53 protein-coding genes and 7 pseudogenes (1 of these 60 only partly in view) are annotated in these 56,148 nt (G+C 62.8%); 37 read left to right on the plus strand and 23 right to left on the minus strand.

Annotation, left to right across the window (positions count from 1 at the left end):
* From IVA80_RS27825 to IVA80_RS27835, 3 genes and pseudogenes are all read right to left on the minus strand, one after another.
* A pseudogene (locus tag IVA80_RS27825) lies at positions 1-105 on the minus strand (IS5/IS1182 family transposase); the annotation flags it as partial.
* Positions 99-447, minus strand: a pseudogene (locus IVA80_RS27830) (glycosyltransferase); the annotation flags it as partial. The pseudogenes IVA80_RS27830 and IVA80_RS27825, both read right to left, overlap by 7 nt.
* Positions 444-857, minus strand: a complete 414-nt coding sequence (locus tag IVA80_RS27835; RefSeq protein WP_247437626.1) for a sigma-70 family RNA polymerase sigma factor — start codon at positions 855-857, stop codon at positions 444-446. The gene IVA80_RS27835 and the pseudogene IVA80_RS27830, both read right to left, overlap by 4 nt.
* A 240-nt stretch (positions 858-1,097) precedes the next feature.
* On the opposite strand from IVA80_RS27835, the pseudogene IVA80_RS27840 reads away from it, so the two are divergent.
* The 3 genes and pseudogenes from IVA80_RS27840 to IVA80_RS27850 all read left to right on the plus strand — a co-directional run bounded on the left by IVA80_RS27840 (position 1,098) and on the right by IVA80_RS27850 (position 2,530).
* Positions 1,098-1,549, plus strand: a pseudogene (locus tag IVA80_RS27840) (Hsp20 family protein).
* Positions 1,550-1,648: 99 nt separating this feature from the next.
* Positions 1,649-2,134 carry an Hsp20/alpha crystallin family protein gene (locus IVA80_RS27845; protein ID WP_247437628.1) on the plus strand — a complete coding sequence of 162 codons (486 nt, stop codon included), beginning with the start codon at positions 1,649-1,651 and terminating at the stop codon, positions 2,132-2,134.
* A 129-nt stretch (positions 2,135-2,263) separates the two neighbouring features.
* Complete coding sequence (locus tag IVA80_RS27850; protein ID WP_346348025.1) at positions 2,264-2,530, plus strand: SPW repeat protein; 267 nt, start codon at positions 2,264-2,266, stop codon at positions 2,528-2,530.
* A 308-nt stretch (positions 2,531-2,838) separates the two neighbouring features.
* Here the strand turns inward: IVA80_RS27850 and IVA80_RS27855 are convergent, their stop codons facing one another.
* A complete protein-coding gene (locus tag IVA80_RS27855; protein ID WP_247437629.1) occupies positions 2,839-3,459 on the minus strand; it encodes an SLATT domain-containing protein in 621 nt (206 codons plus the stop codon).
* 75 nt (positions 3,460-3,534) lie between these two features.
* Between IVA80_RS27855 and IVA80_RS27860 the strand changes: the two genes are divergently transcribed.
* From IVA80_RS27860 to IVA80_RS27880, 5 genes are all read left to right on the plus strand, one after another.
* Positions 3,535-3,756: a hypothetical protein gene (locus tag IVA80_RS27860; RefSeq protein WP_247437631.1), complete on the plus strand. Its 222-nt coding sequence runs from the start codon at positions 3,535-3,537 to the stop codon at positions 3,754-3,756.
* Between the two features lie 94 nt (positions 3,757-3,850).
* A complete protein-coding gene (locus tag IVA80_RS27865) occupies positions 3,851-4,159 on the plus strand; it encodes a hypothetical protein (protein ID WP_247437632.1) in 309 nt (102 codons plus the stop codon).
* A gap of 138 nt (positions 4,160-4,297) precedes the next feature.
* Complete coding sequence (locus IVA80_RS27870) at positions 4,298-5,260, plus strand: hypothetical protein (protein ID WP_247437634.1); 963 nt, start codon at positions 4,298-4,300, stop codon at positions 5,258-5,260.
* 53 nt (positions 5,261-5,313) lie between these two features.
* The gene (locus tag IVA80_RS27875; protein WP_247437635.1) at positions 5,314-5,526 is read left to right on the plus strand and encodes a DUF2934 domain-containing protein; all 213 of its coding nucleotides are present in this window, start codon (positions 5,314-5,316) and stop codon (positions 5,524-5,526) included.
* A 574-nt stretch (positions 5,527-6,100) separates the two neighbouring features.
* Positions 6,101-6,514, plus strand: a complete 414-nt coding sequence (locus IVA80_RS27880; RefSeq protein WP_247437637.1) for a hypothetical protein — start codon at positions 6,101-6,103, stop codon at positions 6,512-6,514.
* A 452-nt stretch (positions 6,515-6,966) separates the two neighbouring features.
* On the opposite strand, the gene IVA80_RS27885 is transcribed toward IVA80_RS27880, so the two are convergent.
* The 8 genes and pseudogenes from IVA80_RS27885 to IVA80_RS27920 form a co-directional block, all read right to left on the minus strand.
* Positions 6,967-7,176, minus strand: coding sequence for a hypothetical protein (locus IVA80_RS27885; protein WP_247437639.1), 210 nt, complete (start codon positions 7,174-7,176; stop codon positions 6,967-6,969).
* Between the two features lie 221 nt (positions 7,177-7,397).
* Positions 7,398-7,850, minus strand: coding sequence for a phasin family protein (locus IVA80_RS27890; RefSeq protein WP_247437642.1), 453 nt, complete (start codon positions 7,848-7,850; stop codon positions 7,398-7,400).
* A gap of 777 nt (positions 7,851-8,627) precedes the next feature.
* Entirely contained in the window at positions 8,628-8,906 is a 279-nt protein-coding gene (locus IVA80_RS27895; RefSeq protein ID WP_276007924.1) for a dodecin family protein, read from the minus strand.
* A gap of 277 nt (positions 8,907-9,183) precedes the next feature.
* Complete coding sequence (locus tag IVA80_RS27900) at positions 9,184-11,079, minus strand: cyclic nucleotide-binding and patatin-like phospholipase domain-containing protein (protein ID WP_247437645.1); 1,896 nt, start codon at positions 11,077-11,079, stop codon at positions 9,184-9,186.
* Between the two features lie 344 nt (positions 11,080-11,423).
* Positions 11,424-13,037, minus strand: coding sequence for a glycosyl hydrolase family 17 protein (locus tag IVA80_RS27905; protein ID WP_247437647.1), 1,614 nt, complete (start codon positions 13,035-13,037; stop codon positions 11,424-11,426).
* Positions 13,038-13,457: 420 nt separating this feature from the next.
* Entirely contained in the window at positions 13,458-13,784 is a 327-nt protein-coding gene (locus tag IVA80_RS27910) for a nuclear transport factor 2 family protein (protein WP_247437649.1), read from the minus strand.
* A 1,523-nt stretch (positions 13,785-15,307) separates the two neighbouring features.
* Positions 15,308-15,535, minus strand: coding sequence for a hypothetical protein (locus IVA80_RS27915; RefSeq protein ID WP_247437650.1), 228 nt, complete (start codon positions 15,533-15,535; stop codon positions 15,308-15,310).
* 1,957 nt (positions 15,536-17,492) lie between these two features.
* A pseudogene (locus IVA80_RS27920) lies at positions 17,493-17,639 on the minus strand (flagellar basal body rod C-terminal domain-containing protein); the annotation flags it as partial.
* 16 nt (positions 17,640-17,655) lie between these two features.
* On the opposite strand from IVA80_RS27920, the gene IVA80_RS27925 reads away from it, so the two are divergent.
* Entirely contained in the window at positions 17,656-17,820 is a 165-nt protein-coding gene (locus IVA80_RS27925; protein WP_247437652.1) for a hypothetical protein, read from the plus strand.
* A 461-nt stretch (positions 17,821-18,281) separates the two neighbouring features.
* Here IVA80_RS27925 and IVA80_RS27930 read toward each other — a convergent pair whose 3' ends face one another.
* Positions 18,282-19,307 carry an IS110 family transposase gene (locus IVA80_RS27930; RefSeq protein ID WP_247437653.1) on the minus strand — a complete coding sequence of 342 codons (1,026 nt, stop codon included), beginning with the start codon at positions 19,305-19,307 and terminating at the stop codon, positions 18,282-18,284.
* A gap of 208 nt (positions 19,308-19,515) precedes the next feature.
* Between IVA80_RS27930 and IVA80_RS27935 the strand changes: the two are divergent.
* Positions 19,516-19,703: pseudogene (locus tag IVA80_RS27935) on the plus strand (IS110 family transposase); the annotation flags it as partial.
* 1,757 nt (positions 19,704-21,460) lie between these two features.
* Here the strand turns inward: IVA80_RS27935 and IVA80_RS27940 are convergent.
* Positions 21,461-22,177, minus strand: coding sequence for a hypothetical protein (locus IVA80_RS27940; RefSeq protein ID WP_247437655.1), 717 nt, complete (start codon positions 22,175-22,177; stop codon positions 21,461-21,463).
* Between IVA80_RS27940 and IVA80_RS27945 the strand changes: the two genes are divergently transcribed.
* The 4 genes and pseudogenes from IVA80_RS27945 to IVA80_RS27960 all read left to right on the plus strand — a co-directional run bounded on the left by IVA80_RS27945 (position 22,167) and on the right by IVA80_RS27960 (position 25,307).
* A complete protein-coding gene (locus tag IVA80_RS27945; RefSeq protein WP_247437657.1) occupies positions 22,167-22,844 on the plus strand; it encodes an integrase arm-type DNA-binding domain-containing protein in 678 nt (225 codons plus the stop codon). The two genes, IVA80_RS27940 and IVA80_RS27945, sit on opposite strands and share 11 nt — an antisense overlap.
* Positions 22,835-23,016 (plus strand): annotated as a pseudogene (locus IVA80_RS27950) (IS3 family transposase); the annotation flags it as partial. The gene IVA80_RS27945 and the pseudogene IVA80_RS27950, both read left to right, overlap by 10 nt.
* Before the next feature lie 452 nt (positions 23,017-23,468).
* Positions 23,469-24,470 carry an ornithine cyclodeaminase family protein gene (locus IVA80_RS27955; protein ID WP_247437658.1) on the plus strand — a complete coding sequence of 334 codons (1,002 nt, stop codon included), beginning with the start codon at positions 23,469-23,471 and terminating at the stop codon, positions 24,468-24,470.
* Between the two features lie 24 nt (positions 24,471-24,494).
* Positions 24,495-25,307, plus strand: a complete 813-nt coding sequence (locus IVA80_RS27960) for a PhnD/SsuA/transferrin family substrate-binding protein (RefSeq protein ID WP_247437660.1) — start codon at positions 24,495-24,497, stop codon at positions 25,305-25,307.
* On the opposite strand, the gene IVA80_RS27965 is transcribed toward IVA80_RS27960, so the two are convergent.
* The 3 genes from IVA80_RS27965 to hutI are packed head-to-tail and all read right to left on the minus strand — an operon-like array spanning position 25,289 to position 28,812.
* Positions 25,289-25,888: a HutD family protein gene (locus IVA80_RS27965; protein ID WP_247437661.1), complete on the minus strand. Its 600-nt coding sequence runs from the start codon at positions 25,886-25,888 to the stop codon at positions 25,289-25,291. The two genes, IVA80_RS27960 and IVA80_RS27965, sit on opposite strands and share 19 nt — an antisense overlap.
* Positions 25,889-25,901: 13 nt before the next feature.
* A complete protein-coding gene (gene hutU / locus IVA80_RS27970; RefSeq protein WP_247437662.1) occupies positions 25,902-27,566 on the minus strand; it encodes a urocanate hydratase in 1,665 nt (554 codons plus the stop codon).
* A 34-nt stretch (positions 27,567-27,600) separates the two neighbouring features.
* Positions 27,601-28,812, minus strand: a complete 1,212-nt coding sequence (hutI, locus tag IVA80_RS27975; RefSeq protein ID WP_247437663.1) for an imidazolonepropionase — start codon at positions 28,810-28,812, stop codon at positions 27,601-27,603.
* Between the two features lie 113 nt (positions 28,813-28,925).
* Between hutI and IVA80_RS27980 the strand changes: the two genes are divergently transcribed.
* Both IVA80_RS27980 and hutC read left to right on the plus strand, forming a co-directional pair.
* Positions 28,926-30,284 (plus strand): formimidoylglutamate deiminase, encoded by a 1,359-nt coding sequence (locus IVA80_RS27980; RefSeq protein WP_247437664.1) that lies wholly within the window; start codon positions 28,926-28,928, stop codon positions 30,282-30,284.
* Entirely contained in the window at positions 30,281-31,024 is a 744-nt protein-coding gene (hutC, locus tag IVA80_RS27985; protein WP_256467540.1) for a histidine utilization repressor, read from the plus strand. Before IVA80_RS27980 ends, hutC begins: the two co-directional genes overlap by 4 nt.
* 22 nt (positions 31,025-31,046) lie before the next feature.
* Here hutC and IVA80_RS27990 read toward each other — a convergent pair whose 3' ends face one another.
* Genes IVA80_RS27990 through IVA80_RS28000 form a run of 3 tightly spaced genes read right to left on the minus strand, consistent with a single transcriptional unit; the run spans position 31,047 to position 33,754 of the window.
* Positions 31,047-32,087, minus strand: a complete 1,041-nt coding sequence (locus IVA80_RS27990; protein ID WP_247437667.1) for an ABC transporter substrate-binding protein — start codon at positions 32,085-32,087, stop codon at positions 31,047-31,049.
* An 18-nt stretch (positions 32,088-32,105) separates the two neighbouring features.
* Entirely contained in the window at positions 32,106-32,948 is an 843-nt protein-coding gene (locus tag IVA80_RS27995; protein ID WP_247437670.1) for an ABC transporter permease, read from the minus strand.
* Positions 32,949-32,962: 14 nt separating this feature from the next.
* A complete protein-coding gene (locus IVA80_RS28000) occupies positions 32,963-33,754 on the minus strand; it encodes an ABC transporter ATP-binding protein (protein ID WP_247437672.1) in 792 nt (263 codons plus the stop codon).
* Positions 33,755-33,999: 245 nt separating this feature from the next.
* Here IVA80_RS28000 and IVA80_RS28005 point away from each other — a divergent pair.
* The 5 genes and pseudogenes from IVA80_RS28005 to IVA80_RS28025 all read left to right on the plus strand — a co-directional run bounded on the left by IVA80_RS28005 (position 34,000) and on the right by IVA80_RS28025 (position 37,348).
* Positions 34,000-35,298: pseudogene (locus IVA80_RS28005) on the plus strand (dihydroorotase family protein).
* Between the two features lie 14 nt (positions 35,299-35,312).
* Positions 35,313-35,471, plus strand: a complete 159-nt coding sequence (locus tag IVA80_RS28010; protein ID WP_247437674.1) for a hypothetical protein — start codon at positions 35,313-35,315, stop codon at positions 35,469-35,471.
* Between the two features lie 429 nt (positions 35,472-35,900).
* A complete protein-coding gene (locus tag IVA80_RS28015; protein WP_247437677.1) occupies positions 35,901-36,344 on the plus strand; it encodes a YbgC/FadM family acyl-CoA thioesterase in 444 nt (147 codons plus the stop codon).
* 83 nt (positions 36,345-36,427) lie between these two features.
* A complete protein-coding gene (locus IVA80_RS28020) occupies positions 36,428-36,802 on the plus strand; it encodes a YbgC/FadM family acyl-CoA thioesterase (RefSeq protein WP_346348026.1) in 375 nt (124 codons plus the stop codon).
* A 78-nt stretch (positions 36,803-36,880) separates the two neighbouring features.
* Entirely contained in the window at positions 36,881-37,348 is a 468-nt protein-coding gene (locus IVA80_RS28025) for a nuclear transport factor 2 family protein (protein ID WP_247437679.1), read from the plus strand.
* Between the two features lie 207 nt (positions 37,349-37,555).
* Here IVA80_RS28025 and IVA80_RS28030 read toward each other — a convergent pair whose 3' ends face one another.
* Together IVA80_RS28030 and IVA80_RS28035 are read right to left on the minus strand one after the other, a co-directional pair.
* Positions 37,556-38,269: a type 1 glutamine amidotransferase gene (locus tag IVA80_RS28030; protein ID WP_247437682.1), complete on the minus strand. Its 714-nt coding sequence runs from the start codon at positions 38,267-38,269 to the stop codon at positions 37,556-37,558.
* An 18-nt stretch (positions 38,270-38,287) separates the two neighbouring features.
* On the minus strand, positions 38,288-39,220 hold the full coding sequence (locus IVA80_RS28035) for a LysR family transcriptional regulator (RefSeq protein WP_247437684.1): 933 nt from the start codon (positions 39,218-39,220) through the stop codon (positions 38,288-38,290).
* A 151-nt stretch (positions 39,221-39,371) separates the two neighbouring features.
* Between IVA80_RS28035 and IVA80_RS28040 the strand changes: the two genes are divergently transcribed.
* Genes IVA80_RS28040 through IVA80_RS28080 form a run of 9 tightly spaced genes read left to right on the plus strand, consistent with a single transcriptional unit; the run spans position 39,372 to position 48,167 of the window.
* Positions 39,372-40,328, plus strand: a complete 957-nt coding sequence (locus IVA80_RS28040) for an N-carbamoyl-D-amino-acid hydrolase (RefSeq protein ID WP_256467541.1) — start codon at positions 39,372-39,374, stop codon at positions 40,326-40,328.
* A gap of 42 nt (positions 40,329-40,370) precedes the next feature.
* Positions 40,371-41,195 (plus strand): ABC transporter substrate-binding protein, encoded by an 825-nt coding sequence (locus IVA80_RS28045; RefSeq protein ID WP_247437686.1) that lies wholly within the window; start codon positions 40,371-40,373, stop codon positions 41,193-41,195.
* A complete protein-coding gene (locus IVA80_RS28050; RefSeq protein WP_247437689.1) occupies positions 41,192-42,049 on the plus strand; it encodes an amino acid ABC transporter permease in 858 nt (285 codons plus the stop codon). The genes IVA80_RS28045 and IVA80_RS28050 overlap by 4 nt, the downstream gene beginning before the upstream one ends.
* A complete protein-coding gene (locus IVA80_RS28055; RefSeq protein ID WP_247437691.1) occupies positions 42,046-42,810 on the plus strand; it encodes an amino acid ABC transporter ATP-binding protein in 765 nt (254 codons plus the stop codon). Before IVA80_RS28050 ends, IVA80_RS28055 begins: the two co-directional genes overlap by 4 nt.
* A 15-nt stretch (positions 42,811-42,825) precedes the next feature.
* The gene (locus IVA80_RS28060; protein WP_247437694.1) at positions 42,826-43,641 is read left to right on the plus strand and encodes an ABC transporter substrate-binding protein; all 816 of its coding nucleotides are present in this window, start codon (positions 42,826-42,828) and stop codon (positions 43,639-43,641) included.
* Positions 43,628-44,524, plus strand: a complete 897-nt coding sequence (locus IVA80_RS28065; RefSeq protein WP_247437697.1) for a polysaccharide deacetylase — start codon at positions 43,628-43,630, stop codon at positions 44,522-44,524. The genes IVA80_RS28060 and IVA80_RS28065 overlap by 14 nt, the downstream gene beginning before the upstream one ends.
* Positions 44,521-45,171, plus strand: coding sequence for an aspartate/glutamate racemase family protein (locus IVA80_RS28070; RefSeq protein WP_247437700.1), 651 nt, complete (start codon positions 44,521-44,523; stop codon positions 45,169-45,171). Before IVA80_RS28065 ends, IVA80_RS28070 begins: the two co-directional genes overlap by 4 nt.
* A 42-nt stretch (positions 45,172-45,213) precedes the next feature.
* On the plus strand, positions 45,214-46,797 hold the full coding sequence (locus IVA80_RS28075; protein WP_247437703.1) for an ABC transporter substrate-binding protein: 1,584 nt from the start codon (positions 45,214-45,216) through the stop codon (positions 46,795-46,797).
* Positions 46,794-48,167: an amidohydrolase family protein gene (locus tag IVA80_RS28080; RefSeq protein WP_247437706.1), complete on the plus strand. Its 1,374-nt coding sequence runs from the start codon at positions 46,794-46,796 to the stop codon at positions 48,165-48,167. Before IVA80_RS28075 ends, IVA80_RS28080 begins: the two co-directional genes overlap by 4 nt.
* Before the next feature lie 189 nt (positions 48,168-48,356).
* Here IVA80_RS28080 and IVA80_RS28085 read toward each other — a convergent pair whose 3' ends face one another.
* Positions 48,357-49,256 carry a LysR substrate-binding domain-containing protein gene (locus tag IVA80_RS28085; RefSeq protein WP_247437708.1) on the minus strand — a complete coding sequence of 300 codons (900 nt, stop codon included), beginning with the start codon at positions 49,254-49,256 and terminating at the stop codon, positions 48,357-48,359.
* A gap of 274 nt (positions 49,257-49,530) precedes the next feature.
* On the opposite strand from IVA80_RS28085, the gene IVA80_RS28090 reads away from it, so the two are divergent.
* The 7 genes in view from IVA80_RS28090 to IVA80_RS28120 are tightly spaced (at most 23 nt apart) and all read left to right on the plus strand, a layout consistent with a single transcriptional unit that may run on beyond the window.
* The gene (locus IVA80_RS28090; protein WP_247437711.1) at positions 49,531-50,565 is read left to right on the plus strand and encodes an ABC transporter substrate-binding protein; all 1,035 of its coding nucleotides are present in this window, start codon (positions 49,531-49,533) and stop codon (positions 50,563-50,565) included.
* Between the two features lie 23 nt (positions 50,566-50,588).
* Complete coding sequence (locus IVA80_RS28095) at positions 50,589-51,629, plus strand: ABC transporter ATP-binding protein (RefSeq protein ID WP_247437713.1); 1,041 nt, start codon at positions 50,589-50,591, stop codon at positions 51,627-51,629.
* A complete protein-coding gene (locus IVA80_RS28100) occupies positions 51,626-52,501 on the plus strand; it encodes an ABC transporter permease (protein WP_247437715.1) in 876 nt (291 codons plus the stop codon). The genes IVA80_RS28095 and IVA80_RS28100 overlap by 4 nt, the downstream gene beginning before the upstream one ends.
* Positions 52,498-53,304, plus strand: coding sequence for an ABC transporter permease (locus IVA80_RS28105; protein ID WP_027570300.1), 807 nt, complete (start codon positions 52,498-52,500; stop codon positions 53,302-53,304). Before IVA80_RS28100 ends, IVA80_RS28105 begins: the two co-directional genes overlap by 4 nt.
* A gap of 8 nt (positions 53,305-53,312) precedes the next feature.
* Complete coding sequence (locus IVA80_RS28110) at positions 53,313-54,449, plus strand: FAD-dependent oxidoreductase (RefSeq protein WP_247437718.1); 1,137 nt, start codon at positions 53,313-53,315, stop codon at positions 54,447-54,449.
* Between the two features lie 19 nt (positions 54,450-54,468).
* The gene (locus IVA80_RS28115; protein WP_247437721.1) at positions 54,469-54,765 is read left to right on the plus strand and encodes a (2Fe-2S)-binding protein; all 297 of its coding nucleotides are present in this window, start codon (positions 54,469-54,471) and stop codon (positions 54,763-54,765) included.
* Positions 54,762-56,148, plus strand: partial view of an NAD(P)/FAD-dependent oxidoreductase gene (locus IVA80_RS28120; RefSeq protein WP_247437723.1) — the 5' portion only. Its footprint extends 32 nt past the window's final position; only the first 1,387 of its 1,419 coding nucleotides appear in the window; its start codon is at positions 54,762-54,764; its stop codon lies beyond the right edge, outside the window. The genes IVA80_RS28115 and IVA80_RS28120 overlap by 4 nt, the downstream gene beginning before the upstream one ends.

Genomic DNA, 56,148 nt, shown 5'->3' on the forward strand with positions numbered 1-56,148 from the left:
GCGGCCGAGCAAGGTGCGCAGCTTCTTCAGCGCCCGGTTGGCGCGATTGAACTGCTTGGCGTGGGCATAACGCTGGTGCTGGATCAGGGCGAACTTGCCCTGCCGTGCAGCGTGGTCAGTGTCCTGCCGCGTTCAGATCGGAACAGCGGAAAATGCAGATAGTCGGAGTGGAAGTGGAGAATGTCGAACTCGTCGGCGCGCTCGCACCTTGTCGAGCATGATCATCTGGTGGGGAAGAGCGTCGCGGACGTCGGGGTCGAGGCGCAGCGCGCGAGGCGTGCAGGGGACGAGCTCGGCGGAGGTGATGGAATCCTCGCTCGCGAACAGCGTCACCTGGTGGCCTTGTCGGACCAGTTCCTCGGTCAGCCAGGAAACGACCCGCTCCGTTCCCCCATAGAGCCGGGGCGGGACGCTCTCGAATAGCGGGGCTATCTGTGCAATCCTCATTTCTGTCTCTCCGCAGTAGCCGCTGCGCCGGACGGGGGCCTCCATCCGCCGGGAAAGCCAGGAGGCAATCCATCCAAGCGAGCCCTGAGCGCTTCCCTGACCTTTTGTAGTGCGCGAACCTCGATCTGGCGGACGCGCTCGCGTGACACGCCGAAAGTGGCGGCGAGCTCCTCCAGGGTCTTCGGCCGTTCGGCCAGGAATCGCGCGCCGACGATACGGCGCTCGCGGGGGTTAAGGAGCGCGAGGGCGTCGTCCAGTGCGATCCTTACCCGGTTGCGATCCTCCGTTTCCGATAGCAGCGTTTCCGGGTCTGGGGCCGGATCAATCAGCCAGTTCTGGATTTCCTCGGACCCGTCCTCCCAAGTCATGGGCAGGTTGAGCGAAGTGTCACCCCGGATCCTCCCGTTCATCTCGACGACCTCACGCGGAGCTACTTTCAGTTCGCCAGCGATATATTCGGCCTCTCGAGGTCGGGCCGGGACGGTGAAAAAAATGCAATTCGTGCGCGGGTATCGCTCTTGAAACCAATCCGGCCCCTTCTAGTTTTTGTGGTGCCACATGTGTGGCGCCGGATGCCGTCAGGGTCCGGCCGAGACCGCCGGAAATCCCGGCGTTGCCTCTATCCATGTTGCTCAAGGGAGAATGTGGTTATGAGAAACTACGAAATGTCCCCGTTCTGGCGTTCGAGCGTCGGATTCGACCGCCTGTTCGACCTCGTCAACAACGCGACGAACGACAGCGACAATTATCCGCTGTACGACATCGCACGTACCGGCGAAACCAGTGCCAGATCACGCTGGCGCTGGCGGGCTTCAGCCCGGAAGAGATCACCATCACCGCGGAGCAATCGACGCTGACCGTCGAGTGCCGCGAGCCCAATAAGGGTAATCGCGACTACCTGTACCAGGGAATCTCTCTGCAGCCGTTCAGGCGCGTTTTTAACCTGGCGGACTATGTCCAGGTCAAGGATGCGACTTTCGCAAAAGGCATGCTGACAATCACTCTGGTTCGGGAACTGCCGGAGGCGATGAAACCGCGTCGCATCGCGATCGAAACCGCCGGCAACGACAACCAGCAAATCGAGCAGAAGCAGACGGCCTGACAGAGTTCCGTTCGAGGCTGTCGAACCGCCTGTGCGCGGCTTGGCCGCGCGCGGCGGAGCTCTGTCCAGTGAACATGAAGAACAGAGAGGAGAATAACTATGGCACTACGCGATCTCATTCCGTGGAACAACGGCTCTCGAGAGGTGAGCCTGCACCGCAATGAACCCAATCCCTTCCTCGCCCTTCACCGCGAGATGAACCGGCTGTTCGACGACGCTTTCCACTCGTTCGATATCGCTCCGTTCAGCTCTCAGGCGATGGGGTGGCCGAACGTCGAAGTCAACGAGACCGGAAACGAAGTCAAAGTCATCGCTGAACTTCCCGGTCTCGAAGAGAAGGACGTCAACCTCGAACTGAGGGACGGCCTGTTGACCATCAGCGGCGAGAAGAGGAGCGAGACCGAAGACAAGGAGCGCCGCTTTAGCGAGCGCTACTATGGGCGCTTTGAGCGTTCCATCCCGGTCAACGACGTCGATCAGGACAAGGTCGAGGCGTCTTTCAAGAATGGCGTTCTCACCGTGACGCTGCCGAAGTTACCTACCGCGCAGCAGAAGGTGAAACGGATCGCCATCAACGGCAAATAACCGCAGCTACGGGCGGGAGCCCCTTGGGCTTTCGCCCCCGCCGGTGGCGCCGACAGGTCAAGCGACCTCGAGGCGACTAATCTGTGGAAACAGAGTGAATGGAAGGAGCCAATGTAGGGAGTTGCAACCATGAACACCGTCTGGAAAAAGGACATGATCGCCGATGTGGTCAACCTTGTGATCGGCCTGGGCTTGTTCGTGTCACCGTGGGCCTTCGGGTTCGCCGGTGAAAGTCCCACCAACTGGAATGCCGGGCTGAGCGGCATCCTGATCGCTGCGCTGGCCGTAGCAGCGCTGGCGATCTTCGCCGAATGGCCGGAGTGGATGGCACTTGCCGTCGGCGCTTGGGTCGCCGTGTTACCTGGGTGCTGCTCTTCTCGGCCAAGGCAACGGTGACACCGCTCCACGTCATCGCCGGAATCCTGGTGGCGGCTGTTGCTGCTTTGCGCCTCTGGCACCTGCACCAGAGCCATCCGCGTGTGACGGCCTGATGCTCAGCGAGGGGAGGTTGCTGCCAGCCTCCCTTCGCATTCGTCTGCGCGACTGCGCCATTTTGCCCGCGAGATCAACGATGATGGGTGCTGCAATGAAAGCGAACACGCCAAGGGCTTCTCAGTCGGCCGTTGCGCCAAGCAGAGAAGCCGTGCCGCTGACTTCGTGCATGTACACGCTTGACAAGAAGCGTCGCCGAGTCCTTGCGGGCCTTAGCCCCGAGGAGACGACCGAATTCGAACTGTTGGATGCTCAGTTTCCGCTCGATGACAAGCCGGCTTGGCGGGCTTCCGATCTACCGCTCTCTCCGAAAGAGCAGCGGTGGCTGGAGCTATTCCGAAGAATGCCCTAGCGCTCGGGTTATCAACCTCAAACTTGGCTTCTCCGGCAACAATTCCGGCTTTGGCCTTCTTGTAAGCCCATCCGGGAATTTGAGGACTGCCGCTGTTCAATTCGTCCTTCCTGCTAATGAGTTCACGAAGTTTCGTTGTCAGGACGAGGTCGGATTCTTCCTGCCAACACTCCACTGACCAAAACAGACGACCTTCATTGTTGAGTTTGTCGTAGCCGTGAGCTGCGTTCAGGTGGGCGCTTTCCTTCTCATTCGGATTGAGGAAGGTGCTGATGCCCGAGAGTACGGCGATCGTAAGGGAAAGAAAGCCCGCAAGCGCTTTGAGTTCGGGATAGGTGTCAGCGTATTGCGAAAATGTCGCCGCGCCGACGAGGGCGGAAATAATGACGACCGGGAGGCCATCGTCGGCACCGATCGCCGCGACCCAGCCACAGCGCCGTTTCCCGCAGCGCCGCTGCACGTGCGGACTGCCGCAGGCCACGTTCGTTTCTGGCCTGCGGAGAATGAAGGCCGACCTATCCTCGCGCGCACTCTCCCCTCGCCGCGCTCGCCGGCGATGACTGAACCTGTGCTGACCGTGGAGCTGATCTGCGACCACCTTGGGATCTCGCGCTTTTCGCTCAAGAACCACATGGGCAAATCCCGATTCCGAAAGTTACCCGGCGCGGACCGCGAGCGCGCCGCCATTCGTTGGATGACCGTCAAGGTCGGCCGAGAGCAATTCATCGCGGCCGTGAGAGGTCTAGCTGAGCAAATGCGCCAGGCGGAGCGCGTGTGAGCAGCGAGTTATTAGAGAGAAGGGAGCACTCCTCTCATTGCGCCCCGCCCGGCGCGCTGCAAGCTGGGGCCGGTTTGATGAGGAGGGGAACGCGATGAAGAGCAGAACCATCTTGGCAGCCGTCGCACTGGCGACGGCCTGGGCGGTGCATGCGCCCCATGCCGCAGCGAACGAGAAGCTCGGTGCCGTTGTCCGCCGCCTGAAGGACGCCTGTGTGGGGGCGGTCCTGCAGAACGGAGCGCTCGAGAAGATCGCGAGGGCAGGGATGACGGCGACGTCGGTTTGCAGCTGCGCCGCGGAAATTGAGGTCGCGCGCGGAAGCCTTCCCAAGGAGGGCTTCGATGCGTGGTCAGTGCAACCCCAATTCAAGGAAACGCTGGCGCGCTGTGCGGGAGCTCAGTGAAAAGTTACGTCATCCAGCGACTCAAAATCCAAGTACCCCGCCACTCCTAACTCACCTTCGACAACTGAGCCTCCCGCATCGAAGTCATATCGACAAAGCCGCGCAAATCGACAAAGCAAAACACGAGGACCCGTCTGAATGGCCCCCGATAACTCCGCCGCTGTGATCTCGCTTCGCCAAGCGGCTCCGAAAGCAATGACCGCAGCGCAACGCGCGAAAGCCTACCGCGACAGAAAGCGGACGGCAAAGCTTGCGCCGGCCGACGCCGAACCGCCGCGCCCCACAGATCTGCCCGAGAGCTCCGGCGCATCGACTAGGCCCTTGGCCGCCGTCACGGCGCATGTGACGCCGCGGAAACCGCTCCCCGTCACGCCGGCGCGCGTGACGTCCGCTACCCAGGAGCCTCACGTCACGCTGTCACGACGCCAGCTCGTTCCCGTCCTGCTCAACGCCGCCGCCTGTTGCCTCGCCGTCGTCGGCCTGACGATCAACGGATGGTTCGCGCGATCGCTCGGCGCCAGCGACGTGGCTGGATGGCTGTTTCTCGCCTTGGGCATCGCTGCTGATCTGATTGCGCTGGTAATGCCATCCTGCGCAGCTGGACTTTGGCACGCGCGCCGGTTGTCATCGCTGGTCGGATGGGTCCTCTGGCTAGTGACGTTCGTGTTTGCCGTCACAGCAGGCCTGGGCTTCGCTTCCACCAATATCAGTGACGTCACGCTTGCCCGTTCGTCGCGCGTGACGCCGGCCGTCACCGCCGCGCAGGCGAGTTTGTCGGATGCCGTCTCGGCTCGAGATCGTGAGTGCAGGGGTGGTGTGGGGAAATTTTGCCGTGATCGTGAAGCGGTAGTACTGGACCGACGCCGCGTTCTTGATGCCGCCATGGCAGCTGTCGAGCAGATGGGCGATCCTCAAGCGGATGCCGCCATTAGGCTCACGGCGTGGGTTTCCTTTGGCGCGCTCCGGCCATCGTCCGAGGACTTCGCCATGGTCCGTTTGATCTTGCTGGTGCTGTTGCCGCAAATGGGCGGCCTTTTGATCATGATCGGCCGCCAAAGCGCGCGCTCAGCTAGCCCCGCAAAAGGAACCGCGCAGGTTTGAAATCTTGTTAACCGCCTGCCGGCAGGATGCCGCTCCAAATATGAGGGAGCACGATGTCTAATCTGGAACAAATCATTCGCGAACGCGCCTACCAGCTGTGGGTTGAAAGCGGCTGCGAGCACGGCAAAGCCGAGATGCATTGGCTAGATGCTCAGCGCGAGGTTCTTGCGGCTGCACTCGGAGGTGTCGCTCGGGTTTCGAATGCCGGGTCGGGCAAGTTGAAGACAAAGGTGACCGCGCCTCGAAAAAAGCGCCGAGCAGCTTAGTTATCAACGCGGTTTTTGGCTGCAGCCTCTGTCCTGCGACGCCGGAGCGAAAGCACTAACTCAGTTGCTCCCGGCGCGGGATGACGGTCGCGACGCATGCGAAGTAGCGGCCCACCGCGTGAGATCCGCTCAGTGAGGCATTGCGGACCAGATTTGCTCAGGTTGAGTTCTTCGCCTTTTGACCCTTACCGGAAGTGGCGCGCCGATGATTTGCTGGACAAACTTCTTCCTAGGCCAGTCCAAATGACCGGTTTGCAGACGTCTCCTCCAAATCAATCGTTTGTCGGACGCGTTTATCGCCGCCGACTTTCCGCCAGCATAATAGCGCCGGCAGCCATCGGGACAATGACGAGGACCGTGGCAAGCGCCTCCGCCGAGGCCAGGGTGTCGTACCAGTCTGTTCCAAAGCTCAAGCATGCGCTGGCCTCTATCGACGCACGCCCACCAACGATAAATGCACTCTGTCGAAAGGACGTGCGTTCGCGCACAAAGTACGATGCTACGTTTCGTCGCGTGCGTTTTGATCGCGCGGCAACATGACTTATGCCGGACGCCGGAATATTGAGCGAAGTAGTTGCGGTCACCGCGCAGTAAGATCGTCCGCGGCTACGGGGCCGTTTCGCTGATGGTCAACATGGCAAGCGGGCAGACGGTTGCCACTGCCGCTGTCGGCATGCTTTCGGTGCTTGGACCGTCGCCTTCCGCGATCACGGCTGTCGTTCGTGTGGCGGGCACTGCCTCGCGGATTCCGGCCCCGCGGTTTAAGGCGGCGTTCGATCGAAGCCCAGCAATACGGCAGGTCGTCCAGCTTCACATCAGGGCGATGCTTGCGCAGTTTCAACTCGGCGTGGCATGCAATGCGTTACATCCGGTCCAGGCAAGGATGGCCCGCTGGCTGCTCCAGTTTCGCAATCGGACCGACCACGACGTCCTTCCGCTCACCCAGGAAGCGCTGTCGCAGATACTCGGCGTGCGGCGACTCTCCTGATGCGCAGTCTGCGCGCGTCCGGAGCGATCCGATCGGAGCGACGAGGTCAGATCGAAGTCGATCTACGGCGGCTTGCTGCGGCCGCTTGCGAATGCCACGGCACCATGACTGGCGAACTCGACGAGATTTTGTCGATCGGTGTGCCCGATCTAGCATTCCGGTCACGCCACCTGATGTGATATCGAGGTGATGCCTTGTGAGCAGCTGATGTTTCGAGTTGATCAGCTTGTCTTCGCTCGACCAGAGCCTGACGCGGATTCAGCCTCAAGCTCCGCAATTTCGCGCAGCACTCGCGCCACCTCACGCAACTCGTTGCACGCAGGGCCCGGCTTCAGCCGTCGTGCCTCGATAAGACATCCTTCGCCTGCAAAAGCCAAGCGGACGTTCCCCGCGAAATTTGCATGTGCGCCATGGTGTCCCTCCATCGCGATCATCGATGCATGTTTGGTCGATCACGCCAGTAAGCGGGCGGTGCGAGGCGCAAAGCCGCCGGCCTCGTCGACCCAGGCTTCCCGGGCGAACCAGCCGTGATTGGACCGGCAAATCGGGCAGCGAGTGTGTGCAAAGAAAACGGGGCTGCGCCGAAAGCTCTCGCGATCGGTCTTGATCCCGGTCGGGATCGCGCGTCCGGTGTGCGGACACCTGATCATGATCATGCCCATGTGAGCCTCCCTTGGATTTGATTTTTTTTGGATTGTCTCTATTGGTCTTTAAAAACAAACCGGCCGATTGGATTGCGCTTCTTGTTGGTGCGGTGGGCTTGGGGGGGCATCGCGCACCTGCCTGTTCTTCGACCGAGCATGAGTGGGCATGCTCGTGGCGGAGCTTGGTCCAACCGGCCGGATCTCACTCTTGAACGAACCTGGATGTAGTTGACTGCGGCTTAGCTGCCCTGGTGAAGTACCTTGGCGACGTGCTTCCTGAGCGGCTCGCCAGTTTCTGTCGCAAACTTCTGCGTCAGAACCCACAGGTCCTTGCTCTGGGCGGATGCGGTATCGAAAGCCCTGCGCGCCTGCCCTGTCGACACGGCAACGAGATCGGTCGCCGACCTGCTACCCAGGAGGTGGATGAAGAAATCGATCGCGGAGGCGGTATTGGCGTTTGAGATCTCGATGATCTTGAGGCCGTAGTCGGTCGCGCTCCTTGCGTTGGTCGAATAAGTCTCGCGCAGTGCTTCGGCCATCTCCTCGGTCGCCGCTTTGATCTTCTCGCAGCCTTCCCGCGCGCGGGTCACGCCCTGCTCGGAAACTTCCCTGAGTACGCCGTGCAGCGCAAGCTTCGGGAATTCGAACGACGGCATCGCAGAGCCGTTCGTTCCGTTCGGTTCAGCTTTCATTTCACTTTCACTCACGATTATCCCCATACTCAAGCGACACCGTTCCCCCGGCGCCGATTTGCGCCGCAGGAGTTCGTGGAGGCGGGATGCCCGCTTCCGTGTCCGATTTGGTTTTTGATGAGCTTCTGTCCAGCCCAGGTACCACTATGTCCCAGGTCATATAGGCTGTCGGTTCGCTTTGCGACTCTCGACAAAAAAGTTTGGAATGATGTCAATTCACTCAATCGTCATATCAACAGAATGTGCAACTATCCGGAACATGAAATCGATTGGCAGCAATGCCGGAGGTGCCAGCCACTCGCGAACTTGAGTTTGGGAGTTTGATGCTGCGGGAGCACAATGCTCTCATTCACCGATAACAGCCGAGAGGCGCGTGGTGATATCCTGAGTAGTATGGTGACCATTCGCAGAGCAACGAGGGAGCAGGTCGGTCGACCATGCCGTAAGTGGGCGCGGACAGAGCTCGCATGGTGACCTCGCGGTCTTTCTGGAGATCAGCTTCGAGCTCAAGGATGATGTCGTGGAGCAGACACGCGGCGAGCGGGTCGGTAACTTCTCGTTCCAACAGGCGATAGCGCGCGATCCGGACTTCTTGCTCGGTGATCGGCCCTGTGTGGACATGCGTCATCCCTCCGACTAACCGACGCGGAGGTGACCGTATTAGTTCGACTAGGGCCTACTTCCGAGATGGGTCAAAAACGCCGGTTGGCGGGCCGCGCGACACGCCTTGCTTCAATGAGCCATCCTCGCCCCGCAAGCGGGGCGAGGTGCTGAGGCTCAGGAGCCCTCGAACTTGAACGATACGTTGAGCTTGGCGCGATAGGCCTCTACTTTTCCCTTGGCATCCAGTTGCATATCGAGTTTGACGACCTCCGCAATGCGAAGATCCCGGAGAGATTTTGCAGCTTGCTCGACCGCATTGGCGGCCGCCTTTTCCCATGAGTCGTTGCTGGTACCGATCAGTTCAATGACCTTGTAGACGCTATCAGGCATGTCGTCCTCCTGTTCGGTATGAAGCAGGAAGCAGGTGCTCCCTGCCGTCGTGAAATCTAGCATCAGGATATCGGCGCTGACACGACGCGATTGTCTCGGGGACATCGCCCGGAGCCGAAAAGGAGCAAACTGCATCTGGCGGGGAGGGCGGCTCTTGGCCCATCGCGTCGGTTGGCGGAGTGCAGCGGCAGGTCTGGAGTCGGGGGTAGAGCAGAAGTCATGGCCTCCGGTGCGGACAGCCGCCTTTTGACCCTGACCGGACATTCGCGCTGATCAATATCTGAGGCCGGTCCAGAGGCGCGGCCAATCGGCGAGACGGACGGCGAGACGCACCCGCAGCTCAGCTGGATAGAGCATTGCTGGCGAGCTCGACGACGGCACCTCGCATTGTTGCTGGCTTTCCGGCAGCGAGGATGGCGGCCATTGCCGGGTCGCCCTCTGCTTCCAGCGCCACGATAGCTTGTCGGGCCCAAAGGTAAGACGCCTGAAAAATCTCCGTATGGCGGTCGAAGTCCGTCACATCGATCCCTAGCGGACAGGGCGGGCGTATTACCAGATCGAGTGGTCCCGTCGGCAACGTATCATAGCGCTGATGCGCCACGAGGCTTCGCCACAGCACGTTGACGGCACTCGGCGCGGCGGGAAGCAGCTTCTTACGAAACGGCATCAGCATTGCCGCGACCAGCTCGAGCCGTCCGGGCAACGCATCATACGCGACATCAAACAGCTCAGCCGCCGGCTCGCCGAAATGCACAACCAGATTGGGGCCACTCTTTAGTTGATGCATCGGTGCCAGCGGCACATTATCGATCAAGCATCCATCGACGAGCATCGCACCTTCTGGCGTGTAGAACGGCGGCAATAGTCCAGGAATTGCGCTTGAGGCACGCACCGCCTGCCAGAGCGATCCCGAGCGGATCAATTCCAGATTATGGGTCGAAAGATTGGTTGCGACTGCCGCGAAAGGTCGCCAGCAATCCTCGATCCGGCAGTCGTGGCCGAATTGACGGGCGAGCGCCCGATCGAACGCCTTATGATCCAGCAAGGCGTAACGCGGCCAGGTTGGCCGCCGGAAGCTGCGACTCCTGACGAAAATATCGTGCGTGCCGCGCTCAAGATCCTCTGCTTCGAGGTTCTTTGCGAATCCGGCCGCCATGGCAGAGCCGACACTGGTGCCGATAAAGATATCGAATATCACGCCAAGCTCGCAGAAGGCCTTGTAGACCCCCACATGCGCCGATCCGAGGCTTCCGCCGCCGCCGGCGACGTAGCCAATCGCGCGACCCGACAGGAATCGGACTAGACTGTCGAAATCAACTTGATCCCCCAGGGCGACATGGTGATGCATGAAGGAGGGCAGCCGAGCAAGCCAGGCCGCGGTTCCACTGACGTGACTGCTCCGTCGATCATGTACGCGAACGAGGCGTCGCGCCGACCTTGGGTGAACCTCGCAGGCAAAAGTCTCGACATCCGTCAAGGGTCCCACCGGCGCATCGCCACGGCACCCGAGCACAACCATGTCGGCCTGGCGGATAGCCTTGCGTGTCCAGGAATTGGCATCGTGATCTCCGAGGTAAACTACCAGCGGCGCGGCGTGTTCTAGTCTGTTGAGCCATTCAGCGACATCGGGCGCATCCGGGGCTCGCCCAGGAAAGTTGGAATTGACGCGGGCGACATCGACGATCTCCGCATCGGTGGCGGCGAGCGCATCGCGCATTCGACAATCAAAGGCGCCAGGCAACAGCTCGCGTCCACCTTCGATTAGGGCGACCGTTCTGGCCCTTGGCGACGAGCGAAGCGGCGCGAGGCGCGCCGTCTCCTTGCCAAAACGGAGCGCCAGCGCCGCAAGTACTGCCTCAACAATGGCGGGCGCGTCCCTGGCAAGCTTCTGGTAGGCTGCACGTGTCAACGCGAGCACACTGGTGTCGCGGATGGCAATTACATTGGCAGTGCGCGGGACATTTGCAAAGAAGCCGATTTCGCCAACCAATTCGCCGGCACGGAGCTCGGCGAGAGGTTCGAGCTCGCCATTTCGGCACACAGCTAGCGCACCGTGCAGCACCAAAAACAACGAGTCCGAGGGGCCCCCTTGGGCAACGAGCCTTTCTCCCCGCACCAGATCGGTGCGAACCATTGCGTTCAGAGCCGTCATCCGCTGTTCCGGACTGAGCGTTCTGAACAGAGCGAAGTCCTCAGACACGTTCCCCGACGCAAATGTCGCGCTCGCTTCATTCATTGGCGACATCCAGTTCGACTGCACGGCCCTGATGTTAATGCCGGGTCACCTCGTGTGCCAGAATGAATATTAGGGTCAGCGCGCCAGCTCTTCGCAATGCATTTATAGAAGCACCGCAACATAGATTGTGAAGCTATCCTGCCTCTACGACGCTGCAACCTCGGGGCCCCTTTCGACTTTCATAGACCGCCTCCGTTCGCTGCGGCGCTTGAGTCCACACATGTCCCATCGCGTGGTTGACGCCGCGCATCGGCAGATCTGGAGTCGGGGAGAAACCGGAAGCCTTCGACTCAGGGCGGACCGACGCCAATGGCCCAAAACGGAAGTCGGCTGGCGAGGTTTTCTCAAGCGCGCGCCCGCCACAGCGTAACCGCAAGCAGTATATAGGCAGCACAAGTCCACAGTGACTGCCAATTGTCCGGCCCTTCGCTAAGCGCCGCATAGATGGCTGCCACCAAGAATACGCCGGCAAATATCGCTTCCGCCATGGGGCGGATTCCTTTCTTGGGGCGATTGAGCTGCGTCATAGCCGCAAATGGGACCGCCGCCATAGTGAGGGCCGCAAAAGGAAAATCCTTCTCGCGCGGGTCAAACATGAAGCCCAGCGCGGTCTCCGTGCCGATCACGATGGTTACGATCAAGATCCATCCGTGCATGATCGCCAGCCCCGATGGAGTCCGGAAGTCCTTCGGACCCAGCAATTCGAGAAATGTGGGCGGTGCGCGCCCTGACATCAGGGCGTTGGCGCCGAACAGCGGCGAGGCAGTTGCCGCCACCAGAAGTGTGCCCCACAGAAGCCAGCTGCCCGCGTCGTAGCTTTCATAAAACATCTTTTGAGCGGCCACCCCAAACAGGACTCCGGCGGTGGTTGCCGATATTCCGACCGCAAACCATGAGACGAGCCGGGGCTGCGAGAGCTTCCGGCGCGAGGCCAGCCATGCAGCGCCGAACACCAGGATCGCCAGCGCCATTCCGCTGCTCATTTGCAGTTTCCAGAGCGGATAATTGCTGACGGGGATGCCGGGCGGATATTTCAGCGTGCGCTGCGCGGAATCGAATAAGCCCCACGATCCGCCGACGGTGCCCTCGAACTCATGCTTCCACAATTCATCATACGCCTCGAACAGGTTGACGCGGAAATTCTCGCGCCGGGCAAGATCGAGGACCTCCGAGATCACCCGCGCCTGATTGGTGCGCGACGGTAGCGCCGAATCGCGCATCCGCCCTTCGCTCGGCCAACCAGTTTCTCCAATTAGGATTTCCTTGCCCGGAAACGCCGACGCCACCTGCTTTCGGACGGCGTCGACGTGAGCAGCGGCAGATTTCGCCGGGACCGGGACGTTTTCCCAATATGGCAGGATATGAACGGTGACGAAATCGACGGCGTCATCGAGTTCCCGATAGCGCAACCAGTACTCCCAGACGTCGGAATAGGTGACGGGGACCGGCACTTGTGCCTTGACCGAGCGGATTAAGGCAGCAAGGTCGGGAGGCGTCATCTTCCGATGCAACAGAACCTCATTGCCGACCACGAGTGCGGTGATGGTTCCCGGATGTTGCTGGGCGAGGCGTATGCCCGTCGATATCTGTGCCGCGTTCTTCTGTCGGTCCCTATCGAGCCAAATTCCCTGAATGACTTTCAGCCCCACCTTGGACGCAAGTTCGGGAATCTGATCGAGACCAAGATCAGTCGCATAGGTACGGATACAGTCGGTTATTTTGGCAAGCTGGGCGAGATCTTCCGCGATCTGGTCCCGCGGCACTGGTGTAGGCGACTCTGACGTTTGGTTGTTGCGGAAGGGCCCGTAGGATATGCATTGCAATTTGGCATTCGGATCGATCGGTGCGCGCGCCAAGTTGATCGGTATGGCCAGCCACCACCACACCGCGGCGATCGCACCTAGGGATATGATGAGAAGCGCCAGAGGCGTGCGAAGCGAAATAGTTCGACCCTCCAACGTAGAGATCGTCGGTCAACCGGCATGCTGTCGTGACCCGACAACAACAGAAATCATCGTCCGCAGGTACCTACTTGACTGTGAAAGCTGCCGCCAGATTGTCCGTGCCGCAAGTGGCGAGTCGACATCCAACGATGGCCTTAAGGCCACCGCAGGGCGGATAAAAATAATCTTCGCCATCTCCCGAGATGGCCTTCAGGGACCGGCAGCAGAGTGGCCTTTCCTGACGGTCGCCGTGCCGACCAACGAACGTCGCCTGTTGGCCCGTTCGAGACACGCCGGTCCGATCTGACGATGTCCGCTTGTCCGAGCAGACCAGAAGTCACCGGTTTGGCGGCAAACAACGAAATTGACCCACCGCGGACCTTGGTCTGGAAAAACCAAGAGCCGTCCCCGCGGCGTCATAAGAGTAATGCCGCTTCAGCTTGAAGGACCGCAGCTAAGCGTCTTGATTTTCCCGACGGTATTGAACGCTAGAACTGCACTCACCACGCCAATGCTAGTTATGTACGAGATCATTGTCCCATCGTGCGATGGCTGGAGATTGTCCAGCTCCGACGCTGGATATTGCCGAAGGCGGTCCACCCAATAGGCGCGGAGACCCCCTCTGCCGGTGATGGTTTTCATGCCGCCACAGCCGCAATGGACTATCGCATCGTCAGCATACATTCCAAGGATAGTTTCAATCTCGCCAGCGCGGTAGGCGTCGAGCCAATCAACCGCAGCGGCCATCGGGTCGAAGGACATATTCCTCACCTACATGCCGGTATCGAGCGCAGGTTTAGAATTGGCCTAGTGAACGGAAGATGAAGTCGGAGAGGTTCCGTGTCCGTAGTTCTTCGGGCATGAACGAGTTCAGCCGAGCAATTTGGTGGCCCCTAAGTGGTTGACCGCATCTTTCATCCCGAACCAGCAGCTTCTGCTCGTGGCCCATCGCGTCGGTGGCGGGGCGCAGCGACATGTCCGGAGTCGGGCGCAAACCGGAAGTCACCGGCTGAGGGGCAAACCGACGCTCGTGACCCTTCACAGACCTTTCAATGTCTTCAGCAAAGGTTCGCTGTTGCCCGATCTTGGGAATGTCCTGATGCCCAAATGTTTCGCAAAGCGAAAGGAAATTCCCGAGGTATAGTCGCTTGCCACCTACTTCGAGGTGGAGTTGCGGAGGACATCGATATGAGATTTTCCTCGCTGTTCCTTATGGGCTTAGCTGTCGCCATCTTGTCGAATGCACCCGCCAACGCCGTGACGAAAACTACGAGGCCGAACACTCTATCGACAGAGATATTTCACTCGGGTGCGCATGCCAAAGTGCTTGACCCGGATATAAGGGCGTTTGCACCGCCCAAGGCCAGGACGTACGTGGAATGCAAACAAGGGCTATGGGCGCAAGGTGCGAACCCCAACTATCAATACGCGGTCTGTAGCAGTATGGGGTACAAGAACTGACCAATTCACGCACGCAGCAGAGGCCGCCCTCAGATGGTGGCCTCTCTGTCATATCGGGGTCTTATGAGGCCAGCAGGGAATGTCGCCTTCTGGCCCATCGCTGCCGTTGATGCCACGCTGCTTGATATTGGCCGATAGGGGGCAGACCGGAAGTTTGCGGTGGAGCGCTAGACCGACGCTTTTGACCCACAATCGACGTGCGGATTTTGTCGGCTCCGCACTCCTGGTTGCGGATCGAATGGAACATCGCGTTCGCGATTAGAGATAAGGGAACGAAAGCCCCTGCCAGCCTTTAAGCAACATGGGGCCGTCGCTCGCCGGTACTAACACGGCGCATGTCGCGGATAGCCAAAGGTCGTGCCTGCGACCCGCTGCTCTGAATACAAGCGCTCGCGCAGATAGCCAAAAGCGGCGGTCTCCAGTTTCCTTCAAAAGCGTGTTGAGGTCGCGGGGGAGCAGTGTTGGGCCGATATCGGCCGGCCGGATGGCGTTTTTGCCACCGTTATGCGCAGCCATATCGACATTGACTACCTACACAGCCGGGCCATCGTTCGAGAGATGGGCGAGAGGCTACGCGCGCCGCTGAAACCAGAGCCGAAACTGCCGGCGCGCCTCAAAACGCAAATCGACCGGCTTCGCGAATTGGAGCGCTCACTGTCAATCGTTCCCGATGCGGAGCATTGGAAAACACCTCGCCGCTGAGCCGCAGCTGGGCCGGCCGAATATGGACGAGCAATGCCATCGGAGAAACGCCGTGCGTGAAAGATTTTGAGCGGGTACACGACCAAGACCCGTTCGAGACATGCCGTCCGATCGGACGATGTCTATTGCGCGGCGCGTTCCTTGCCTGACTGTTCCTCTACGGCTGTCGCGGTTTCTTCCAAGCCCTTTTCGTAAAGGCCCGCGAACCTCTCAATACTATCGGCCCACATCCTCAGCATTGAGACCTGGAAGTGCATAATCGGCTTCAGGGCCTTCATGCCGATTGCTGCCGCTGCGGGCCCTTGTGGGTCGCGCGCGATACGGTTTGCGCTAACGATCGTGTCTGCCATGCGGTTCGCTCCTTCGCTCTGGTGTTATATGACCTAAATCTAAGTGTCGGGTCGTGCACAGCGTGATTCTAAACACTCGGCCAAAATTTGATCCGCAGCGAGTCTCGCACATCGGTCGTCATGCAATTCGTCCAATTTTTTCAAGTAAGCGACTGCCGCTACTTGCAAGAGATCGAAATCATCCTTGCCGGTATCACAAAGGTTGGCGACGTAGCGATAAAGGAAAGGGCGGAACGCCTGTTATCGTTCTCGCTGATGCCGCTGTGGAGGAGCAAGTAGTTCCGCCAAGCAAACGCACACGCGCCTTGTATGGCAAGAGAAGTCATGGGCACCTCCCAAAGCCAGAGAAAGACTGACGACCCGTTTCGTTCCGCGACTCTCTTAGATGTAACGTTGTTCCGTAGCTGCGCCGCAAGGTGTTTACATGCAGGGGTGTCGGTGCTCAGTCGGCGACTGTCCATAGCGCAAATCGGTCAATGCGATTAGCTGTTCGCGTCGAGTTGGGGCTGGTCGCCTTTCAAGTGGCGGGGCTTGCCCGAATGGGCGTGCGGGTGTTCCCTAAAAAGTGGGACTGGGGAATATGTGAGGCTTCCGCTGCTGGCCCGTTTGAGACATGCCCGCCTACACTTAGGATGTCCGTTCACCGGGTTAGACGGGAAGTCGCCAAGCTCCGGCTAAACCGACGCGAATGACCCGCACCGGACGTCGGGCAACATTTCAATGCCCCAAGGCGGCGGGTCTCCGATACACATTTCGTGACTGAACTGCTTAACTCTCTAATCGACTAATAATTATTTCGAGAAAATCATAGGAGCCGCAATGTCCTCTCCAGAAGAAGACGATCGGCAGGAATTTTTAAGATCCTGCGGCAGATTCGCCTCCGTAACACCTCCGACTATTACAGCGTTGCTTTCGACCTCACTTAGTAGCACCGCAATTACCAGCTCCGACGGCCGGCGTCGTGTATGCCTAATAACTATCGCTGAGAGCAGAAGGCCGCCTGAGAGGGGGCCTTAGACTGTCACCGGTGTTTGCCGCTGGGTAATGAAGCGAGAAGCTGGGTAATCGCGGCGATTTGCACTTTCGGGTTTTGGCCCGCGAGCATCGGCCGCATGTGCTCTACGAGCGCGTCCGATTGCCGAAGCCTCTCTCGCATTTCCCCGCTGTTCATTGATCAATCAGGTAGGCGGCTGCTTACTCGACCGCATCTTTCCGTTCGGACGCGTCTGCTTATGGCCCCTAAGCGGACGGCTGGCCCGACCGCGCGGACCCCTGAGGGCAGTAAACCAGCATCCCTGCGGGAGTGGACTTGCTTCGCAAGAAGTCAGCTCTCGTTGCAACTTTTTCCCGGCCCCATTGTTGACGAGCTGGAGCGAACCCGGCCAGCAAAAGTGCCGCACCGGACAACGGTCTCATTCTTAGCAGGAGGCGATTACATGAAATGGATTTGCTTGGTCGGCTTTGTGGCGGGCGCCGTTGCTTTAACGCCTGCACCGTCTGCCTCTGCGATGCCCGCGGCCAAGCCGGGCGCACTGGCCGCATCTCAGAGTTCCACTATTGAGGTCAAGGGCGGCCACGGACATGGCGGGGGCCACGGGTGGGGTCATCGCGGCGGGCGTGGTCATCACTATGGTTGGGGCAGAGGCCGAGGCCATCACTATGGCTGGAGGCACCATCACCGCTGGTAAGCATCAGGATTTCCGGTCGGAGTTGGTGACCGGCGTTGAGGTTGGGAGTGCCAGTTGCAATTTGTTAATTATCAGGGGCCACCTTGCGAGATGGACCGCATTGAGGATTCGCTCAAACCTTAGCCCGTTTGGACGCAGCGCGACTTGGCCCGCTTAATGTTGCTCTCTAGAGAACGGGCCACCGCAGCCAAGGCGGCTAAGGCGCTGGGGCGCCGCGTTAGCTCGGTGCGTCGGCAAGCTCGCGAACAGGGCCTACTGCTTTACAAGAGCTAGGGCGCGTCCAGCAGATCGGCGCCGGTCTGGAATGATTTCGAATTTGCGGTGAAACCTCGTTGCGCCTCGATCATCGAAGTCAACTCGTCCGCGAGATCGACGTTGGAATCTTCCAGAGCACCCGACTGGATAGTGCCGAGCCCGAGAGGATTTCCCAAGATGGAAGATCATCGGGATATGTTGGCGATCCAACGGAAGCTGGTGCACTGTCGCCAGCTCATGAAAGAGTTTCCGGACGGGCCAACGGCGAAGCACATCCGGGAGCTGGAGGACGAACTGAAAGCCGAGCTGGCAGCCGAGCTACGCACCCTCACGGGGCAGTAGGCAGCCTCAGCCGCCGACCACAGGAACTCGATGCGCGTTCTTGCGTTGGTGCGCATCATGCCCAAAGAAATCGCAATAGCGTTTTGGTCATTGGCTGCCGCCTGCGTGTTGGCGTTTAGCTTCGCGGCTCTCCTCTCTTCCCACTAAGAGCAGTAATCAACTGACTTGGGTCCGTGTCAGTGGGCGCCCTCGTTCGTGGTTCGCAAGCAAGGTCCGCTTGTGATGCTGTTGTCTAATCGCTGCTGAGGCGTCAAGCATATAATTCGTTCAGGGGACGCTGCCGGTGCATGGTTGTCTTCGCGGTCGGCATTAGCCGCCGCATGATAGAGCTTCGCAGGACGAGCCTTCAATGTGGACGACGCACTTTGCTGAATCGGCAGTGCAACAGCATCACCGGAATGGCTCGGCTCACGTCCCGGCAGGGACACCTTAGGCGCTCAGATTCTGAACGCTATCGGGACTTATGCTGCGGTTCCGGCATTCGGATTGAAGAGTTCGCCAGTCTTAAGCATCGTATGCATTATAACCGCCAGCTTGCGCGCCACGGCCACGGCAGCTCTTTTGAAGCCGATCCTCTCCCGGAGCTTCAGACCCCACGTGCGCAGAGTGCTGTAGGTTGAGCTGCGCGTCAGAATGACCCCGGCCGCTTCGTAGAGAAGTCCTCGCAAATAGCAATCGCCACGTCGGGATATATGGCCGTCATAATCGACTTCTCCGGATTGGTAGCGACGCGTCGTCAGGCCGATCCAGGCGCCAACAGATCGGGATTTCTTGAAGTTGTCTGGCCTCTCAATGGCTGTGCTGAAGGCGGTTGCGGTGATCGCTCCGATTCCGGTAATGGACATAAGGATGCGGCAAGCCTGACTCTGGCGCGCGTCCCGGACCAACTGGCGTCCGAGTTCGGCGGCGCGGATGCGAATGCCTCGCCAGGCTTCCAGCATCGGAAGCACGATCGATGCAAGTCCGTCTTGATCGGCAAGAAGGCTCCGGACGTTCTTCTCGAAGGTGCTTCCCTTTCCAGCAGGAACGAGCAGACCGAAGGTCTTCATGACACCGCGGATCTGGTTGGAAAGCTCTGTTGTGATACGGACCAGCCGCGTGCGTGCCGCGACAAGCGTGCGGGTCAGCATGCTGTCGAATCCCTTCACCCGAACCTCACGAAAGAAACCAACTTCTGCGAGCTGCGCTAGACCATCGGCGTCGTTCGCGTCCGTCTTGTTCGCCGCCATATCGAGCGCCGCTTTAGCATGGCGTGCATCGATGCAGATCGCCGGCAACCCCTGGGCGCGGAGAGAATGATAAAACCATATCGACAGTGGTCCGGTCTCGAACACCACGCGTTTCACGGCTGGCGCCCGCTTGCGGATGAGCTCGGCTATGATCCTGGGATCAGATGCGCACTTGCCGCGCCAGATCCGTTCACCTGCTCGGCGGATCGAGACTGACGTCTCTTTCATCGACACGTCGAGACCGATATATTCTTCCATGGCTGTTCTCCATTCGATGCTTGGGCCCGGCGTCCAGTCGTGAGCCCGTATCTCCATCCTATCGGGGAACAGCCACCCTCCAAGACGAGTGATTGGTTTTGGGCAACTTGCTCCCGCGATTACCCCATGTGGACGGCTCCTCCACGGGCACGAGAGTGTCAAGGAGTGGGCGCCGTTTGAAGGCGCCCACGATTCGGAGGAGCAGGTTATGCAGTCAATTTCGACAGTCGGTCTGGATATCGCGAAGTCGGTCTTTCAAGTGCATGGGGTCGATGCAGCCGGCCAGGGGATCATACGCCGTCAACTCAAGCGCCGTTCGTGCTGTCTTTCTTTGAGAAGTTGCCGCCGTGCCTCGTGGGGATCGAGGCTTGCGCGTCCTCGCATTATTGGTCGCGTTGCGGGCAGTGAAGGCTCAGATCCTGGAGTTCGATAGTCACGCCGTCGAAACAGTTTCCATCACACATTCACATGATAACTGGATCCCGCCGGGTGGTGGTACAAGTCGAGCCGATTAACAGCTACGGCGCGGCGGACAAACAAGAGGCGGCCATGATCGACAGATTCACTGTTCAACACTGAGCGTGTCAGCCAGCGGAGCGGTCGGAAATCAAGTGAGAGTCGGTCACCGAAACAGACGCCGTCGTTCCGAGAGTGCTATCTCGCATATCCAGAAAGGCATCAGTGATATGTCGGACATTCCGAAGAAGGCGCCACCTTATACGATCGCGAGTAAGCAACTTACAACTTGCAACGTGACTAGTGGCGAAAGAAAATTCGGCTCAATTTCGTGTCACAGGCGGGCGGACCGGTGTCGATCGAAATGCCATTCAGCCAGGCCGAGTCACTCGTCATGACGATACCTCAGCTTCTGTCCATTGCGCTGAAAATGCAGACAGGCGACGCCCAGGCGCGCTACGTGTTTTCGGTCGGGGCGTGGTCCCTGGAGTCAGCGAAGGAGAACCATCGAATTCTCTCGCTGAGAACGCCGGACTGCTTCTAAGTTGCGTTTGCTATGTCGGTTGAAACATCCATGGCTATGGGATCGGCGCTGACGCGAGCCACGGAAGCCGCGCCGGAGCATAAAGGCTTTGGGAAAGCCAGCAGTGAATTAGGGCAGCCCGCCGATGAGATAAAAAGGAGGCGTTCCTGGTGCCGCGACCCGGGAACCGCACTCGTCAAGTTACTAATTTCCTCGGTGGGCCCTGCAGGTCTCGAACCTGCAACCAGACCAATATGAGCGGCAGTAAATCGGTCAGCTTCATTGATTTCGTCGTGTTTTCGTTTGCCTTTGATCGCGTTTGTTGCGGTTTGTTGAGGTCGTTTCTGGTGCCAAACTGGTGCGGAGCGCATCTCGTCGTTGGGCTCAACGAACTCCAACCATAGCCTTTCGATACCGCCGCCCTCAGCTCGTCGAACCTGAGTCCCAAGAAGTCGTTGGCCGCGATCAGCCCGTTCATCGTCTTGCGAGCGTCGCCACTGCCGGAGGAGATGGCCCGGTCGGCCGCCGCGTCCAGGTCGACGGAAGATGGCGCAGAACTTGGGGCGCTGCGGGCGCACGGGATGGGCCAATTGCTCGTAGCCGGGACCGTTGGTTCCCACGTCCTGGAACGAAAAACAGCTTGTACATCAATGGGGATTGACTGACACTCTCTCCGCCGAACGGCTTCTCCATTGTATCCGGGCATTCGAAGCGACAGGAAGTCAATGAATAACGTGACAACGGTCGTTGCGGATAATTCCACGATGTTACCCATAGTCACCGCGCAAACCGTAGTTTCGGAACGTGGGCTCGGAGGACGAATTCGCATTGAGGAACTTAGCGCGCAAACCCATTTGAGCGCCTGGCGGGGCTGCACGCCGCCAGCGGAGATAGCTTGGTGGCACCGTGGCGGGGCACGGGATGGGCTGTTCCTGGGGACGCTCAATTCGTGGGAAAGCGCTCGCGAATGTGCTCGTAGCTTCCAGCGGCAACCGCCAGCACCTCCCGCACGAGCTGCCTTGCGAACCGCGCCTCACTGAGAGAAGCCGTCTCACCTTGGTGCACAATCAAGCTTCGCTTATCGTAGAGTCGCACGGCTGATTTTCCGACGGCGCCAGGGTCTGGATCTCCCAAAGTTCGCGCTGCGTCCATCGCCAACCGACGGACTGAACTCCTAATCGACTCCGACTTCCAATGTATCGCGCCCTTGTGCATGTCGAAAAGCGCTTGACGAAGCGCCGGATCCATCGCTGTTTCGGCCTCGCTCTTCATCCGGACCATCGCGTCTTCGATGATGTCGAGGCAAGGCTTTGGGCGAGGTGCCGGCTTCGCCATTATCTCTAGGATCGAGATCAGCGCGAGGAACTGCGTTGTTCGACGCTTCGAAATCGACCGAGGCGAATATCTCGCAGGCGAGCTTCAGCTCCGGCTGCGGGCTCGGTCCGATCAGATGCTCTAGCTCAGCGCCTTCGCTCAGGGCTGAAAACAAGCGTGCATCCGCTTCTTCTGACCGATGATTGCTTGCGACCCTGATAGGGGCGGGTGCGAGGTGCACTGGATACGCCGTAGCGAACTGACCGTCGAACGTTGGTCCATCCGCGACTCGTAGATCACCCCCAGCAGCCAGAATGCCGAAGTCCAGCCGCAATGCCGCCCACGGTAGAATCACTCGGATTCTGTCCAACAGTTCGGCGGCCAGCTCTAACGGCACGTCCTGGAATTCCAGGTAATAATACGGCTGTTGGATACGCATCTTCACGGCGTAGCTGAGCAACTGTCGCTGCGGCGTTTCACGATGATTGAAAAAGCCGTTCTCGCTCGTGGTTGAGAGTGGGATAGAAACATTGACGCGGGTCTCGACATAAAAGCGAGTTACCCAGATGGCTCTCACTTTGTTCGCTCTTCAAAACGCGAAGCCGAAATCGAAGCCCTACAAGCTTTCCGACGGCGAAGGCCTGCATCTCCTGATCCAACCCAACGGCAGTAAGTGGTGGCGCTTCCGCTACCAGTTCTCCGGGAAGGAGAAGATGCTTTCGCTCGGCACCTTCCCCGAAGTCTCACTCGCGGCAGCTCGAGAGAAGCGTCGCGATGCTCGCAAGCTCGTGGCCGACGACATCGACCCCTCACTGCACCGCAAGGAAGAGAAGATCGCGGCGACCGTCGCGGCCTCCAACACCTTCGGCCTCCTCGTCGAGGAGCACATCAAGAACCTGGAGGAGGGGGGCGCAGCACCGTCCACGCTGGATAAGAACAGGTGGCTCTTGCAGGACCTCGCCGCGCCTCTCACTAAGCGGCCCATCACGGACGTCACCCCGGCTGAAATCCTCGACATCCTGAAGAAGGTCGAGAAGTCCGGCCGTAGGGACACGGCCCGCCGGCTTCGCGGTGCAATCGGCACCGCCTTCCGCCTCGCTATTCAGACTTTGCGCGCGACCAATGACCCGACCTTCGCGCTGCGCGGATCGCTCCTGAAGCCCAATGTCCAGCATCGCCCGGCCATCACGGACGAGCGCGAGCTCGGCGCCCTCATGGTCTCCATCGACGAGTACGACGGCTGAAGACGCTGGATGACGAGAACACGCGGCTGAAACGGCTGCTGGCTGACGCCATGCTGGACAATGCGGCGTTGAAGGATCTGTTGGGAAAGAAATGGTGACGCCCGCGGTCGAGCGGAAAGCTGTCGCCCATCTGCGAGAAGCATTCGGGATGAGCGAACGGCGGGCGTGTAAAGGCGCAGGGTTGAAGCGGCGAACGCCGCTCAAACTTCCATACGTACGCTGCCTGCTGCTGTTATCTGTGCGGATTGGATTTGTCCCTGGTCCGAGGGGCGGCCGGACGCTTGCCGAAGCAAACCTTGTCCGCTCGAGATCGGCCAACGTCCAGTTGGTGCCGGTCGAGCATGGCACCGAGGACTTACCTGGCGGGTGCGTTCTTTTGCGACCTACGAGACCGGCTCAAACTGTTCGGATGAATTGGGCGTTGCTGGCACTTCGGATCGGTACGAAGAAACGAAGCTTAGCGTCGGTCTCGTTTGCCCGACGACAGGCTCGCCGGTATCCCCGCGCTCGATCGAAATCGTCGCGCTGACGATCTCATCGCGGCCATTCCGTCTTCCGGATAGGGGAGATTGACACCGATTTTCCTGACGATAATGTATAGACATATTATTGAGGAGCCGTGGTATGCCACCAATCTACATCGCTTATCTCAATCGCCTCGACATCGAGGAGTTGAAGGTCACCGACCAGGAAATTCTCGCCGCGATCGAGACCAGCCTGGCTGCCCAGGGCAGGGGCGATACCGTGATCGAGCCGCGCATGCATCTGGAGCCGGGCGTGGCCAACGGGCATTTCAACGTGCTGCGCGGGGCGATCAAGCCGCCGATCGACCGGGCCGGGGTGAAGATCGTCGGCGACTTCGTCGACAACTACAAGCTTGGCCTGCACTCCGAGCTCGGCATCCTGGCGCTGTTCGATCCCCGGACCGGCGCTCCCCAGGCGATCATGGATGCCAGCGGCATCACCGACATGCGCACCGGCGCGGTCACGGCGATCGGCGCCAAATATCTCGCGCGCAAGAATTCCAAAATCCTCGGTCATATCGGCGCGCGCGGGACCGCCTACTGGAACGTGCGGTTACTCGATCATCTCTTCGACTTCGACGAAATCCGCGTCCATTCGCGCCGCGAGGAAAGCCGTAACGGCTTTGCCGAGCGGCTCAGCCGCGATCTCGGCAAGAAGGTCGTCGCGACCGAGGACTGGAGGAGCTGCGTCAAGGGCGCCGACATCGTCGTCGAGGCGTCGCGCCTCGACAAGCCGGCACCGATGCTGAAGACCGAATGGATCAAGCCTGGCGCCTTCGTCGTGCCCTACGGCACGATGAGCGCGATCGAGCTGTCGTTGACCGACATCATGACGAAGCTCGTGGTCGATGACTGGGGCCAGTGCAAGGGCGGCAAGTTCGGCAGCCTTCGCGCCCATGTCGAGGCCGGCAAGCTCTCCGAGACGACACTGCACGCCGAGCTTGGCCAGATCGTCGCCGGCCTCAAGCCGGGCCGCGAAAGCGATTCCGAGACGAATTTGCTCTGGCATCGCGGGCTGTCGCTGTCCGACATTGCGCTCGGCCATGCGATGCTGGAGAAGGCCGAACGGATCGGCGTCGGGCAGCGCCTGCGTTTTGCCTGACCCTGCCGGGGAGACATTCGGAACATGCGCTTTGTGGCCAATGCGCGGATGTACTCGGTCAATCCGCAGGCGGCAGCCGCCTGGACAGAGTTGTTCGGCTGGCTGGCGCGCGAGGCCAGCGTCGAGCTCGACGTGATCGCCCACGGCTTTCCGCTGCCACTGTCCGATCTGTGGTCGCGCGACGATCTCGCCTGCGCGTTCATGTGCGGGTATCCGTTCATGCTGGCTGCGCGCCGGCCCCGGCCGGTCGCGGCCCCAATTCCGACCGGCGCGCCGGTTCGCGGACGCCCGGTCTACGCGACACGGCTGCTGGTTCGCGCGGATTCCAGCTTCGACACCATCAAGGATACGTTCGGCGGCCGAATCGGGTACACGGTCGCGGATTCCCATTCCGGCTACAACGCACTGCGGCACCACCTCCTGCCATATTACCGGCGGCACGGCGCAAAGCTCTATCGCGAGAGCGTCGGGCCGCTGACGACGCTGCGCCGCGTGCTCGACGCGTTGCAGGCTGGCGATATCGACATCGGGCCGCTCGACAGCTACGCGCTGGACCTGATGTTGCGCCACGACGATGATCTCGAGTCACGGATCCGGATCGTCGCGACGACCGATCCTGCGCCGGTTCCGTTTCTGGTCGCCGCGCCCGGCTGTCCCGACGACATCGTGGCCAGATTGCAGGCCACGCTTGCCACCTTCGCCGAAGCGCCTGGCTGCACCCATTTGAGGGATCGGCTTTGTCTCGACGGCTTTGCGCCGGTTGAGACGGATGACTATCAGCTGATGCTGCGCTGGGATGCCGAGGCGCGCGCGGCCGGTTACGGCGAGCCGGCCTGACCGCGGATTTTGCGAAGCAGCACAAGGTAGCATGCGCTCGCCGGCGTCGGCTCGATCCGGCAGGGGTCATCTGCTGCGGATGTCAGCACCGCGGCATCGCCGCGCATCAGGGTCACCGCGCCTTGCTGCGCGAAAAGACTGACCTCGCCCGTGGCAGCGACGATCGCGGCGATGTCATGGTCGCCGAAATCGCATTTCGTGGCGGCGGTGAGACGCTGCAGGCGGTGGTCGAACCGGCCGCGCCGCGTCATCACGTTGAGATCAGTAATCGGACCGGCCAGCAGGCGCGCCGAGGTCGGCGTATCGCCGGCAAACCGGACAGGCTCCGAGGTGCCATCGAGCTCGACGTCGGCAGCATCGCCGATCGTCAGCGCAAGTCCACGGCCCGTCGTTACGGCAAGGCTTCGGTCGATGCCGGCGAATTCGGAGAACGGCCCGTCGGAAGCAACCCGCGCCATGCTGATGCGCCAGTCGAAATCGTCAAGCGAAGCGTTGTCGGGGGCGACTGCGATCTCGGTGGTTTCGCCGCCGCCATTCTTCCAGGGTGTGGTACGACAATCGGCGGCGCGAATGATCTTCACGGCGCATTCATCCTCAGCCGAGGCTCGGAAGGTCGAGATCGTTGGCGCGCGCGCAGTCGATCGCGAGCTCGTAGCCCGCGTCGGCATGGCGCATCACACCGCTTGCCGGATCGTTCCACAGCACCCGCGCGACGCGCTGTGCGGCCTCCGGCGTGCCGTCGCAGACGATCGCCATGCCCGCATGCTGCGAGTAGCCGATCCCGACACCGCCGCCATGATGCAACGACACCCAGGTCGCCCCGCCGGCGCAATTGAGCAGCGCGTTCAGCATTGGCCAGTCCGACACGGCGTCGGAGCCGTCGCGCATCGCCTCGGTCTCGCGATTGGGCGAGGCGACCGATCCAGAGTCGAGATGGTCGCGACCGATCACGATCGGGGCCTTCACTTCGCCGCGCGCCACCATCTCGTTGAAGGCGAGGCCAAGCCGGTGGCGATCGCCGAGGCCAACCCAGCAAATGCGGGCAGGCAGACCCTGGAACGCAATCCGCTCGCGCGCCATGTCGAGCCAATGATGCAGCGTGGCATCGTTGGGCATCAGCTCCTTGACCTTGGCATCGGTGCGATAGATGTCCTCCGGATCGCCCGACAGCGCCGCCCAGCGGAACGGGCCGATGCCGCGGCAGAACAGCGGGCGGATATAGGCCGGCACGAAGCCGGGAAAGTCGAAGGCGTCCTTGACGCCTTCCTCGAGCGCCATCTGGCGGATGTTGTTGCCGTAGTCGACGACGGGGATGCCCATGCGATGGAAATCGAGCATCGCGCGGACATGCTCGGCCATCGAGGCGCGCGCGGCGCGATCGACCGCTTTCGGATCGCTCTCCCGGCGCGATTGCCAGTCATGGATGGTCCAGCCTTTCGGCAGGTAACCATTGACGGGATCGTGCGCGGAGGTCTGGTCGGTGACGGCATCAGGCCGTCGTCCGCGCCGGACCAGTTCGGGGAAGATCTCCGCCGCATTGCCGAGCAATCCGACCGAGACTGGCTTTTGCGTTCGTCTCGCTTCCTCGATGATGGCGAGCGCCTCGTCGAGGTCCTTTGCCTGGCGGTCGAGATAACGGGTGCGCAGCCGCATCTCGATGCGCGAGGGCTGGCATTCGACGGCAAGGCATGATGCCCCTGCCATGACCGCGGCGAGCGGTTGCGCGCCGCCCATGCCGCCGAGCCCCGCGGTGAGAATCCACTTGCCGGCGAGGCTGCCGCCGTAATGCCGGCGCCCGAGCTCGGCGAAGGTCTCATAGGTGCCCTGAACGATGCCCTGGCTGCCGATATAGATCCAGGAGCCGGCCGTCATCTGGCCGTACATCATCAGCCCCTTGCGATCGAGCAGGTTGAAATGTTCCCACGTCGCCCAATGTGGCACCAGGTTGGAATTGGCGATCAGGACGCGCGGCGCGTCGGCATGGGTGCGGAACACGCCAACCGGCTTGCCGGACTGCACGGCCAGCGTCTGGTCACCCTCGAGGCGGCGCAGCGTCGTGACGATGCGGTCAAAGCTTTCCCAGTCGCGCGCGGCGCGTCCGATGCCGCCATAGACGACGAGCTCGCTCGGCCGCTCCGCAACGTCCGGATCGAGATTGTTCATCAGCATCCGCAGCGGCGCTTCGGTCAGCCAGCTCTTCGCCGAAAGCTCAGTGCCGCGCGGCGCGCGAATGATGCGGGCATTGTCGATACGTGTCATGGAAGGAGATCCAGTGATGAAGGAAATGTGCTGATCATGTCTGGCCTCGCCAGACCCGCGCGTGCAGCGGATTGAACCCGATCCGGTAGACCAGCTCGGCGGGGCGCTCGACGTCCCAGATCGCAAGGTCGCAGCGCTTGCCGGCATCGAGGCTGCCGGTCTCGTCCGACAGCCCGAGCGCACGGGCAGCCTCGCGGGTGACCGCCGCGAGGCATTCCTCGACCGTCAGGCGAAACAGCGTTGCACCCATGTTCATGGTCAGCAGCAGCGAGGTCAGCGGCGACGAGCCGGGATTGCTATCGGTCGCGAGCGCAATCGGGACGCCGTGCCTGCGCATCAGCTCGACCGGTGGCGCCTGCCGCTCGCGCAGAAAATAATAGGCGCCGGGAAGCACGACGGCGACCGTGCCGGCGCGCGCCATCGCCGCGACACCATCTTCATCGGCATATTCCAAATGATCGGCAGACAGCGCGCCGAACCGCGCGGCGAGCGCGGCGCCGCCGAGAGTGGACAGTTGATCGGCATGCAGCTTGACGGGAAGGTTGTGCCGGCGCGCGCAGGAAAAGACCTGCGCGGTTTCGTCCACCGAGAAGGCGATCGTCTCGCAGAAGGCGTCGACGGCGTCGACCAGGCCTTCGGCCGCGAGCACCGGAATCATTTCGCAGACATCAGCGATGTAGGCGGGGGAATCGCCGGTGCGCTCCGGCGGCAGCGCATGGGCGCCGAGGAATGTGGTTCGCACCGTGACCGGATTGACTTGCGCCAGCCTGCGCGCGGCGCGAAGCTGGCGGCGCTCGGTCGCAAGCTCCAGTCCGTAGCCCGATTTGATCTTGATGGTGGTGGCGCCTTCGGCGAGCAGTGCGTCGAGGCGGCGTTGCGCGGCGGAGACGAGATCGTCCTCGCCGGCAGCCCGCGTCGCTTTCACCGTCGACACGATGCCGCCGCCCCGCCGAGCAATCTCCTCATAGCTGGCGCCCGCGAGCCTCAGCTCGAATTCCTCGGCACGGGTGCCGCCATAAACGAGATGGGTGTGGCAGTCGATTAGGCCCGGCGTGATCCAGCGACCGTCGCAGTCGATGCTCTCGGCAGCTATGAGGCCGGTCGGCGCGTCCGCCCTCGGACCGGCGTAGACGATGATCCCGTCCCTCGCGGCGATCACGCCGTCCTCGACAATGCCGAGGCCCGCGCGTCGAGGAGAAAGCGTGGCAAGCCGGCATTGATGCCAGATCCGATCAGCGACTGTCATGATACTGGAAGCCCGTCATCGCTCCGTCGGCCGCTTGGCAGGGAGGTCTTATTTGTCTATACATATTACACCGAGACGGGTGTTGTCCAGCGGCACCGACCACGGAGGGTCAATTGCCCAAGCTGCATTTCAAGCAGGCCCTGTTGCCTGGCGGATGGTCGCGCGACGTGCTGGTGTCGAGCGAAGGCGGGAACATCGCCCGTGTCATGGCCGGTGTGGTGGTGGAAGACGCCGATGAACGCCATTCGGTCGGATTGCCGGGACTGCCCAATCTGCACAGTCACGGCTTTCAGCGAGGCATGGCCGGGCTCACCGAGCTCCGCGGCGCCTCGTCCGACAGTTTCTGGACCTGGCGCGAACTGATGTACCGGTTCGTCGACCGCATGACGCCCGACGACGTCGAGGCGATCACGGCGCAGGCTTATGTCGAGATGCTCGAGGCCGGCTTCACGCGGGTCGGCGAGTTTCATTATGTCCATCACGATCGCTCGGGCGCGGCCTATGACGATATCGCCGAGTTGGCCGGACGCATCGCCGCGGCCGCGCAGGCGAGCGGCATCGGCCTGACTTTGCTGCCGGTTTTCTACGCCCATGGCGGATTTGGCGGCCGCACGGCCGATCCGGGGCAGCGGCGCTTCCTCAACAGCGTCGATCGGTTCGCCCGGCTGGTCGAAGGCGGTCGTCGCGCCATCGGCGGATGCGACTGCGCCAATATCGGCATCGCGCCGCACTCGCTGCGTGCGATCACGCCCGACGAGCTGGCTGCGCTGGTGCCGCTTGGCGCCGGCGGACCGATTCATATCCACATCGCGGAGCAGACCAAAGAGGTGGACGACTGCGTCGCCTGGAGCGGGGCGCGTCCGGTCGAGTGGCTGCTCGATCATGCCCCGGTCGACCAAAACTGGTGCCTGGTCCATGCCACGCACATGACGGATGCGGAAAGTCGCGCCATGGCGAGGACGGGCGCGATCGCCGGGCTCTGTCCGGTAACCGAAGCCAATCTCGGCGACGGCATCTTCGACGGGCCAGGGTTTTGCGCAGCCGGCGGCCGGTTCGGCGTCGGATCGGACTCCAACGTCCTGATTGGCGCGGCCGACGAACTGCGCCAGTTGGAATACTCGCAGCGCCTGGCGCGGCGCGCGCGCAACGTGATGGCGACGCCGCAAGCCGCATCGAGTGGCCGTGCGCTGTTCGATGGCGCACTGGCCGGTGGCGCGCAGGCGCTCGGCATTGGCGGCGGGATTGCGCCAGGACTTGCCGCGGACATCGTCAGCCTCGATGCAGAGAGCCTCTTGCTTGCCGGCCGGTCCGGTGATGCGATCCTCGATGGCTGGATCTTCGGCAGCTCGCGGCCGCTTGTGGACTGTGTCTGGACATCGGGCCGCAAGGTTGTGACAAAGGGCAGGCATCACCGGGCGGAGTCGGTCGCGGCCGCCTTCCGCCGGCGACTTGAGGGCTTGCTGACAGAATGACATCGCCATTGAAACGGAGAGCGTCCACCGGCGGCACCCTCCATCAACGCATGCGCAACGACATCGAGGGGCGCATTCTGTCAGGCGAATGGCCGCCCGGCTACCGTCTGCCGTTTGAACACGAGCTGATGAGCACCTATTCCTGTGCGCGGATGACCGCAAACAAGGTGCTTTCGGCGCTGGCGGCTTCTGGCCTCGTCGAACGCCGGCGCCGCGCCGGCAGCTTCGTCGCGCGCCCGAAGGTGCATTCCGCCGTGCTGCAGATTCCCGATCTCAAGGCGGAGGTCGAGAATCGCGGCGAACAATACGGCTACGAACTGCTGGAGCGCCAGCAGCGTGGCGCAACGCGGGACGACAGGGGTCGGCTCGAGGTTCACCTCCGCGAACCCATCATCGCGTTGCGCTGCCGTCACGATGCCGCGGGCCAACCGTTTGCACTTGAGGACAGGCTGCTCAACCTCAACGCGGTGCCGGATGCCGCGACGCAGGATTTTTCGCAGGTGTCGCCGAGCACCTGGCTGGTCGACCATGTGCCGTGGACCGAAGCCGAGCATCGCATTTCGGCGCGCAATGCCGACGCGACGATTGCCGCCGAACTTTCCGTCGAGGTCGGGGCAGCCTGCCTCGTCATCGAGCGATGGACCTGGCGCAGCGGCGAGCCGATCACCGCGGTGCGCTTCACCCATCCCGCCGATCTCTACGACCTGGTCGCGCGATTTACGCCGAGTGGTCAGGCTTAGGTGCTATCGACGCATCCTTTTGTTACTTCGCCTTGGCGGCATCGACGTAACGGTTGGTCCACAGATCGTCCTCAGACGCCTTGGCATCGAACTCCTTGCCGAAATTGGTGCCGACTTCATTGGCGAAGGTCAGCGCGTTCTCCATGCCCTTGACGTCGATCCTGCCGCCGTCGGTGACGCCGCTGCTCATGGCTTTCACCGCGGCCGCAATCGCCTGCGGATCTGCCTTAGGGAAGTATTGCTTGTGGATTGCCTTGGCGGTCTCGTCCGGCTTGCTGACCGTCGCGGCGCTGGCCTGCTGCAGGGCCTTGGCCGTTTTGGTGATGAGGTCGGCGGTCGCGGCGCTGATCGGCTTCTTAGCGACAAGCACGAGATAGGGCTGGTTGGCGAGCAGCGGAAAGTCGTCGCCAAGCGACACCAGCACGACGCCGGTGCCTGCCTTTTCGGCCAGAAAACCTTCCGGCGGCGACAGCAGGAAGCCGTCGATCCGCTTTGCTTCCATCGCGGCCTGGATGGCGGTCGGATTTCCAACCTGTGCGACCTTGAGATCCGCCTTCGGGTCGAGCCCGCCTTTGCCGGCCAGCCAGCGCGCCGCGATCTCCTGCACGCCGGCTAGCGCGGTAGCGCCGACCAGGCCGCCTTTGAGGGCCGCGATCCGCTTCTCGAGCGGATCGGTCGGCTTCACGCCGGTACGGTCCACGAGGCCCTTCGAGACGGTGAGCTGAAGCGTGACCTTCGACATCAGCGAATAAACCATCTGGAATGGCTGGCCCTTCGCCACGGCGCGCAGCGTCGCGTCGGGGCCGACCGCGGCAAGCTCGATGTCGCCGGCATCGAGCGCCGCCAGCGCCGAAGGATCGCCGCCGGGAAGCGCAACCACGGTGGCGTTCAGTCCTTGCGACTTGAATGTATCGAGCGCCCGCGCCGACCAGATCGGCAGGAAGCTCAAGGTTGGTGCGCCGAGACCGATCCGCACCACCTGCTGCGCCAACGCCGCCCCCGGGAGCAGCGCCAATGCGGCGCCGACGATGGCTAGCCTCGCCAAATTCATGGTTTTGCGCATGATGGTCTCCCGTATTGTTCAGATGTCGGCGGGACCTGCGCCCGACAGCGCGCGCCAACGCAGCAGCCGACGCTCCAGGCGACCCGCAAGGATGTTAGCGACGGTGACGAATGCAAGCAGGATGACGATACCCGCGAACACGCCGGCCGGATCATAGGTCGACGAGGCCTCGTGGATGAACAAGCCGAGACCTTGCGCGGACGAGGTGAACTCGCCGACGATCACGCCGATCACGCTGTAGGGGATTGCAAGCCGCATGCCGAGCATCACATACGGCGCAGCGGCCGGGAGGAACACATGCCAGGTGAGCTGACGCTGGTTCGCGCCCATGATCAGCGTGAGGTTGACGAGCTCGCGATCGACGTTGCGCACGCCGGCGAACACGTTGTAGAAGACCAGGAAGAACACCATGATCGCGGCGAGCGCGATCTTCGATCCCATCCCGATCCCGAACCAGATGATGAAGAGCGGGGCCAGCGCGATCTTGGGAATGCCGTAGAACGCCATCACATAGGGTTCGAAGATTCGCGAAAGCCGCGGCGAGCGGCCGAGCGCATAGCCGCCGACGACCCCGCCGGCCACGCCGATGACGTAGCCGAACACGAGCTCCTGACCGGTCGTCCATAGATGCGGATAGATCTCACCTGACGCGAACAGCTCATAAAGGCGCTCGGCAACGGCCGTCGGCTTGCTGACATAGATCTCCTTGATCAGCCGGCCGGATGCCCACTGCCAGAACAACAGCAACGCAATTCCAGGCAAAAGCTTCAGCAGCCATTGCAGCGGTCTTGCTGCGATCGCGGCAAGACCTCCGCGCGCAGTAGCGTCGCCGGCTGGGGTGCCGTACGCCGTGTCGGTCATCGGCTTGCCCTCCTTCAATGAACGCGTCCGGTATCGAGCTGCGAGCGGAACTCGGTCCAGACTGCGTCGTAGGCGGCCTCGAAGCCTGAATTGCGGAACGGTTCGAACATGTTGCGCGGCCGCGGCAGATCGATCGGGATATTGGCGAGCAGGCGCGACGGCCGCTGGCTCAGCACCACGACATGGTCGGCCAGCAGAACCGCCTCAGTGATGTCGTGGGTCACGAAAATCACGGTTGCGCCAGCCTCCATCGACAGCGCCTGCAGATCGCTCTGCATCACCATGCGGGTCTGCGCGTCGAGCGCTCCGAACGGCTCGTCCATCAAGATAATATCCGGACGATAGACCAGCGTGCGCGCGATCGAGCCGCGCTTCTGCATGCCGCCCGAGAGCTGACTCGGAAAATGTTGCTCAAAGCCCTTGAGACCGACCGAGTTGAGCGCGCTAGCGACGCGCTCGCGCCGTTCGTCGGACGCGACGCCGCGCAGCAGCAGCGGCAGTTCGACGTTCTCGGCAAGGGTCTTCCAAGGAAACAGCTGGGCCTGCTGCGGCACGAAGCCGACTTCGGTGTTGATCGCACAAATTTTGCGGCCGCGGTGATGAACTGCGCCGCGGGTCGGCATTAAGAGGCCGGCGGCCATCTGAAGCAGCGTGCTCTTGCCGCAGCCGCTCGGACCGATCACGGCGACAAATTTGCCGTGCTCGACGTCGAAACTGATGCCATCGAGCACGCGGACCTTGTTCCGCTGCCCCGGCGATGGAAAGTCCTGTCCGATCCCGTCGAAGACGAGTGCCCGATCATTCATGCCGACGATCCTCCGAACATGTCTATACATAATTGAAGCCGCCCGGATGGGCAAGCCGGGATCGCTGCCGAGATTTTGGCCTCGCTTGCCCAGAGCCGCGGCAGCAAATGGTCGTCACAGGCACCGATCACGATGCTCTTCGCATTTGGTTTTTCCTATCGGCGGCTTCGGCCGATCCGGATTGGTCGCGCTTGCGGCCTTCAACTAACGTTGCGGGAGCCGAAACATCGATTAATAAGAGAACCATGGCTGACAGCGTTTTCACGGGTGCGATTGTTCTTCCAGACCGGGTGATCGAGAACGGTTATGTTCTAGTCGGCGACGGCAAGGTGCAGGCCGTCGGCGCCGGCACGGCGCCGGCAGGCGAGACGCATGGGGGCCCAGGCTTTCTGGTTCTGCCGGGTGCGATCGACGCCCAGGTGCACAGCCGCAGCCAGTGCGGGCAGGAGGATTTCGTGTGGTCGACGCGGAGCGCTGCGGCCGGTGGTGTCGCTTCCGCACCAAGGTCAAGGAAGCAGGCGCCCAGGCGCGGGTCGATTTTGCGCTATATGCGACAATCGATCCGGCCGAGGGCGCGGCGAGGGTCGATGAACTGGTCGATGCGGGCGCGGCGGCCTTCAAGTTTTCGACCTTCGGCACCCATCCGACCCGGTTTCCGCGGATCCCGCCGCAGACGCTCTATGCGTGCTTTGCCGCTGTGGGAAAACGCGGCCTGATGGCCGGCATCCACAATGAGAACGACGAGATGGTGCGCGCCTTCATGGCCGAGGTCGAGGCCAAGGGGATCACCGATTACACCGCGCAGGGATTGTCGCGGCCGCCGGTCACCGAGGCTTTGGCGACCGTTGAGGTCTACGAGCTTGGCGCTGCCGCCGGCTGCCCGGTGCATATCGTGCACTGCTCGATCGGGCGTGGCTACGAGCTTGCCGCTGCCTATCGTGCCCAGAGACACGGCGCCACCATCGAGGCCTGCGTTCATTATCTTACCCTCGATGAGGAGAACGACGTCCGCCGTCTCGGCGGCAAGGCCAAGATCAATCCCCCGCTGCGCCCGCGACGCGAGGTCGAGGCGCTCTGGCATCATTTGGCCGCCGGCAATGTCACGATCGTCTCGACCGATCACGTGAGCTGGTCGGAAGATCGCAAGACCGACCCGAACATGCTCAAGAATGCCTCCGGCATTCCCGGCCTCGAAGCCCTCTACGGCCTGCTGTTGAAGGGTCTCGATCAGCGCCGGTTGCCGCTCACCCCACGCCGCGCGCCTGCTGGCGCTCAACCCGGCGGCGCTGTTCAGGATCACCCATGTCAAGGGCGCGTTCGAGGTCGGTCGCGACGCCGACATCGTGCTGATGCGGCGCGATCCCTATCGCTACCGCGCGGCGGAGAGCGGCAATAATTTCGTCGGCTGGAGCCCCTATGACGGGATCGAGCTGCCATTCCGCCCGATCGAGACCTATCTGCGGGGCACCTGCGTCGCCGCCGACGGCAAGGTGATCGCCGAGCCCGGCAACGGGCGGTTCGTCAGTCCGCTCCGCGCAAGCTGAACCGGTCCGCCGTCGTGACGATATCGAACCTGCCGCTCGATGCTGACAGGCTTTGGGCCGACATCATGGATCTCGCCGAGATCACAGATCCGGCGCGGCCCTACACGCGGCGGTCGTTCACCGCGTTGTTCCTCGAAGGCCGGGCCCTCGTGGCGCAGCGCGCCAAACTATGATCTTCTACGATGTTGTACTCCTGACGATAGCGAGCCCGCTCGCACGGAATGTCTCAGCTGCCCGCCAATAACAAAACAGGGCTCCCGCGATAGTGGGTTTCGCGATGGAGCGAACCTCCGGCATCGCGACAAGTACTCATGCCACCATCCTAAGGACAAACAGCAGTTCGTCGTGTCGGTGGTTGCGTATGATTCCCTCCCTGGGCACCAACGCTGCCACCGATCCACTGCCCGGGTCGGGCTGCGTCAGGGTGGCAAGGCGTACGCGGCCCGCTATTGATCCCCGGCTAAGTACGTCCCGCATTCACAGGGCAGGGCGCTGGAATTGCCGACTGCAGGAGCCAGGCCAAAGGCTTTTGGCGCTTGCCCAGAAAAGCGCCTCTGTGCGAGATAATTGGTTCTCGCAACTGCAATAATGGATATCGCACTTTGACAGCCTTTCTCGACGGCGAAATTCGCGATGGACGCCATCTGATGCAGGTCCGCGTCTATTTTGAAGATACGGACTCCGGCCAAATTGTTTATCACGCGAGTTTTTTACGCTTCATGGAACGCGGCAGAACGAATTACTTACGCCTGCTCGGAACCAATCAGCACGCGCTGCTCCAAGAGGCGCGGAACGACGCGCCCGGCTTTACCTTCGTTGTACGTTCGATGACCATCGATTTTCTAAAGCCGGCAGTCTTGGACGACGTGCTTGACGTCCTCACGTTCCCGCAAGAGGTGAGAGGAGCGTCAATTGACTTGCTGCAGGAGTGCAGGCGCGCAGACGATCTCTTAGTCAGGGCGCGTGTACGCGTGGCGTTTATCTCAGGCGGAAAAGCGCAGCGCATCCCAAAGGCGCTGCGGCTTGCTATGGAAGGGCATAGATAAATCTGCTCCTCATTCACGCCTTAGCCGTCCAGCGACCCAATGAAAGCAACCCGCTCAACTTCTGTTGCGACATCGTCAAACCAGTGTTTTCCGGCATCGTCTATCACGCCAATTACCTGCGCTTCATGGAGCGTGGGCGCACCAACCATCTACGGCTGATGGGCGCCGAGCAGCAGGCGCTGTTTGAACAGCCCGCGACGGAAGATGTCGGCTTCGCCTTCGTGGTGCGCTCGATGCATCTGGATTTCCTCAAGCCCGCGCGGATGGACGACGTGCTCGACGTCGTGACCTGGCCGATCGCGGTGAAGGGCGCCTCCATCATGCTGGCGCAGGAGGTGCGTCGGGCTGAGGAGGTGCTGGTGAAAGCCGAGGTGCGCGTCGCCTTCATCAGCGGCGGCCGCGCCCAGCCGATCCCGAAATCGATCCGCACCCTGATGAAGGCCGATCTGATTTCGTGATTGCCCGATAGCGGATCGCCTATCGACTCCATCGCATGCGGCGTTAAATTTGCGCTCCTCCCAATCGATGAGGCCCTCATGTCGCGCCCGCCGCTTCCACCCTTCACCCGTGAGACCGCCGCGCAGAAGGCCCGCATGGCCGAGGACGCCTGGAATTCGCGCGACCCGGTGCGCGTCTCGCTCGCCTATACCGAGGACAGCCGCTGGCGCAATCGCTCCGAGGTTTTTCAGGGTCGCGAAGCCATCGTCGCGTTTCTCACCCGCAAATGGGAGAAGGAGCACGACTACCGCCTGATCAAGGATCTCTGGGCCTTCGACGAGAGCCGCATCGCGGTGCGCTTCCAATATGAATGGCACGATGCGGACGGCCAGTGGTATCGCTCCTACGGCAACGAGCAGTGGGAGTTCGACGAGCACGGCTTGATGAGGCGGCGCGAGGCGTCGATCAACGACATCATGATTGCCGAGAAGGATCGCCGGTTTCACTGGCCGGCGCCGGGGCCGAGGCCACAGGATGTGGCGGAGCTGGGGGAGAGCCCGTTCTAAAACGTCTCGCAGGTGGCGCTGCTTTCCCTCGCCCCTTGTGGGAGAGGGTGGCTCGCCGCGTAGCGGCGAGACGGGTGAGGGGTCTCTCTCCGCGTGTGCGACTCTCATGCGTCTGAATTCCGCGGATGCAACCCCTCATCCGGCGCTTCGCGCCACCTTCTCCCACAAGGGGAGAAGGGAAGAGGTCCGCGCGGCGAGCATCGTGAATTAAGGGTCCGTGCGCCGCGCCAAGAACCTCGTAATCGCCCCACCGAGCTTGGCGTGGTCCATCGGCTCCGCCAGCGATGCCCTCGCCGTGGCAACGACATCGTCCGGCGCCCTGCCGTCGCGCAGCTCGCAGCAGACTTGCGCGAACTCCACGTCGAATTCCGGATGCGGCTGCACGGTCAGCGTGGTGCCGTTGGTGTAGAGCAGGCCGGCATGCGGGGTGAATTCGGACGAGAGGATCGTCAGCGCATCGTTTGGCGGCTCAATCACCTGATCCTGATGCGAGCAGGCGATGGCGACCGCTTCGCCTTCGACGACGCCGTTGTCCGGCAGCACCTGATAGACGTGCCGGCCGATGCCCCAGCCCTTCTCTGATTTGCGCACGGTGCCGCCGAGCGCCTGCGCGATCAGTTGATGGCCGAAGCAGACGCCGACCATCGGCGTCTTGTGGGCGTAAGCCGTGCGCACGAAATCTTCCAGCTGCGCGATCCAGTCGAGCCCGTCATAGACGCCGGCGGCCGCGCCGGTGATCAGCACGGCCTCCAGGTTGCGCGGATCGGGAAGCGTATCGCCATTGGGGATGCTGACGACGTCGACCGTGGCCGTCGGATCTTCAGCGCGGACCATGCGTTCGAACATGTCGGGAAACGAGCCGTGGCGTTCGCGATATTTCTGCGGGACTTGTCCGGTCTCGATGATGGTGATGCGTGCCATGTGCCCTCTGGTAAAAGATTAAGCTCCGTCGCTTCCTGCACCATGTTGCTGGTGTGGCGCTGTGCGCTCCAGCAGCGCGCTCTCTTTCCGAACCTCGTTGAGAAACGCCTTGGCCAGACGCGACAGCGGCTCGGCTTCCGACCATAGCATATAGGCGACGGCGTGCGTCGTCGGGGTGAACGGCCGCACGACGAGGCCGCTGCCGTCGTTCTGCCGCGGCGAGAAGGGATCGACCACCGCGGCGCCGACGCCGGCGGCGGCGAGCACGCATGCCGTATTGCAATAACGTACCTCGACGGTCGGCCGGAACGGCGCACCGGCGCGGGCAAAGCTGTCGCGTACGGCCTCACCCAGGCGCGTGCCGCGCTCGAGCCCGATAAAGGGCAAGCCGGAGAGATCAGGGGCCGAGATCACCGGCCTGTCGGCGAGCGGATGCTGCGGCGGCAGCACGCACACCATCTCGCCGGTGTGCACCACCTCATGCGCGATGCCGGGATGATGCGTCAGCCCGAGCGCAAAGCCGAGCTCGGCGACGCGGCTTAGCACGCCTTCGATGATGCCTTCGTACCGCCGCACGTCGAAGAACACGCGCGTTTCCGGGCGGCGGCGCAGGAAGCCCGACAGCGCGGAGGGGATGATGCTGTAGGCGAGCGGCGGCGTTGCCACGATCGCGAGATGGCCGGAGCGGTTCTCGCGCAGATCGCGCACGCGGTTTTCGAGCTTGGCGTGCAGCGCGAAGATCGCGTCGCTCTCCTTGTAGAGCGCCATCGCCTCCGCGGTCGGAAACAGCCGGTTGTTGACGCGCTCGAACAGCGCGAAGCCCGCCTGCGCTTCCATCGTCTTCAGCGCGTTGCTGACCGCGGGCTGCGACAGCGCCAGTTCGTCCGCGGCCGCAACCGTGGTGCGATGGCGGATGACGGCACGCAGAATCTCGAGCTGACGCAGGTTCATATCACTGCCGGTTATACTCTGGGCCAAAACATCATAGCAGAACGAATTGATTTTGTAGCCCTGCTTCCGCGTAATGGAAGCGGATTTGTACGTCGCATCAAAGGGTTCATTCGCCCATTGAGGCAGCACTGCGCACAGATTGGAGGCAATCTTGGTTCGTGTCCTTCGCGCCGCCGCCGCACAGATGGGGCCGACGCAAAAAGCCGATACGCGCGAGCATACGCTTGGGCGAATGCTCGACCTGCTGGAGGGGGCGGCGGGCCGCGGTGCCAGCCTCGTGGTCTTTCCCGAGCTTGCTTTCACCACCTTCTTTCCGCGCTGGCTGCTCGAAGGCGAAGCGCTCGACCACTATTTCGAGCGCGGCATGCCGAACCCGGCCGTGGCGAAGCTGTTCGACCGTGCACGCGCGCTGCGCGTCGGCTTCTATGTCGGTTATGCCGAGCTGACCCAGGATGGCCGCCGCTACAACTGCGCCATCCTGGTCGATCGGGACGGCGAGCTGCTCGGCCGCTATCGCAAAGTGCATCTGCCGGGCTCTGTCGAGCCGCGTCCGGGCGCGCGCTACCAGCAGCTCGAGAAGCGCTATTTCGAATATGGCGATCTCGGCTTCCCCGCCTTCCGCGCGGGCTCGGCCTGGGCCCACGCGATCATGGGCATGATGATCTGCAACGATCGCCGCTGGCCGGAATCCTGGCGCGTGCTCGGCCTGCAAGGCGTCGAGCTCGTCTGCATCGGCTACAATTCGGCGGCCTATGATCCCAACGGCGGCGTCACCGAAGACGCGTCCTTGCGCACCTTCCACTCGACGCTGGTGACGCAGGCCAACGCCTACATGAACGCGACCTGGGCGATCTCGGTGGCGAAGGCGGGCGAGGAGGACGGCTCCGGGCTGATCGGCGGCTCCTGCATCGTCGATCCCAATGGCCGCATCGTCGCGCAGGCTGCGACGCTGACCGACGAAGTGATCGTCGCCGACATCGACCTCGACCTCTGCCGCCAGGGCAAGGACAAGATGTTCAACTTCGCCGCCCATCGGCGGCCGGAGCAATATCGGGTGATCTCCGAACGCGCCGGCGTGGTCGAGCCGGCCGTTCTCGACGCGGACTGACCATGGCACGGCGCTGGCAAAGGGATTGGCAAAGGAGCTGACATGACACGCCTCTCGCATTTCCTCGGGTTTGCAGCGTTGGCTGCCGTGACGTCCGCGCAGGCGGCCGAGCTTCCGGCGGAGATCAAGCAGGCGGGCACGTTGAAGCTCACGGTCAACTCCACCTACGCGCCGATGGAATATCGCGATCCCGCAACCAGCGAGCTGGTCGGGCTCGACATCGATCTGGCGGGCGAGCTCGCCAAGCGGCTCGGCGTGAAGATCGTCTGGAGCGAGACGCCGTTCGCCGAGCTGATCCCCTCGCTCCAGACCAGGCGCGCCGATTTCATCATCTCCGGCATCTCGGACCGTGCCTCGCGGCGCGAGACCGCCGATTTCGTCGACTATCTGGCGACAGGGCCGCAGTTCTTCGTGATGGCGGAGAACGAGGCCAAGGCCGCATCCGATCTCTGCGGCAAAAAGATCGGCACCACGCGCAGCACCAGCTTCCCGGTCGAGATCGAGAAGTGGAGCAAGCAGAATTGCGAGCCGGCCGGCAAGCCCGCTATCCAGTACGTCCCCGGCGAGAACTCGATCGACGTCCGCAACCAGCTCAAGCAGGGCCGCATCGATGCCGCCGTGCAGGGCAGCGAGACGCTGCCTTATGCGCAAACGCAGGAGCCCGGCAAATACCGCGTCGTCGGCGAGCCCTTCGCCAAGGGTTATCAGGGCATCATGTTCCGCAAGGACGATACGGCCTTGCGGGAGGTCGTGACCGAAAAGCTCGCCGCCATGATCGCCGACGGCTCCTACAAGGCCGTTCTCGACAAATGGGGCCTCGGCGCGAATGCGGTGGCCCAGCCCATGCTGAACGCGGCGTCGCAATGAAGCCGGCGCCGGCACTCGCGGAGGGTTTCCCCGATCTGTCGGGAATGCGGATCGTGCGCGAGCCGCACTGGTTTCGCTGGCTCAGCGCGGCCCTGATCGTCCTCGTGCTGGCCGCCATCGTGCGCGCCTTCGCCGGCGGACAGATCGAATGGTCCTATGTCAGCCGCTTCCTGACCGCCAAAGTCATCCTCGAAGGCATCGTCAACACCATGGTGATGGCGGTGCTGGCGATGGCGCTCGGCATCTTTCTCGGCGTCGTCGTCGCGATCATGCGGCTGTCGCCCAACCCGGTGCTGAAGACTGTGGCGGCCGGCTACACATGGTTGTTCCGCGGCACACCGCTGATCCTGCAGCTGCTGCTCTGGTTCAATCTCGCGCTGGTATTCCCGACCATTGGCATTCCCGGCCTGTGGAGTGCGCGCGCCGTCGATGTCATGACACCGTTCCTTGCCGCGCTGCTCGGGCTCGGCATCAACCAGGGCGCTTACACCTCCGAGGTGATGCGCGCCGGCATGCTTTCGGTCGACATCGGGCAGTATGAGGCGGCGCAGGCGATCGGCATGGGACGGCTGCGCGCGCTGCGCCGGATCATCCTGCCGCAGGCGATGCGCGTGGTGATCCCGCCGCTCGGCAACGAGTTCATCGGCATGGTGAAGGCGACCTCGCTCGCCAGCGTGATTCAGTATCCGGAACTGCTGCACAACGCGGAGAACATCTATTACGCCAATTCCCGCGTGATCGAGCTCCTGATCGTCGCCGGGCTCTGGTACCTGCTCGTGGTCTCGGTCCTGACGCCGCTCCAGATGCTGCTCGAACGCCGTTTTGCCCGCGGCACATTGCAGTTCGCCCGATGACAAAACCCCTCGTCGCGATCCGCTCCGTCAGCAAGAACTTTGGCGAGTTTCAGGCTCTCAAAAACGTCTCGCTCGACGTCTGGCCCGGAGAGGTGATGTGTCTGATCGGCGCCTCCGGCTCGGGCAAGACGACACTGCTCCGCTGCATCAACCAGCTCACCGCGATCGATGCCGGCGGAATCTGGCTCGATGGCGAGCTGTTAGGCGTGCGCGAGCAGGGCGGGCGGCTCTACCGCCTCACCGAGCGGGAAATCGGGCGGCAGCGGCTGAAGACCGGCATGGTGTTCCAGCGCTTTAACCTGTTTCCGCACAGGACGGCATTGGAGAATATCACCGAAGGCCCGCTCCAGGTGCAGGGCCGCAAATCCGACGAGGTGCGCGCCGAAGCCGTCGAGCTGCTGCGCCGTGTCGGACTGTCCGCCAAGGCGGACTCGTATCCCGCACAGCTCTCCGGCGGCCAGCAGCAGCGCGTGGCGATTGCCCGCGCGCTCGCGATGAAGCCGATGCTGATGCTGTTCGACGAACCGACCAGCGCGCTCGATCCCGAGCTGGTCGGCGAAGTGCTTGCCGTTATGAAGGAGCTGGCGCAGAGCGGCATGACCATGATGGTGGTGACGCACGAGCTCGGCTTCGCGCGCGAGGTCGCCGACCGCGTCGTCTACATGGACCAGGGCGCGATCGTCGAGCAGGGGCGCGCCTTCGACGTATTGGGTGCGCCGCGCGAGGAGCGCACCAGGGCATTTCTTTCGGCAGTGATCTGATATGGGGGCGTGTTGATGAAGATATTTGTGGTTGCGGCGGCGCTTATTGGCGCCATGAGTGTTTCGGCAGTAGCGATCGAGCTGCCGGCGGAGATCAGTAAGCGCGGCAGCATCAAGATGGCGTTGGTGCCGAACTATCCGCCGATGGAGTTCCGCGATCCCGCCACCAACGCGCTCACGGGCTTCGACATCGAGCTCGGCGAGGCGCTCGGCCGCAAGCTCGGCGTCAAGATCGAATGGCAGGAGACGAGTTTCGCCGAGTTCATGCCGTCGATCACGACCGGACGGGTGGACGCCATCCTGTCTGGCTTCACCGACTATGCGAGCCGGCACGAGATCGCGTCCTTCGTCGACTATTTGCGCAGCGGTCCGCAGTTCTTCGTGCAGCAGTCGCGCAAGGCAGAGTTCAAGGACGCGGCCGCGCTCTGCGGCAAGAAGGTCGGCGCCAGCCGCCGCACCATGTTCCCGGCGCAGATCGCGGCCTGGAGCGAGAAGAATTGCGGCACCAATCCGATCCAGTTCGTCGGCACCGACGGATCGGCCGATGCCCGCACCCAGCTCAGGCAGGGAAGGATCGACGCCGCCGCCCAGGGCAACGAGACGCTGCCCTACATCATGGACCTCGAGCCCGGCACCTATGCGGCCGTAGGCGAGCCCATCGCGCAGCAATTCACCGGCATAGCTCTGCCGGTCAAGGAAAAGGCGCTGCAGCAGGCGATGCTGGAGGCGGTCGATGCGCTGATCGCGGACGGCACCTACCGTACCCTGCTCGCCAAGTGGAAACTGACAGACAACGCACTCGAGAAGGCGACCATCAATGCTGGACAGTAAGGCACTTCAGAGCATCCCGCTTGTCCCGGCCAACACCGCGGATCCCGCACCGGAATATCCCTGGCCGCAGCCGTACAAATCGGCGATGTTCCTCTCCTTCGACGTCGACGCGGAAAGTGCGTGGACCAGCAAGGATGCGGTTCACGCGCAGCGGCTCATCACCATGAGCTATGGCGGCTACGAGGCGCGCGTCGGTACGCCGAAACTTCTGGAGCTACTCGACCAGCTCGACCTCAAGGCGACCTTCTTCGTCACGGGATGGTCGGTCGATGCGCATCCGGCGATGGGGGAATCGATTCTCAAAGCTGGCCATGAGATCGGCCATCACGGTTATCACCATCTCTTGCCTGATCCCGGTGATCCCTGGATCGAGGAGGAGCTGGAGCGTGGCTTCGAGGCGCTGAAGCGCCGGCTCGGCGTTACGCCGACCGGCTATCGCGCGCCTTACGGCGAGTTTACCGAAGAGCTGCGGATGGCACTGGTGCGCCATGGCATCGTCTACACGTCCTCCTTCCGCGACGACGTGCGGCCCTATCGCCATCGCCTCGCCGACGGCAAGCCCGGCACGATCGAGCTACCGGTGACGGCGAGCTATGACGACTGGATGCACGGCCTCTCCGCGCGCTTCAGCCCGCGTTCGATCTTCCCCAAGGAGCATGTGCTTTCGATCTGGAAGGACGAACTGGACGAAGTGCGCGATTGGGGCGCGATGGTGACGACCGTGTTGCACCCGCAATGCAGCGGCCGTCCGATGCGGCTGCGCCTGCTGCGCGAGTTCCTGACCTACGCAAAGTCATGCCCGGATGTCTGGATCACGACTGGCGAGAAGATCGCGGAAAACTTCCTGCGCCACGAGGCTGGCAACCGCCAGGCAGCGCCATGACCCGCATCCTCGTCATTAATCCCAACTCCTCCGCATCGGTGACGGCGGCGATCGATGACGCGATCGCGCCGCTCAGGATCACCGGTGGGCCGAAGATCGAAGTGGTCGGCCTTGCCGAGGGACCATCCGGCATCAGCTCGCAGCGCGACGCCGACAGCGTCGTGATGCCGCTGGTCAACCGCGTTGCCCGCGACAATGCGGATGCTTTCGTGCTTGCCTGCTTCAGCGATCCCGGCCTGCATGCGGTGCGCGAGGCGGCCGGCGGGCGCCCGGTGCTGGGGATCGCCGAATGCGGCATTTTTCGCGCGCTGATGCTGGGCGAACGTTTCGGCGTCATCGCACTGTCGCCGTCGAGCATCCGCCGCCAGCAGCGCATGGCGCGGGTGATGGGTGTCGACAGCCGATACGCCGGAAGCTGGTCGGTCGGTGCGAGCGCGGCGGAGACGGCAGGCGCTGACATCCGCGGCCGGTTGATCGAAGCCGGCCGCGCGCTGGTCACGCAATGCCGCGCCGACGTCGTGGTGATGGGCTGCGCCGGCATTGCCTCGCACCGCGCAGCAATTGCGGATGCGATCGGCGTGCCCGTGATCGAACCGGCGCAGCAGGCCGTCGCTGCCGCGATCGGTGCGGTCTTGTTGAACACGTGAGAGACGAATGATGCAATTCGATCTCGTCAGGAGCTCCTTATAATGCCTATCTCCCGCCGTTCGCTCCTCAAGGCCGCCGCCGCAATGCCGGCGCTGTCATTCCCGGGCATCGTCCGCGCCGAATCCCAGACCACGCTGCGCTTCATTCCGGTGATCGACCTCGCCTTCGTCGATCCGATCTACTCGACCGCGCAGGTGTCGCGAAACCACGGCTTCATGGTTTACGACACGCTCTATGGCATGAGTTCTTCGCTTCAGGTCTCGCCGCAGATGCTGTCTGGCCACGCCATCTCCGGTGACGGCCTGCAATGGGACCTTACGCTGCGCGACGGCCTGTTCTGGCATGATGGCGAGCGCGTGCTCGCCCGCGACTGCGTCGCGAGCATCCGGCGCTGGGCCGCGCGCGACGGTTTTGGCGGCGAGCTGATGGAGGCGACCGCCGAACTCTCGGCCGCCGATGACCGCACCATCCGCTTCCGCCTCAAGCGCCCGTTCCCGCTGCTGCCGCAGGCGCTCGGCAAGGCCGCGATCAATGCCTGCTTCATGATGCCGGAGCGGCTGGCGAGCCAGGATCCATTCAAGCCGCTGACCGAAGTGATCGGCAGCGGTCCGTTCCGCTACCTCGCCGACGAGCGCGTGCAGGGCGCGCGCAACGCCTACGCCAAGTTCGAGCGTTACCAGCCGCGCACCGACGGCAAGCCGGACTGGACCGCGGGACCGAAGATCGTGCATTACGACCGCGTGGTCTGGACCACCACGCCTGACGCCGGCACCGGCGTCGCCGCGCTCCAGACCGGCGAGCAGGACTGGCAGGAGACCACGCCGCATGATCTGCTGCCGGTGATCAAGGCCGCCGGCGACATCGAGACGCGAATCCTCGATCCCCGGGGTTATGCCTGCATGCTGCGCCTCAATCATCTTCAGCCGCCGTTCGACAATCCTGCCGTTCGCCGTGCTCTGCTCGGTGCGATCGATCAGTCCTCGTTCATGACCGCGGTGGCCGGTACCGATCCGAACTTCCAGGTCTCGCCGATCGGCTATTTCGCGCCGAATACGCCGATGGCGAGCGAGGTCGGCCTCGACGTGTTTCGCGGTCCGCGCGACTACGCCAAGGTCAAGGCCGCATTGAAAGCCGCCGGCTACAACGGCGAGAAGATCGTGGTGCTCGTCCCCACCAACTCACTGGCGCAGAAGCCGCTCGGCGAGATCGCCGTCGACAGCCTGCGCAAGGCTGGCATGAACGTCGAATATGCCGGGCTCGATTTCGCTGTCGTGTTGCAGCGTCAGCTCAAGAAGGACCCGATCGGGCAGGGCGGCTGGAGCGCTGCTGTCGGCAATTGGCAGGGCATCGACTGGCTCAATCCGGCCGGCAACACCAACATCCGCGGCGAGGGCAAGGTCGCCGGCTGGTATGCGAGCGAGAAGATGGCCGGCCTGCGCAGCCAGTGGCTGGCGGCCTCCGAGCTCGCGGAGCAGCAGCGCATCTGCCGCCAGATCCAGGCGGTGGCTTTCCAGGAAATCCCTTATATTCCGATCGGGCTGTACAAGCAGCCGACCGCCTATCGCAAAGCCATCACCGGCATTCTCGACGGCACCGCCGTCTTCTGGAACGTACGTCCCGCATGAGCACGATCGCAATTTTCGGCAGCTATGTGCTGTCACGCAAGAACGGCGCGCAGGACGTGTTGCGCGACCATTGGGTTCTGGTCGAAGGCAAGACAATCGCCGCGGTCACGCGCGACAAGCCGCAGGCCGACGAGGTGCATGACCGTCCCGGCCGATTCGTTCTGCCGGGCCTCCTCAACCTGCATAATCACTGTTTCTCTGAAGCAGTAGCGCGCAGTCACACCGAGGACGGTAACGGTCGCCGCAACAACCAGAGCATCGTCTACACGGTGCTTTTGCCGCTGACCAAGCGCGGCGCTGATCTGCTGTCGGCTGAAGAGCGCATGGCGGTCGCGCGGCTCGGCATCCTTCAACTCCTGAAAGGCGGCGCCACCACGGTGATGGAGCCGTTCCGGAACTCGATCCCCGAGATGTTCGACGCCGCCGAGGAGATGGGCATTCGCTTCTATGGCGCGCCCTATCTGTTCTCGACCTCCGACGCCAAGGCCGGCCCTGACGGCGTGGTCCACTATGCCGGCGACGACGGCACCGCCGACATGGCGACATGGGATGCGCTCTACCGGCGCTGGAATAATCGTGGCGACGGTCGCATCAGCCTTGCGATGAGCCCGCATGCCACCGACACCTGCGGCCCCGATCTATTGAAGGCCTGCGCCGCGCGGGCGCGCGAGCTTGGCGTGCCAATCACGACGCATATGGCGCAGAGCCGCGCCGAGGTCGAGACCATCGGCAAGCGCTATGGCGGCCGCACGCCGGCGCAATATCTCGACTGGCTGGGCCTGCTGGCGCCCGATCTGATGGCGGCGCACTGCATGTTCAGCAGCGACGACGATCTCAAGCTGATGGCGGCGCGCGGCATGACGGTTCTGAATTGCCCGCGCGTGTTCGCGCGCGCCGGCGTCACCGCCGCGTTCAGCCGGTTTGCGGAGCACGGTGTGCGCACGGTGGTCGGCACCGACGGCTACAACATGGACCTGCTCGGCGAGCTCAATGCCGCCTCGCTGATCTCCAAGATCACCTCAGCGCGCGCCGATGTCGCGAACTCGCCCGAGCTGATCGAGGCGAACACGGCAATCGCCGCCGACGTGATCAAGCGGCCTGACCTCGGGCGGATCGAGCCGGGCGCGACCGCCGATCTCACCGTCGTCGATCTCACTCATCCGCATCTTCAGCCGCTGTTCGATCCGCGCCGCGCGCTGATCGCGCTCGCCAACCGCGCCAATATCGATCAGGTCATGGTCGACGGCCGCATGCTGATCGATGCCGGGCGTTATCTCGCCGCTGACGAAGCGGCAATCACCGCAGCCGGCAACGCCGCGATCGGCAAGATCTGGGATTTGCCGGAGGCACAGGCCGCATTCAACGGCTGAGCGCCGCTTTGCCACGACGACGGTGCGCTCCCTCTCCCGCTTGCGGGGGAGGGCTGAGGTGGGGGTGTTTCCGCATTGGGGCGCTCCCCCTATGGAGAGAGCCCCCACCCGGCGCTTCGCGCCGACCTCCCCGCAAGCGGGAGAGGTTGCAGCGAGCCCGTGGCGAAATCGCTTCAACCCAAACGCGTTCTAATCCTCAAACTCGGCGAGCGCCTTGCGCATGGTCTCGACCAGATCCAGCGCCACCGGCGAGGGGCTTCGCTGCGCCGGAAAAACCGCGGAGAATTCGAAGTCGATGCGCGGCAGGAAGCGGCGCACGACGACGCCGCGGGTGGAAAATTCCTGTGCGGTGAAGGGATCGCAGATCGCGACGCCAAGCCCCGACGAGACCATGCCGCACATGATCTCCGACAGCGCGGTCTCGACCCGCAGCACGCGGCGGACATCGTGACGGTGGAAGATCTGGTCGACGAGGTGCCGGCTCGACGATCCCGCCGACAGCGAGATGAAGGTCTCGCCCTCGAAATCGCGAGGCTGCAAAACTTCCTTTTCCGTGAGGCGATGGCCTGTCGGCAGCACCGCGACGCGCGCCGGTGCCGGCAGCTTCTGGCTCGGCAGGCCGGAATGCGCGATCGGCACCTCGGCAAATCCGACATCGCATTGATTGTTCAGCACCCAGTCGACCACGATCGGCGAGATCACGCCGAAGAAGGCGAGGTTGAGGTTCGGCCGCTCCTTCAGGAAGTGGCCAGTGAGCCGCGGCAGATAACCGTTCGACAGCGCCGGAAGTGCTGCGATCCGCAGCGAGCCGGTGCGGCGGCCGCGGATTTCCTCGGCCGCCGCGGTGATGCGTTCGAGGCCGACGAAGGAGCGCTCCACTTCAGTATAGAGCGCCATCGCTGCGGCAGTCGGTACCAGCCCGGTGCCGCGCCGCTCGAACAGCTCCATCTTCAAGAGCGCCTGGAGGTCGCGCAGCAGCCGGCTGACCGCAGGCTGCGTCACCTTCATCAGCGCCGCCGCCTCGGTCACGCTGCCCGTGAGCATCGTCGCGCGGAAGGCCTCTACCTGCCGCGAATTGATCCGGCCCATACCCAATTCCATCCATAACATTTAGGCATGCAGAAGGTGCCATTATTCATTGGACGATGGAAGCCAGGGTTTGCGATCTTTTTCATCAGGACTGGAGACAGCCCGCTTTTTCGGCAGATTGGAGGGGTTCAACCTCCGGATCGCGCCAAAATCCGCGAGCAGGGGCCGGAGCCCTGATCGGAGAGGGGTTTGCGCGGAAGAAAATGCGGAAGGCGCTTCAGCCAGCGAGACTCGTCGGCACGTCATCTCATTCCGGTATTGGAGATCGGTCCATATGAAGACTTTTCGCCTTCTGACAGCGGTCAGCATCGCGGCGCTCATTGCCGCCCCGTCGGCCGTCTCGGCCCAGCAGAAAACGCTCTATGTCGCCGGCTATGGCGGCTCGTTCGAGAAGACCATCCGCGACGAGGTGATCCCGGCCTTCGAGAAGGAGAACGGCGTCAAGGTCGAGTACGTCGCCGGCAACTCCACCGACACGCTGGCAAAGCTGCAGGCGCAGAAGGGCAACCAGCAGATCGACGTCGCCATCGTCGACGACGGCCCGATGTACCAGGCGATCCAACTCGGCTTCTGCGGCAAGCTCGAAGGTGTTCCCGCCGATCTCTACGACACCGCCCGCTTCAAGGACGATCGCGCGGTCGCGATCGGCATCGTCGCCACCGGCCTGATGTACAACACCAAGGTGTTCGCGGAGAAAGGCTGGGCGCCGCCGACCTCCTGGAACGACCTGAAGGACACGAAATACGCCAAGCAGCTCGTGATCCCGCCGATCAACAACACCTATGGTCTCGAAGCGCTGGTGATGCTGTCGAAGATGAACGGCGGCGGCGAGTCCAATGTCGATTCCGGCTTCAAGATCTTCAAGGAGCAGATCAATCCGAACGTGCTGGCCTACGAGCCGTCGCCGGGCAAGATGACCGAGCTGTTCCAGTCCGGTCAGGCCGTGATCGCGGTGTGGGGCACCGGCCGCGTGCAGAGCTTTGCCAACACTGGTTTCCCCGTCGACTTCGTCTATCCGAAGGAAGGTGCGGCGACGCTGCTGACGACAGCGTGCCCGATCGCCAAGCCGAACGCTTCGCCGCTCGCATCCAACTTCGTCAAGATGCTGCTCGATCCCAAGATCCAGCTCGTGATGCTGAAGGACTATGGCTACGGCCCGGTGCTGAAATCGCTGGTGGTGCCGCCGGAGCTCGGCAAGATGGCGCCGCTCGGCGAGCGCGCGGCAAAGCTCTATAATCCGGACTGGACTGTCATCAACGAGAAGCGCGAGGAGTGGACCAAGCGCTGGAACCGTGAGGTCGAGCGCTGATCGGTCATAGCGGAGACAGTGCCATGGCCTATCTCGAGCTCGAAGGGGTCGCCAAGCAATTCGGAGCGCAGACTGTCGTCGACGACTTCAGTCTCGCGGTGGGGAAGGGGGAGTTCATCTCCTTCCTTGGCCCCTCCGGCTGCGGCAAGACAACGACCCTGCAGATGATCGCTGGTTTCCTCGATCCCACCCGCGGCGCGATCCGACTGGAGGGCAAGGACCTGGCCGCGATCCATCCGGCCAAGCGCGGGCTCGGCATCGTGTTCCAGAGCTACGCGCTGTTTCCGCACATGACGGCGGCGGAGAACGTCGCGTTCGGCCTCGAGATGCGCAATGTGCCGCGCGGCGAGCGGGCCGAGCGCGTCCGCGCCGCGCTCGCGATGGTCGGCCTCGCCGGCTTCGAGGACCGTCATCCCCGCCGCATGTCCGGCGGCCAGCAGCAGCGCGTGGCGCTGGCGCGCGCGCTGGTGATCAAGCCGAGCGTGCTGCTGCTCGACGAGCCGTTGTCCAATCTCGACGCAAAACTGCGCGAGGAGATGCAGATCGAGCTGCGGCAGATCCAGCGCACCATCGGCACCACCACGATCCTGGTCACCCACGACCAGAACGAGGCGATGTCGCTGTCCGACCGCATCGTGGTGATGAGCCAGGGCCGCATCGAGCAGATCGGCACGCCTCAAGAGACCTATGAGAAGCCAGCTTCGGCCTTCGTCTCGCAGTTTTTGGGCAAGACCAACGACTTTGCCGCGACGATCGATCGGGCGAGTGCGCCTGCGCGATTGATCGCCGGCTCGTGGAGCGCGCCTGCGCCTGCCGGGCTCAGCGGTCCTGTAACGATCAGTATTCGCCCTGAGCGGATCGGCTTCGGCGATGCGGGGCTCAGCGCGAAAATCATCACGCGCATTTTCCAGGGCAATCACTGGCTGTTCCAGTGCGAGAGTGAATGCGGCCCGGCGATCGTGATCCGTCAGAATGACGGCGAGAGGCAGCCCGCCGAAGGCGAGGCGGTTCGCCTCAGCTGGCGACCGGAGGACATGAGCGTCCGCGGCGGAGCTGCTGCATGAGCGCGGCCGCCGAGGAACGAAACGCACGCGCGCCGTGGGCGCTCACCGCGCCCGCCTTGATGCTGTTCGTTGGCGTGCTGCTGATACCGCTGGCGATGACTGTGATGCTGTCGTTCCACGATTGGGGCCAGTACAAAGGCATCGAGCCGGTCTTCATTCTGAAGAACTGGCACGAGATCGCGACCGATCCCTATTACGCCGAGATGTTCTGGCGGACGTTTCGCATCGCGGTCCTGACCACGCTGCTCACCGCAGTGCTCGGCGCACCCGAAGCCTACATCCTCAACCGCATGAGCGGCCGCTGGAAGAGCTTTTTCCTACTGGTCATCCTCGGGCCGCTGCTGATCTCCGTGGTGGCGCGCACGCTCGGCTGGGCGCTGCTGTTCGGCGGCAATAACGGTCTCGTCAACAAGCTCCTGATGTCGGCCGGGCTGATCCGCTTCCCCATTCCCTTCATGTTCACCGAAACAGGCATGGTGATCGCGCTCGCGCATGTGATGATGCCGTTCATGGTGCTGTCGGTATGGGCCGCACTCCAGCGGCTCAACCCGCAGATCGAGAATGCCGCGATGTCCCTCGGCGCAGGCCCCGTGACCATCATCCGCCGCATCATCATGCCGCAGATCATGCCGGGCGTGCTGTCGGGCGCGATCATCGTTTTCTCGCTCTCGGCCAGTGCCTTCGCGACACCCGCGATCATCGGCGGCCGCCGGCTCAAGGTCGCGGCGACGCTGGCCTATGACGAATTCCTCAACACGCTGAACTGGCCGCTCGGTGCCGCGGTCGCAACGCTTCTGCTGGTCGCGCTGGTGCTGATCGTCGTCGGCAGCAACGCGCTGATCGAGCGGCGCTATGCGGAGGTGTTCCGATGAGCCGGAACGGCCCGCTCGCGCTGATCTTCCACACCATCTTCGTCATCGTCATGGTGGCGCCGATCCTGGTGGTCTGCCTCGTCGCCTTCACGCCCGAAGGCTTTTTGTCGCTGCCGACCAATGGCTTCTCGCTGCGCTGGTTCAGGGCGATCGCAAATTATCCGGAATTCGTCCACGCGTTCTGGGTCAGCCTCGGGCTGGGCGCGCTCTCATCTTTCGTGGCGCTGTTGTTCGCGGTGCCGGCGGCGCTGGCGATCGCGCGCTATCGTTTCCGCGGTCGAGACGCACTGGCGGCACTGTTCCTGTCGCCGCTGATGATCCCGCACGTCGTGCTCGGCATCGCCTTCCTGCGCTTCTTCACCTCGGCTGGGCTCGGCGGCAGCTTTGCGGCGCTGATCATCGCGCATGTCATCATCGTGTTTCCGTTCGCGCTGCGGCTGACGCTGGCGGCAGCAACCGGCATGGACCTCTCGGTTGAGATGGCGGCGGTGTCGCTAGGCGCCGGCGGCTGGACGCTGTTCCGCCGCGTCACGCTGCCGCTGATCTTGCCCGGCGTCATCAGCGGCTGGGCGCTCGCCTTCATCCAGTCCTTCGACGATCTGACCATGACCGTCTTCCTTGCGGCACCCGGCACCGAGACGTTGCCGGTGCGCATGTTCCTCTACATCCAGGACAACATTGATCCGCTGGTGACGTCGGTCTCGGCCTGCGTGATCGCGATCACCATGACCGCCCTCATTCTGCTCGACCGCTTCTACGGGCTCGACCGTGTGCTCGCCGGCAAGGGCGATACGGGACGATAGGAGAATCTATGCGAACGGATTACGACGTCGCCGTCGTCGGCGGCGGACTGCTCGGCTCCGCCATTGCGTGGGGCCTCGGCCGGCTCGGCAAGAGCGTGGCCGTGCTCGACGAGGGTGACATCAGCAAGCGCGCCTCGCGCGCGAATTTTGCGCTGGTCTGGGTGCAGAGCAAAGGGCTCGGCATGCCGGCCTATACGGTCTGGACCGTGCAGGCGTCGCAAGCATGGGGCCGGCTCGCCTCTGAGCTGAAGCAGCAGACCGGGCTCGATGTGGCACTCCAGCAGAATGGCGGCTTTCATCTCACCCTCGGCGAAGATGAGTTCGGCCAGCGCACCGATCTGGTCAAGCGCATGCACAACCAGACCGGTGCGGCCGATTACAAGATGGAGATGCTTTCCGCATCCGAGGTGAAGAAGTCGCTGCCGCTGATCGGGCCCGAGGTCTCCGGCGGCAGTTTTTGTCCGCTCGACGGCCACGTCAATTCGCTGCGCACGTTCCGCGCGTTCCACACCGGCTTCAAGGAATTCGGCATCGAGTATTTCCCGGAGCGTCCGGTCTCGGCAATCAGCAAGAGCGGCGGCGAATTCCGCCTGACCACGCCGAAGGGTGAGCTGCGCGCCGCCAAGATCGTGCTCGCTGCCGGCAATGCCAACCAGACGCTGGCGCCAATGGTCGGCCTCTACGCGCCGATGGGCCCGACCCGCGGCCAGATCGTGGTGACCGAGCGCACCATGCCGTTCCTGCCGCATCCGCTGACCACGATCCGCCAGACCGACGAGGGCACGGTGATGATTGGCGACAGCAAGGAGGACGAGCTCGACGATCGCACGCTGAAGCACTCGATCAGCGCGGTGATGACGGACCGCGCGCAGCGGATGTTTCCGCATCTGGCGCGGCTCAACGTGGTCCGGAGCTGGGCCGGCATCCGCGTCATGCCGCAGGACGGCTTTCCGATCTACGACCAGTCAGAGACGCATCCCGGCGCCTTCGTCGCCTGCTGCCATTCCGGCGTGACGCTGGCCTCCAACCACGCTTTCGAGATCGCGCGCATGGTTGCGCAAGGCGCACTCGAGGCGGAGCTGGTCGGCGCGTTCTCGGCGAGCCGCTTCGGCGCCGCGGGCGCGGCCAACAACAGCGGCTACTAGGGATATTGAAGGAACCAAGATGTTTAGACGATCCGAACAGGACAAACGGCCGCCAGTGCAGATCTTCGTCGACGGCGTTGCCGTTGCGGCGCGTCAGGGCGACACCGTCTCCGCGGCGCTGCTGGCCTCGAGCTGCGACGCGCGGCGATCCACCGCGGTCAGCGGCGCGCCGCGTCTGCCTTACTGCATGATGGGCGTGTGTTTCGACTGCCTCGTCACCATCGACGGTGTCGGCAATCGCCAGGGCTGTCTCGTGCCTGTCGCCGAGGGCATGCAGGTCGAAATCCAGAAGGGCAAGCGGGAGATTGGAAAATGACCATGGCTCCCAAGCGCGAAACCTATGACGTCGTGGTGATCGGCGCTGGGCCTGCGGGCCTCGCTGCCGCTGCGACGTCCGCCGAAGCCGGACTGTCGACGCTGCTGCTCGACGAGAACATCGGTCCCGGCGGCCAGGTGTTTCGCGCCATCGCCTCGACGCCTGTCACCGAGCGCGATCAGCTCGGCGCCGACTATTGGGCGGGCGCCGATCTCGTGCAGGCGCTGCGCGCGAGCGATGCCGAAATCATCCATCGCGCGACAGTCTGGAGCCTTGATCGCAACCTCGAGATCGCCGTCTCGGTCGGCGGCGCGTCCGCCTTCGTCAAGGCGCAGCGCGTGATCCTCGCGACCGGCGCGCTGGAGCGGCCGTTTCCGATTTCCGGCTGGACGCTGCCGGGCGTGATGACCGCGGGTGCTGCGCAGACCATGCTGAAATCGTCGGCGCTGGTGCCGGACGGGCGCACGGTGATCGCCGGGCAGGGGCCTCTGCTGTGGCTGCTCGCCGCGCAGATTTTGCGGCTCGGCGGCCGCATCGACCGCATCCTCGACACCACCGCGCGCAGCAATTATTTCGCGGCGCTGCCGCATGCCTTTGCCTTCCTCACCTCGCCCTATTTCGCCAAGGGCCTGTCAATGATGCGCGAGGTGAAGGCGAAGGTGCAGGTCGTGTCAGGCGTGACCGAGCTCTCGGCATCGGGTGATGGCCGGCTCACGAACGTGAGCTATGTTGCCGGCAGCAAACGCGAGACCATCCCGGCGGATCTGCTGCTGCTGCATCAGGGCGTCGTGCCCAACGTCAATCTCGCGATGGCCGCCGGGATCGAGCATCGCTGGGACGAGCTGCAATTGTGCTGGTCGCCGGTGCTCGACGCGAGTGGCAATTCAACGGTCGCCGGCATCGCGATCGCCGGCGACGGCGCCGGCATTGGTGGTGCGATGGCCGCCGTGGTTCGGGGCCGCATCGCTGCACGCGCGGCGGTGGAAGTTTTGGCGCCCGCGGCTGCTGCGAAGCTTGCGCCGATGGCGACGCTCCGCGCCGATCTCGCCAAGGCCGAGCGCGGCCGCGTCTTCCTCGACACACTGTTCCGCCCCGCCCCGCAATTCCGTATTCCCGCGGGCGACACCATCGTCTGCCGCTGCGAGGAAGTCACCGCCAAGGACATTCTCGATGCCGTCGCGATTGGCGCCACCGGGCCCAACCAGCTCAAGGCCTATCGCCGCACCGGCATGGGCCCATGCCAGGGCCGGCTCTGCGGCCTCACTGTCACCGAGCTGATGGCGCAGGCCCGGGCTAAGACCCCGCAGGAGATCGGCTATTACCGGCTGCGCGCGCCGGTCAAGCCGATCACGCTGGCCGAACTCGCTGCCATTCCCAAGAGCG

Source organism: Bradyrhizobium sp. 139, assembly GCF_023074175.1.
In the GTDB taxonomy this organism is placed as follows: domain Bacteria; phylum Pseudomonadota; class Alphaproteobacteria; order Rhizobiales; family Xanthobacteraceae; genus Bradyrhizobium.

Bases quoted from the DNA above. Each gene is read 5' to 3' on its own strand.
- IVA80_RS27895 (WP_276007924.1), bottom strand. From the start codon at position 8,906: ATGCTAGATTTCACGACGGCAGGGAGCACCTGCTTCCTGCTTCATACC.
- IVA80_RS27955 (WP_247437658.1), top strand. From the start codon at position 23,469: ATGCCACCAATCTACATCGCTTATCTCAATCGCCTCGACATCGAGGAG.
- IVA80_RS28115 (WP_247437721.1), top strand. From the start codon at position 54,469: ATGTTTAGACGATCCGAACAGGACAAACGGCCGCCAGTGCAGATCTTC.
- IVA80_RS28070 (WP_247437700.1), top strand. From the start codon at position 44,521: ATGACCCGCATCCTCGTCATTAATCCCAACTCCTCCGCATCGGTGACG.
- IVA80_RS28035 (WP_247437684.1), bottom strand. From the start codon at position 39,220: ATGAACCTGCGTCAGCTCGAGATTCTGCGTGCCGTCATCCGCCATCGC.
- IVA80_RS28075 (WP_247437703.1), top strand. From the start codon at position 45,214: ATGCCTATCTCCCGCCGTTCGCTCCTCAAGGCCGCCGCCGCAATGCCG.
- IVA80_RS27960 (WP_247437660.1), top strand. From the start codon at position 24,495: ATGCGCTTTGTGGCCAATGCGCGGATGTACTCGGTCAATCCGCAGGCG.
- IVA80_RS27890 (WP_247437642.1), bottom strand. From the start codon at position 7,850: ATGAAAGCTGAACCGAACGGAACGAACGGCTCTGCGATGCCGTCGTTC.
- IVA80_RS27995 (WP_247437670.1), bottom strand. From the start codon at position 32,948: ATGACCGACACGGCGTACGGCACCCCAGCCGGCGACGCTACTGCGCGC.
- IVA80_RS28000 (WP_247437672.1), bottom strand. From the start codon at position 33,754: ATGAATGATCGGGCACTCGTCTTCGACGGGATCGGACAGGACTTTCCA.
- hutC (WP_256467540.1), top strand. From the start codon at position 30,281: ATGACATCGCCATTGAAACGGAGAGCGTCCACCGGCGGCACCCTCCAT.
- IVA80_RS28105 (WP_027570300.1), top strand. From the start codon at position 52,498: ATGAGCCGGAACGGCCCGCTCGCGCTGATCTTCCACACCATCTTCGTC.
- IVA80_RS27915 (WP_247437650.1), bottom strand. From the start codon at position 15,535: ATGGCAGACACGATCGTTAGCGCAAACCGTATCGCGCGCGACCCACAA.
- IVA80_RS27885 (WP_247437639.1), bottom strand. From the start codon at position 7,176: ATGGGCATGATCATGATCAGGTGTCCGCACACCGGACGCGCGATCCCG.
- IVA80_RS28085 (WP_247437708.1), bottom strand. From the start codon at position 49,256: ATGGGCCGGATCAATTCGCGGCAGGTAGAGGCCTTCCGCGCGACGATG.
- IVA80_RS27870 (WP_247437634.1), top strand. From the start codon at position 4,298: ATGGCCCCCGATAACTCCGCCGCTGTGATCTCGCTTCGCCAAGCGGCT.
- hutI (WP_247437663.1), bottom strand. From the start codon at position 28,812: ATGACAGTCGCTGATCGGATCTGGCATCAATGCCGGCTTGCCACGCTT.
- IVA80_RS28100 (WP_247437715.1), top strand. From the start codon at position 51,626: ATGAGCGCGGCCGCCGAGGAACGAAACGCACGCGCGCCGTGGGCGCTC.
- IVA80_RS28095 (WP_247437713.1), top strand. From the start codon at position 50,589: ATGGCCTATCTCGAGCTCGAAGGGGTCGCCAAGCAATTCGGAGCGCAG.
- IVA80_RS28055 (WP_247437691.1), top strand. From the start codon at position 42,046: ATGACAAAACCCCTCGTCGCGATCCGCTCCGTCAGCAAGAACTTTGGC.
- IVA80_RS27930 (WP_247437653.1), bottom strand. From the start codon at position 19,307: ATGGAAGAATATATCGGTCTCGACGTGTCGATGAAAGAGACGTCAGTC.
- IVA80_RS28050 (WP_247437689.1), top strand. From the start codon at position 41,192: ATGAAGCCGGCGCCGGCACTCGCGGAGGGTTTCCCCGATCTGTCGGGA.
- hutU (WP_247437662.1), bottom strand. From the start codon at position 27,566: ATGACACGTATCGACAATGCCCGCATCATTCGCGCGCCGCGCGGCACT.
- IVA80_RS27845 (WP_247437628.1), top strand. From the start codon at position 1,649: ATGGCACTACGCGATCTCATTCCGTGGAACAACGGCTCTCGAGAGGTG.
- IVA80_RS27990 (WP_247437667.1), bottom strand. From the start codon at position 32,087: ATGCGCAAAACCATGAATTTGGCGAGGCTAGCCATCGTCGGCGCCGCA.
- IVA80_RS27865 (WP_247437632.1), top strand. From the start codon at position 3,851: ATGAAGAGCAGAACCATCTTGGCAGCCGTCGCACTGGCGACGGCCTGG.
- IVA80_RS28090 (WP_247437711.1), top strand. From the start codon at position 49,531: ATGAAGACTTTTCGCCTTCTGACAGCGGTCAGCATCGCGGCGCTCATT.
- IVA80_RS28110 (WP_247437718.1), top strand. From the start codon at position 53,313: ATGCGAACGGATTACGACGTCGCCGTCGTCGGCGGCGGACTGCTCGGC.
- IVA80_RS27860 (WP_247437631.1), top strand. From the start codon at position 3,535: ATGACTGAACCTGTGCTGACCGTGGAGCTGATCTGCGACCACCTTGGG.
- IVA80_RS27835 (WP_247437626.1), bottom strand. From the start codon at position 857: ATGAACGGGAGGATCCGGGGTGACACTTCGCTCAACCTGCCCATGACT.
- IVA80_RS28060 (WP_247437694.1), top strand. From the start codon at position 42,826: ATGAAGATATTTGTGGTTGCGGCGGCGCTTATTGGCGCCATGAGTGTT.
- IVA80_RS28065 (WP_247437697.1), top strand. From the start codon at position 43,628: ATGCTGGACAGTAAGGCACTTCAGAGCATCCCGCTTGTCCCGGCCAAC.
- IVA80_RS28080 (WP_247437706.1), top strand. From the start codon at position 46,794: ATGAGCACGATCGCAATTTTCGGCAGCTATGTGCTGTCACGCAAGAAC.
- IVA80_RS27875 (WP_247437635.1), top strand. From the start codon at position 5,314: ATGTCTAATCTGGAACAAATCATTCGCGAACGCGCCTACCAGCTGTGG.
- IVA80_RS28045 (WP_247437686.1), top strand. From the start codon at position 40,371: ATGACACGCCTCTCGCATTTCCTCGGGTTTGCAGCGTTGGCTGCCGTG.
- IVA80_RS28030 (WP_247437682.1), bottom strand. From the start codon at position 38,269: ATGGCACGCATCACCATCATCGAGACCGGACAAGTCCCGCAGAAATAT.
- IVA80_RS27945 (WP_247437657.1), top strand. From the start codon at position 22,167: ATGGCTCTCACTTTGTTCGCTCTTCAAAACGCGAAGCCGAAATCGAAG.
- IVA80_RS27850 (WP_346348025.1), top strand. From the start codon at position 2,264: ATGAACACCGTCTGGAAAAAGGACATGATCGCCGATGTGGTCAACCTT.
- IVA80_RS27900 (WP_247437645.1), bottom strand. From the start codon at position 11,079: ATGAATGAAGCGAGCGCGACATTTGCGTCGGGGAACGTGTCTGAGGAC.
- IVA80_RS27910 (WP_247437649.1), bottom strand. From the start codon at position 13,784: ATGTCCTTCGACCCGATGGCCGCTGCGGTTGATTGGCTCGACGCCTAC.
- IVA80_RS28025 (WP_247437679.1), top strand. From the start codon at position 36,881: ATGTCGCGCCCGCCGCTTCCACCCTTCACCCGTGAGACCGCCGCGCAG.
- IVA80_RS27925 (WP_247437652.1), top strand. From the start codon at position 17,656: ATGGAAGATCATCGGGATATGTTGGCGATCCAACGGAAGCTGGTGCAC.